Consider the following 57,671-nt stretch of genomic DNA (forward strand, 5'->3'; position numbering starts at 1 on the left):
TAATTAAGGTGTTGCGGCAGCCTGCCTGCATGGACTATTTCTAATGCTCCAGGCAATACAAAGCTGAATTCGCTGCCCTGACCATTGTGGTGGTATTGTAAAATAATATCATGGTTGGCCAGGAACTCGCGGCAGATTTGCAACCCTAAACCCGACTGCAGGGTAGAGCCGTCTTTCAGGTTGCTGCGGTTTTTAAGCCAGGCATCCAGGTCGGGCTCCTGCAGGCCACTGCCCGAATCAAAAACCGTAATGCGGTATTGCGGCCGCGATGAATGAAGCACGGTACACCGGATGCCCACGGCAGTGTTGTTTTCAGAGGCTTTGATGGCATTGCTCAACAAGTTGCGCAAAACGGTTTCCAACTGGAAGGGATCTGCCTCCACCATTACTGATTCATCAATTAAAATAGCCATCTCCTGCTTGCGGCTGCTGATATTGGTGGCCAGCAACCCTGCCACATTGCGTACCAGCGACAGCAGGTGAATGGGCTGGGGAACAGTTTCAATGCGCTGCTGCTGGTGTTTCGACCAGGTAAGCAGGTTTTCGAGGGTACCTGCAATATGTTGGATATTGCTCTTGATATTGGCAAGCTTCTGCTGGGCTTTTTCTGGCGTTAAAATATTAAGGGATAAAAGGTCAAGCGCCGCGTTCAGGCTTACAAATGGCATGCGCAGATCGTGCGAAATGATAGCCAGCAACCGGGCTTTAAGGGCATCACTTTCCTCTACCCGCATCAGGGCCTGCTCAAGATCCTGTGTACGCTCCGATACTTGCAGTTCCAGGCTTTCTTTCTGGTGCTGCAGCAGGTTTACCAGCTTTGCCTGCAGTGCCACTTTTTCTTTTAAAACAAGGCTGGAGCGGTAACCCATACCTGCCGAAAGCAGGAGCATCTCCAGGCAGGTAAAAGCCAGCAGTATCTGTGGTATTTGCTTGAACGAAGGATCGATCACCTTCATCACCAGGAGGGAGTTGATCATTACGCTGAGGCTTACACTGGTCCAGCCGGCAATAAAGTAAAGGGTAGCTGTATCGCCCTTACGGTACACCAGAAGGGCAAACCACAGCATAAAGACAGGGCCCGCCAACCCCATGCCCAGCAGCAGGGCGTAAGAGAACTGAACATATCCCAACAAGTCTGCAACAATGGTGAGCAACGGAATACAAAAAGCAAGTTGGAAAACACGCAGGTACCATTGAGGTGCTTTGCTCCGGTCGAGGTAGTGCCAGGCAAAAAGCATCGCAAAAATGTAGGCAAGGGCGCCAAATATCACGCCAAAGCGGGTAACAAGTACCTGTCCGGCATTTCCCAAAAAATGACCATAACCGCGGAGGTAGAGAAAAGCATAACATACCAAAGCAATCAGGTAAAGCACATACCAGAAACGCTGTTTGCTTTTGGAGTAGAGTAGGCGAATGGACTGGTACAATGCCAACATCAGCACCATGCCCAACATTATAAGTTCAGGTGCGATTTGGCGCAGGATATAGTTATACCCATGAGGTGGTTTAACCAATACCAAAGGCATGATCAGTCTTTTGCTGGTACGGCCCCGCAACAATATCTGTTGCGTATTGCCATCGGTGATCAGCGGAAATATGAACTTAGTATTGGTGGGTACGCCCGGCAGGGTGGGCAGCAAACTTCCTGCTTGCAGGTGACGGGTGACGCCTTCAAACTGGTACCACAAATCAATGGAATCCACATTGGCATTGTCTACCACCAAAAAGGCAAGAGTTCCCGGTGGTCCCTCCAAACTGAACCGTGCATACACTGGGTTATTGCGGGTATTGAAAAACTCCTGGTAACGGCTTCCTTTTTTGAAAGGGTAATATCCCGGGTTGCCTAGTACCTGGGCAAGGTCAAGGTTAATATTTTCATCCGGCTCATACCAATAGGCCATGCCATTTATGGGGGTTGCGCTGGGCAGGCTATCCAGGTTGATGCGTTGTGCCTGTGTACAAAGGGGCAACAACAGGAGGAGCAAAAAATACTTCATAGGATGCGGTGGTGGCAATCAGGAAAACTGGAGGTGGCGGGACATCAGTTCGGCTTTGGAGCGGACACCCAATTTTAAAAAGATGTTTTGCAGGTGAAAGTTGACCGTAGCTGTTGAAACATGCAACTCCGCTGCGATGGTTTTATAATCGTAGCCTTTTACTACCCCCTGGTAAATTTCTTTTTCCCTTTTGGTGAGTTCGGCGTCGGGCACCATCCTAGCCGGTGCCGCATTAGCAAGGGTGGTCAGCTGCTGGTAAACCTTTTGACTGATGGCCGGAAATTTATTTTGCACCGAGTGGATCACCTGCCCCACAAGGTTGAGGATGGGATCGGTTTTGAGCAGGTAGCCATCGGCTCCTGCTTTCAGGGCTGCCTGTATGGTATTACGGTCTTCCAGCAGGGTGAGCATGATCAAGGAAGTACCGGGAGCGCACAGCATCCGGATGATGGAAATGCCCTCAACGCCATTCATACCGGCAAGGTTTACATCCAGCAATACACACTGGCATCGGGCAATATTGCGGGCGTGGTGGTCAACGGCATCCTCGATGCTGGTACTGTGAAAAAGCACTTCTACCTGCCACATTTCCTTCAGCAGCAATATCAGGCTTTCTGCAAAGTCTTCATTGTCTTCAATGATTCCGATCCCGATGGTGGGAAGCGGGGTATTCGTTTTCATGGGGCTTTAGTTAGGAAGTGGAAAACCTGCCTTGTTTGCTACAACAGGCAACGCTATGCGAAAATAACCCGCTTCGGTAAGTAAATCGGTAACTGCAGTTATCATCTTGAAATATTTGGGCAGCAAGAGCAATACTAATAATAGTAATAGGTATTTTCTTTGGGTTTGGCATTTAATTGCACACATAACCAAAACGAACGACAGCAAGGCGTACTGCTGAATATAGCATACTGCTGAAAGCACACCCATTGAAACAGACCCATGAAGCCAATCAAGATTGTAATAGCCGACGATCACAAATTTTTACGTTCCGCCTGGAAGATCATCCTGGAAAATGACCAGCTATTTGAAGTGACCGGGCTTGCCGGCACCGGCGAAGAAGCCGTTACTTTGGTGCTGCAAACCATGCCCGATATTATTTTGATGGATATGCTGATGCCGGTAATGGATGGTTTCAAAGCCACACGCATCATCCACAGCCTTGCGCCCAATGTGCGCATACTGGGTGTATCGGCCGAAGTAAACCCTGTGCAGGTGCGACAATTCCTGGATAGTGGTGCGCATGGTTATGTTTCCAAATATGCACGTGCCACCGAGCTTAAAGAAGCCCTGCTGGCAACAATTGAAGGCAAACGCTGGATCTGCCCGCATGTTACCGAACGGTTTATGAACGAACTGCCTTACGAGGATAATCACCCCCGGGTAAGGCCCCTGCTCACCCGCAAGGAAGCCGCCATTGCCCAGATGATGCAACAGGGTGCCGACAGGCGTACCATCACCCGCCTGCTCGACCTCTCCGACCACAGCCTCGAAGTACACCGCACCAACATTATCCGCAAGCTGGGTATCCGCAAAGATTCGATGCTGGCAACCGTGCTTCCCCAGCTCAATTAGTGCATAAAATATATCCTGCGTTATTTTGATCCCAGGTTGCAACCAATAAAAAGGCCGATCCTATTGTTTAGGATCGCCCTTTTTATTGGTTGCAACAGGAGCTGTTTACGGCCTTTTTGGCATCAGCCCTTTCAATTGGCTACCTTCGCGCCATGAATCAACAGTTGAAAGACGCCTTGCTGGCCAACCTGAAGATCAAAGAGCTGAACGAAATGCAGCAGGCTACCCTTGAGGCAGCCCGGGATCATGCCAACATGGTATTGTTGTCGGCAACCGGTTCGGGTAAAACCCTGGCTTTCCTGATACCCGTTTTGGAAAGCCTTGATAAAACTATAAAAGGTACACAGGCCCTGATCATCGTTCCCTCCAGGGAACTGGCCTTGCAGATAGAAGATGTGTTCCGTAAAATGGCCACCGGCTTCAAGGTTACCACCTGCTACGGCGGTCATAAGCGGGAGATCGAAGAAAACAACCTGCTGGAAGCTCCGGCCCTGATCATTGGCACACCGGGGCGCCTCACCGATCATATCCGCAGGGAAAATATCACTACCCAAACCATCCGTACGCTGGTGCTCGACGAGTTTGATAAATCGTTGGAACTGGGCTTCCTCGATGAGCTTTCTTTTATTGTAGGCGCCCTGCCCGCGGTTGAGCGGAGGATGCTTACCTCGGCCACTGAAGCGATAGAAATTCCCGAGTTCCTGGGCCTCACCGATGTTCACCGGCTGGACTTTCTGCCCACCAACGAGGAACAGGGCCCCCGCCTTGAGTTGTATTATGTAAACAGCGAGGAAAAGGACAAGGCTGATACGCTTTTCCAGTTTATCTGTACCACAGCAGGTCGTTCTACCATTGTGTTCTGCAACCACCGCGAGTCGGTGGAAAGGCTGAACCAGATGCTGCAGGAACGTGGGCTGACCACCACCTTTTACCATGGCTCAATGGAGCAAAGAGAAAGGGAAGTGGCCCTGGCTAAGTTTCGTAATGGCAGCATCAATACCCTTATTACAACCGACCTCGCAGCACGTGGGCTGGACATCCCGCATATCCGCTACATTGTACACTACCACCTGCCGGCCACCGAAGAGACCTTTACGCACCGCAACGGCCGTACAGCCCGTATGGAGGCAAGCGGCGCCGCAGTTCTGTTGCTGGGCCCCGGTGAGCGCCTGCCGGCCTACTTACAGGGAACCGCAACCGAAATGACCGTTGACCCAGAAGCAACTTTGCCTGAAAAACCCAAATGGACCACGCTCTTTATTGCCGCCGGTAAAAAAGACAAGGTAAACAAGGTAGATATCGTTGGCTTCTTTGCCCAGAAAGGCGATCTTAAAAAAGAAGATATCGGCGTTATTGAGGTGAAGGATTTCTTTTCCTTTGTTGCGCTTCGCCGCTCCCAGGTAAGCCATGTATTGCACCTGATCAAGGACCTGAAGATTAAAGGGAAGAAGGTGAAGATTGCAGTAGCGAAGTAAAGGTTCGGTTTTGGTTTTTTGTTGCTGGTTTTGCGCTTGGAACAACCTTTTGAAGTTAGGTTCAACATGCAAGAGGTCTTGTGGAGGTTTGCGTTCTCCAGGTGGCAGCACCACTTGGAATAACAGGATAGAAAACAGGGATCAAGTTGGTTTAGGCCAAAAAGTTGTTTCCCGATTTCAAAAAATAATCCGCTCAACTGGACAACGCTCCAACAACCCAAAACCAAAGCTTTATTCGATCGCTTGAGGCGTGCTTACCGCCATCCTTTCTTTCATTGGTACACTTGCATATCAGCACATGGGTAATACTTTATGCCATTGCCCCGCATTGTTTTTTGCTTAAATAGCTGGCGGGTGGGAGTGAAAAAGAAAAAATGGAAATCCCGTTTTCGCGGCGGTAATGCAAGCAACTGTGGTGGTTGGCCAAAAACTCACGGCATATCTGCAGCCCCAAACCATTGGAAATGCTATAAGACTTCAGGGGTTCTTTTGTTTGCAGCAGGGCATCAAGCGATTCGGCTTCAATACCTTTTCCTTCATCGGTGATGCTGATACAACAGGCCTTCGGGCTTGCAGCCTGGTAGCAAATAACAATGCGGCCCTGTGCCGGGCTTGCCTTTACCGCGTTGCTGAGCAGGTTGCGTAAAATGATCTCCAGTTGAAAATAGTCGGCTTCAACATAGGTGTCTTCTGGTACCTGCAGGCTTACGTATAGCTGCTTGTTCTGGATCATTTCCTGCAGCAGTCCCAGGCTGCCCGTCGTAACGGTATGCAGGGCCACCGGCTCGGTTTGGGTATTGATCTTTTGCTGCTGGCTTTTCGACCAGGTGAGCAGGTTTTCGAGGGTGATGGAAATCTGGCGGATGCTGCTGCTAATGTGCTGTACTTTTTGCTGCACCTTATTGGGTGGCAGTATCCCCATTTGCAGCAACTCGAGGGTGCCGTTGAGCGTTACAAAAGGCAGTCGCAGATCGTGCGAGATGATGCCCAGCAGCTTGGTTTTTACTTCGCTGGTTTGCTCCAGTTCGGTGATGGCCATACGCAGCGCTTCGGTTTGCAGGGCCACTTCCTGCTCCAGCCTTTTTTTCTGGCTCCTGGTAAGCCGGAGCATTTTCTGGCTGAGTTCCTCCTTTTGTTTATTGAGCAGTTTTACCCTGCCCGATAAATGGATATTCAAAAAAAGCAGTTCCAGGAAAAAGCCAAAACCAAGGGAGTAGTTCAACGAAACCCAGGTGAAATCTATCACATCGGCAAGGGCAAGGGTATAAGCCAGGTAGTTGATATTGGTAATGACGCTGCCCACGAAAAAAAAGCGCAACTGCTTTTCGCCCCTACGCCACCCATAGTATGCATATACCGACTGGAATGGCGGGACCACAATGGCTATCATGGTCACCGAATACGCAATGATTTGTTCCGGCAGCACCTTGGATGCCAGCAGCAAAAAGAACAGCAGGAACAACAGTACCCGCAGGGTATCGGTAAGCCGGGTACCTACCAGGCTGGCAGGCAGGTAATAACTGTTGAAGCCCAGGAAGGTAATCATGGATACGATACAGAGTTCATAGCCATGGGTATTGATCCATACTTTGAAATTTATCGGCAACAGGTTGGCATAACCGTACATGAAGAGGTAAATAAAAAGCAGCAGGGAGCAGATATAGCCCATATAAAGCAGCGAAGCCATGCGGCGATAGGCCAGCACCTGCAGCATATTGTACACCATCAGGGTAAGGAAAATGCCCACCACTGTAAGCTCGGTAAGGTAGCGGAGCAGGTTGTGGATCTCCAGGCCTCGTGCATCGGTAAGGAACATGGGAACCACCAGCAGGTTCTGGTGTTTGTACCGCACCAGCACCTCCTGCGTGCCGCCATCAGTAGGAATGTGGAAAGCATAATTGAAGGATGGATCCACACCCAATGCATCGTTTACGGCGGCTCCTGCTCTTTTTTGTACAATGCGTCCTTTATACTGGTACCACAGCTCGATGGTATCGATATAGGTATTTTCAACCAGTACGCTTACGGTTTTATCGGGTGCTTCATGCAGGCTGAAACGGGCAAAATAGGCCTTGTCGGTAAAGCCGAAATTCTCTACTTCGCGTTTAATGCCGGCAGCACAGCGATGGGTTGCCATGGACCATACCTCTTCCATGGAAGCGGTGCCGGTACTGTCAACATACCAGCAAGCTTTGTCGTTCAGGCTGATCAGTTCTTTGGATTGCACTGAAGTGCAAGGCGACTGGCCAAAGATGGAGGCAGACAGCAGCAAAAGCCAACATAGCCACCATGCCCTCATGGTTTTACCTGTTTGGCCACCAGCTCCAGGTGGCGGGCCAGTAGTTCGGCCCGGGAGCGTACCTCCATTTTTATAAAAATGTTCTTTAGATGAAAGTTCACGGTAGCACCGCTGATCTGGAGGTGAGCAGCCATTCTTTTATTATCCCAACCCTTCAGCAGCAGTTGATACAGATCCTGTTCCCTGTCTGTTAGCTGGGGCAATCTGGACTGCGCCGGTTTGTCTGCAGGTTGGTTGTACAGCAATCCTTCCAGTAATTGGTTGAATACGGGCCTGCTGATGGCTGGCGCCCCTACCCGCAGGCTGCTGAGAATATAATCCTGCAACACGTTCAGCGAATCGGCCTTGAGCAGGTAGCCCGCGGCACCTTCCCGGAAAGCATCCCGGATGGCTTCGCTTCCTTCGTGCAGGGTCAGCATCAGCACCTGGCAATGCTGGGGCAGATAGCGCTTAATCAGGGGAATGCCGCTGATGCCGTTCATACCATCGAGGTTGATGTCGAGTAGCAGGGCATGGCATTGCGCCATTTCCTTGTGGTGGTTATAAATGGCCAGTTCAATGGACGGACTGGTAAAAGCGATCCTGACCCCTTCATTCTGCGAAAGGATCAGCGCCAGGTTGTCGGCAAACTGCGGATCGTCTTCTATAATGCCCAGGACCATTTCGGGATGGTGCGGGAAGTTGTTTTGGTTGCGTGCCTGCATTTTGATATTCGGTACTAAGGGCGTCATCATCATTAGGGTGGGGATTGCTCGTAAATGGTAGCTGGCAGCGGGAGGGTTTCCATTCTATTAAATTGCTGCCTTGCCAGTGGGTTAAAAATATTTCACAGGGTTTACTTCCCGTGTAGAATAAGTTGCAATCATGCGAACATCGAACGGTTGGGTTGGCACCTGTTTACCAGCATAAAGGGTAGCCTCTAGGTGCCGGGTTTGTTTTTATTTTTCTTTTTGCTAACGCTAATCCATGCAGTTGCGCACCTGTTCTGGCCTTACTTTGCAGCCATGTTCCCCGACACCCAACTACCGGAAATCAATGCTGCCCTCGCTGCTTCAACAGCAGCCTTTGGCAGCTACCAGTTCTCCAGCCTGCAACAGCGGGCCAGCCTGCTGCGGGCCATTGCCCGTGAACTGGATGCCATCGGTCCCCAGATTATTGAAACCGCACAGGGCGAAACCAACCTCCAACGTGGCAGGCTGCTGGTAGAGTTCAGGCGCACCCTGTTTCAGCTGACTTCCTACGCCGATGCCTGCGAACAGGGCAACTGGCTGGATATACGCATCGACCAGCCCGACTCGGAGCGCCAGCCGCCAAAACCCGATGTGCGCAAAATGCTGGTACCGGTAGGACCTGTGGTGGTGTTTGGCGCTTCCAATTTTCCTTTTGCTTATTCTACTGCCGGTGGCGATACAGCCTGCGCCCTGGCTGCCGGCTGTACCGTGGTGGTAAAAGCGCACCCGGGGCACCCTGCCACCAGCCAACTGGCCGCCGATGCTATCCATCGTGCCCTTGCTGGCGAAGGACTGCCTGCAGGGGTGTTTCAACATGTTTACGGTGCCTCTTTCGAGGTGGGCAAACAACTGGTACTCCATCCGCAGGTAAAGTCGGTGGGTTTTACCGGCTCTTTTCAGGGTGGCCGTGCCCTGTTTGACCTGGCTGCCAGCCGCAAGGAGCCCATCCCGGTATTTGCGGAAATGGGCTCGGTTAACCCTGTATTTATGTTACCCGGAAAATTGGGTGCCGAAACTGAATGGGCGGTAAACCAACTGGCGGCATCCATCACCACCAGCGTCGGGCAGTTTTGTACCAATCCCGGTTTGGTGGTCGGCATTCAGGGACCGGCACTGGAAAATTTTATACAGGCACTGGGGCAGAAGCTCGCCGAGACCGAACCCGAGCCCATGCTTCACAGCGGCATCGCCCAAAGCTTCAGGCAAAAAAGGGCTGCTGTAATTGCCGGTGGCAAGATTACCCTGGCCGGTACCAACGAAACCGGGGGAGAAGGATTCAGCATTCCAACCTTGGCAACTACCAGTGGCGAAAACTTCCTGGCGCACCCGCACCTGCACGAAGAAATTTTTGGTCCTTACTCGCTGGTAGTGCAATGTAATGATGCCGCACAAATGGCTGCTGTGGCACAGGCGCTCGAAGGGCAACTTACCACCACCCTGATTGCTACTCCCGCCGAAGCTGCGGAGCATATAGAACTGGTACATATCCTGCAGGCCCGCTGTGGCCGGCTGGTGTTCAATGGCGTGCCCACGGGTGTGGAAGTATGCCTGGCTATGAACCATGGCGGTCCTTACCCTGCCACCACCGACAGCCGTTTTACGGCCGTTGGCGCCGATGGTATCCGCCGTTTTGCCCGGCCTTTTTGTTACCAGAACTGGCCCGACCACCTGCTGCCCACCGAACTGCAAAATGCTAATCCACTCGGGTTGTGGCGTACCGTAAATGGTGAGTTGACAAAGTCCGGAATAGGTGAATAGTAAATGGTGAGTAATGCGTTGTGATGGGTGAGTAGGAGTGGCTGTAATAATTCAGCTGCGCTAGTTCTGGCGCTCATTGCTTTCTATCGGAACGATTGCACGCCCTGCCATTGTTATTTTGCAAACGAGCGTAATCTCCTAATAAAATAATCACCAATCACTACTCACTATTCGCCATTCACCAATTCCCCTCATTCCCAAACCCTTCCCTACATTTGCGCATGCCATTTTCCGCATACACGCTGCCTTACGACCAAACCAACAGCTTTTCGCGTATCGTGCTCGATTATCTGCAGGGTGCAGCAGCCCTGAAACCTTTTTATGCCGCTCCGCCAACGCCGGAAGGATTGGCGCAGGTGCTGGCTGTACGGAGGCAGAAGCCGGTCAACCGCGAGGTACTGGCAACGGTACTGCAACAGCAGTATGCGGGCATGGAAACCCATGCATCTGTGGTACACAATATCGAAGCGCTGCAGGATGCCAACACCTTCACCGTTTGCACGGCACACCAGCCGAACCTTTTTACCGGCCCCCTTTATTTCCTGTACAAGATCCTGCATGCCATCAGGCTTGCAGCACAGCTGGAAGCAGCACATCCCGGAAGCCGCTTTGTGCCGGTTTACTATATGGGTAGCGAGGACGCCGACCTGGATGAACTGAATCATTTCTCGATACAGGGGAAACGTTATACCTGGCAAACGGATCAGAAAGGTGCCGTAGGCCGCATGGTTATCGATAATGCCATTCAGCAGTTGATCCATGAAGTGGAAGGCCAGCTGGCACCGTTTGAACAGGGAAAGGCAATTGCCGCAAGCCTGCGCCGCCATTTTGCCAAAGGCAACACCATACAGCAGGCCACTTTTGCGCTGGTAAATAAACTCTTTGGGTCCTTTGGATTGATCGTGCTGATCCCTGATAGCGCATCATTAAAGGCATTGATGTTGCCCGTTTTTGAACAGGAGCTTTTTGCACCCGTTTCCGGAACCCTGGTGGGCGATACTTCCGAAAGGCTGGCTGCACATTATAACGTACAGGCACACCCGAGGGAAATCAACCTGTTTTACCTGGAAGGCGATATCCGGGAAAGGATCATCCGGGAAGGCGATGATTTCCTTGTTAACAATACGGCTCTTCGGTTTTCTGCAGCTGAAATGAAGGTGCTGATACAGCAACACCCTGAGCGCCTAAGCCCCAATGTTATTCTCCGGGGATTGTTCCAGGAAACCATTCTGCCCAATATTGCCTTTATCGGCGGCGGTGGCGAGCTGGCCTACTGGCTGCAACTGAAAGATCTGTTTGAGCATTATGATGTTTCCTTCCCGGTGCTGGTATTGCGCAATTCCTTTTTGCTTTTAGAGGAAAAATGGCAGGAGCGTATCGACCGGCTGGGCTTTTCCGTTGGCGATTGTTTTCAGAAAACCGATAACCTGGTGAACCTGCTTGCCCGCAGGCAGGCCGAGCATCCGCTTACTTTGAATGGCAAGATGGAGCAGGCTGAAGCCCTGTTTGAAGCCATCCGCAGCCAGGCTTCTGCCATCGATCCTACTTTATCGGCACATGTGGCGGCACTGAAAGCTGCATCGCTGAAAAAGCTGAAGGTGCTGGAACAAAAAATGCTGCGTGCTGAAAAGCGCAAGCACGCCGACAGCCGACGTCAGATTGAAGCCATACGGCAGCAATTGTTTCCCGGTGACGGACTGCAGGAAAGGGTAGACAGCTTCCTGTATTACTATGCTGTTTATGGCCCGCAGCTGATAGCAGATTTATACCAGCATTCAGGTGCACTGGAGCAGCAGTTTACCATACTGCCGCTTAGCGGGGAAGCCTAGCCGAAACCCTGAACAGGTTTGTGGTGCCATTATCATTATCGGCGGCAAGTACCAGCACGACTTTCCTTTTACGGATGTGCATGGCCGTTACCGACTCAATCTTCATGGGGGCACCTGAATTTAATACCGGGTCTAGGGGCATCAGGGTATCAGCGGTAAGCGTTGTGCCTGCTGCCATCTGTTTTGTTGCATCCCGTATGAAGGCCAGGTAAGAAGGCCCGATATTCCCATCCCTTGTTGCTGTTGCCGCTACTTCTGTTGAAATGGTCAGGAGCAGCCAATCTTTTTTTGCCAGGTAAAACATCCCCGAAATGCCAACCACCTCCTTTGTTGCAGGCAGTTGAATGGTATAGGTGATCTCAGGCTTTGCTGGCAATACCTGCCGGTCCAGGTCATAGCTAAGCAGGTAATGACCCGGGGCTCCGCTATGTGCCCGGTTAGCCAGCAGGAGCTTATGGTTGATGACTTCCGCCCCTTCGATATTGGTGGCAGGCAGCCCTGTGGTAAAAGGCGCCAGGGTAAGCACGGTAGGGTGGGCACCACTACGGCCAATATCCAGGCGTACTACTTTATTACGGGTAGGGGAGGAAAAAGAAGGGAACAGCCACAGTGTGGTGCTGTTCCCCTGGGATATGATGGCTGCCGACTCCAGGTCGGGCTTTACGGCATATGGAATCCGTTGGCCGGAATAGTTGAATACTGCAACCTGTCTTTTTTCCTTCAGCTTTTTATTCAGCACCAGCAGGGTGGGAGCATCGTCGCCCATCACGTATAAAGATCCGCGATGCCATGCTATAGCCGAGGCTGAGGAGTATTGGGCAAAGCTTTTTTGTTGCAGCAGCTTCAGGGTTTGCGCATCAGCCTTGCTGGCCGTCAAAAGCATTGCGATAACCATGGCTTTGCAGGATAGCCACTTTTTCATGTACTTCATTTTTCAGTTGTTCCATGTAGGCTGCAATCCTGTTGCCAAGAGCTTCGTCGCCCACGCTGAGTATTTTGGCCGCAAGGATACCCGCATTTTTTGCCGCATTCAGCGCAACGGTAGCCACTGGTACGCCATTGGGCATTTGCAGGATGGAAAGAATAGAATCCCAGCCATCAATGGAATTGGAGCTTTTTACCGGTACGCCAATTACGGGCAGCGGCGTGATGGCTGCCACCATGCCGGGCAGGTGTGCGGCGCCGCCGGCACCTGCAATAACTACTTTCAAACCCCTTGTTCTTGCCTGTTCGGCATACTGCATCATGCGTTGCGGGGTGCGATGCGCCGATACTACCGTCAGTTCGTAAGCAATACCAAAGAATTCAAGAATTTCTGCCGCGGGTTTCATTACCGGCAGGTCGGAGTCGGAGCCCATGATGATGCCAACGAGGGGAGCTGTATTGTTCATCCAAAAGTTTTATGGTTGGTTGTTGGTTTGTGGTGCAAAATAAAGCAGCCGGAGCTAAGCAGACAAAGAAAAGCAGCGGTCGTGGCTCCTTTTCAGGTAGTGCTAATATTTGCAATCCTTGCCGCAAACAAAAAAGGCCCTTGCGGGCCTTGAAGTAGTTGTAATTACATCCATTTACCGGATCAACTCGCCCCGGAGCCGCATCAACTCGATCTCTGAAACCTTGGTGTTGAACCGGGCCTGGATCAGGCGGAAGGCAGCGTCTGAAAGGCTTTGCTGGGCTTCGCGTAATTCAATAAAGGTGGTGATGCCCAACCGGTAACGTTCCCTGGCGATAAAAAGGTTTTCGCGTACCAGTACCATATTCTCTTCTTCCAGTGCCAGCGACCTTTTGTACAGGTCGTAGTTGCGGAAGGCATTGATGATATTGGTCTGGAGCAGGCTTGCGCTGCGCTCATAGGTGATGCGCTGCGTTTCGGCCACAATTTCTGCTGCCCTGATCTGCCGGCGGGTGGTATAACCATTAAAGATGGGAATAGCAGCTGTTAGCCCGTAGTTAAGCCCGTTGTTGCGGTTGAACAGGGGCTGGAAAGGGTTGATCACCGTTTTGTTGTCTGCCCGGTTGAAGTTGTAACCCGAGTTGAAGTTCAACACCGGGAAACGCTCGGCACGGCGGAGGCGCAGGTCCAGGTTGGCCAGCTCTATATTCTTTTGGGCAATCTGCAATTCGGGGCTGGTAGCCGCTACGCCGGTACGTACGGCATCCAAATTGAGGCTGGGGTTAAATTCAATGGTTGTATCCGCCACCACGAAATCGGATTGCACCGGTTGTACCACCAGTTGGTTGAGTTGCTCTTTTGCATTGTTGATACTGGTTTGCTGGGCCAGGTGGGCCGCTTTTTGGCCGTTCAGGTCAATCTGGGCCTGCAGAAGGTCGGGTTTGGCACCGGTACCAATATCAAACTTATACTGGGCAAGCCGCAGCCGTTCTTCGCTCAGGCGCATCTGCTCTTCGATGGCTTGCAACTGTTGTTGCTGGCGCACCACATCATAATAAAGCCGCATCACATCGGCAACGGTATTCACTACCTGTGCTTTTACCTGCAGGGCACCCAGTTCGGCAAATTCGTACACCCGGTTGCGGGCAATGAACATTCGCATACCGTCAAAAAGGGTCCATTCCAGGTTTACTGCCGCGTTGGTGGTATGAGAACGGATATCATCGCGCTCCCTTTTCGAGCCGTCCGCCAACACCTGCTTCTGGTTGTTTTTGTTCCAGAGGGTAGTGGCGGCACCGCTTAGGCGGGGCATAAAGGAATAAAGTACATAGGCTTTGTCGAGTACGGCGGCCAGTGAGTCATTGCGCGACAGCTGTATATCGTAGTTGTTTTGTAGCGAAAGGGCAATGGCTTCGTTAAGGGTGAGCTGCTTAACCTGGGCGTTTGCTTGCAAGCTGCCCAGGCCAACCAGCCCGGCCAATAAATATTTCAATTTCATTCAGGTCTTCTTGTTTGTTCCTAGCAGTTAGTTGGTACGGTCTTATAGCGATTTTGTTAATTCACGCAAAGGTCGCGGAAGAGCAAAAGGCGAAAAGGAAAATATCCAAATATCTCTCCTTCTTTCCCACGCACCATTTTACGCTACCGCATATCATCTATTCCCTCGCCTAGGCTGTTTCCAGCACCGGCTTTTTCCTTGCCTGCTCTTCATCCATCACTTCCAGTGCATTGCGCTCTTTTTTGGAAGACAGGTATGAGTAAATGGCGGGGATCACAAAAAGGGTAAGCACCAGCGAGAACACGATACCACCCACAATCACGATACCCAGCGGGATACGGCTGGTGGCGGCCGCTCCCAGCGACAGGGCAATGGGCAGGGCACCCAGGGCCATTGCCAGCGAGGTCATCAGGATGGGGCGCAAACGCTGTACGGCCGAGTAAACGGCAGCTTCCGTCTTGTTCATACCCTGCATGCGGTTGTGGTTGGCAAACTCCACGATCAGGATACCGTTTTTGGTTACCAGACCAATCAGCATGATCATGCCGATCTGCGAGAAGATATTAAGGGTTTGGCCAAAGAGCCACAGCGAGAGCAGGGCACCCGCAATGGCCAGCGGTACGGTGAGCATGATGATAAATGGATCGATAAAGCTTTCGAACTGTGCTGCCAGGATCAGGAAAATCAGGCCAAGGGCCAGCAGGAGGGCAAATGAAGTACCACCCGAGCTTTCGGCATAGTCGCGGCTGGTGCCGGAAAGGGAGGTTGAAAAGCTTTCATCCAGCAGGCCATCGGCAATTTCCTGCATGGCCCTGATGCCATCACCCACGGTTTTGCCGGGAGCCAGGCCCGCCGAAACGGTAGCCGACTTATACCGGTTGAAGTGGTAAATGGTTGAAGGGGTTGTTTCCTCTGCAAAGCTCACCACGTTGTCCAGCGATATCATTTGTCCCGAACCGCTGCGCACATAAAGGCTTTTCAGATCGGTGGGGTCATCGCGGTCGCTGCGGGCCACCTGGCCCATTACCTGGTACTGCTTGCCTTCCTTGGTAAAATAACCCAGGCGGCGGTTGCTCAGTGCCAGTTGCAGGGTTTGCGACACGTCTTCAACACTCACACCCAGTTGGGCGGCCTTCAGGCGGTCCACATTTACCCGCAGTTCGGGCTTATTGAATTTCAGGTCGGCGTCAACACCCACAAACACGGGGTTCTTCTGGGCTTCTTCCAAAAAGCGGGGCAGCACCTGTGCCAGCTTGTTGAAGTCGTTGTTCTGGATCACGTATTGCACCGGCTGGCCGCCACGGCGGTTTACCGAAATGGTTTGCTCTTCGATCAGGAAGGCACGTCCCTCGCCATAACGCGACAGGTTGCGGTTCACCATCTCTGCGATCTCTTTCTGCGAACGTATGCGGTCGGTAGGGTCGATCAGCATTACCCGCACAAAGCCCGAGTTGGCAGAACCGGCACCCTGGAACCCGGGAGAGGTTACCGACAGCAGGTTGGCCCTTTCGGGTACCGAATCCATCATGAGGTTGGTAAGCTGGTCCACATAGCGGTCCATGGCATCGAAGGAAGTACCTTCAGGGGCTGTAAGCTGCAGGCGGAACTGGCTGCGGTCTTCCATGGGCGCCAGCTCGGAAGGCATGTCCTTTCCAATAAAGAAGATGATGCCGCCGCAGAGGGCAACTACCACCCAGGCCATCCATCTTACCCGCATAAAACCCTCTAGGGCCTTGCGGTAGCCATTTTCCATACCACGGAAGAAAGGCTCTGTTTTTTCGTAAAACCAGCCGTGTTTGTGCGCACCCTTGCGGCTCATTTTTACGTTGAGTACCGGGGTAAGGGTAAGCGATACAAGGGCAGAAATAAGTACCGCACCGGCTACCACGATACCGAACTCGCGGAACAGGCGGCCTACAAAACCCTGCAGGAAGATGATGGGCAGGAATACCACCGCCAGCGTAATGGAAGTGGAGATAACCGCGAAATAGATTTCCTTGGAACCCTCGCGGGCCGCGGTCCATTTGTCCATACCGGCTTCCATCTTTTTATAGATGTTTTCCGTTACTACAATGCCGTCATCCACCACCAGGCCCGTGGCCAGTACGATACCCAGCAGGGTAAGTACGTTGATGGTAAACCCGCAGATATACATGATAAAGAAGGCGCCAATAAGCGATACGGGGATATCGATCAGCGGGCGGATGGCAATGAGCCAGTCGCGGAAGAAGAGGAAGATGATCAGTACCACCAGTACGATGGCAATGATGAGGGTTTCTTCTACTTCGAGGATGGATTTCTTGATGAACTTGGTCTGGTCGAGGGCAATGTCCAGCTTTACATCAGCGGGCATTTCCTTTTTGATCTGTTCAAATCGGGTATAAAACTCGTTGGAGATGGCCACGTAGTTGGAGCCCGGCTGCGGAACCAGTGCCAGCGCGATCATGGGCGTGCCATTGCCCTTTAATACCGTTTCTTCGTTTTCAGGGCCCAGTACTGCTTCACCAATATCCTTGATCCGCACATCGGAGCCGCCTACATTTTTTACAATGATATTGTTGAACTCATCCTCGGTATTGAGCCGGCCGAAGGTGCGCACAGTAAGTTCGGTGGCATTACCCGAAATTTTACCCGAAGGCAACTCGATGTTTTCGCGTAGTAAGGCAGCCTGCACATCATTAGGTGTAAGGTTATAGGCCGTCAGTTTTTCGGGCTCAAACCAAACGCGCATGGCATAGCGCTTCTCCCCCCAGATCTGGATACCACTCACACCAGGAATGGTCTGGAGGCGTTCCACCAGTACGTTGTTGGCCCACTCGGTGATCTGGAGCTGGTTGCGGGTATTGCTCTGCACCGTCATGGATATAATGGCATCGGAAGAGGCATCCGCCTTGGATACCACGGGTGGTGCATCGAGGTCATCGGGAAGCGAGCGGGTAGCCTGCGAAACTTTATCCCGAACGTCGTTGGCAGCCGCTTCCAGGTCCACGCTGAGGTCAAACTCTACGTTGATATTGGAAGAGCCGCTGCTGGACAGCGAGGTGATGTTTTTTACACCGGCGATACCGTTGATGGATTTCTCCAGGGGCTCAGTGATCTGCGATTCGATGATGTCGGGGTTGGCGCCGGGATAGGAGGTGCGCACATTGATCACGGGCGGATCGATGGCGGGATAGTCGCGTATGCCCAGGTACTTAAACCCGATAACGCCAAACACCACGATGATGATGTTTAGCACGATGGCCATTACAGGCCGCCTTAAGCTTATTTCGGAAATGTTCATTGCTACTTGTGTTGATTAAGGATGTCGCTTCCCCTGAGTTGTTCTGAACCACCAAAGCATTGCAAAAAGAAGAACGCATAAAGATTACTATTGACCGGGTGCATCTTTATTGCTTCAAGACTTCGTGGTTCAGCAAACTATTGCTGCACTTTACCTATCGTCACCTTGGCATCGGGTTTCAGTCCAAGCAGGCCAGTGGTAATTACGGTATCGCCTTGTTTCAAACCTTCCAGTACCTGCACCTTGCTGCTGTCGCGTACGCCGGTTGTTACTTCCACAAATTGAGCCACGCCGCCCCTGTATACGTACACTTTTTTACCTCTTGCCTGCGGCACCACACTCTGTGTTGGAATCATCAGGGCATTGGCATCGGGTTCAAAGGCCAGTTTAACTTTGGCAAATCCGCCGGGCAGGAGGCCCGTGGCATCGCCTTTAACCTGCGCCCTTACGGTGAGGCTGCGGGTTTCTTCCGCAATACCCGACTCGGTAGCCATTACAGCCGCATTGTAGGTGCGGTCGTTGCCTTCAACGGTAAAGGTTATGTTCTGCCCCTTTTTGATTTGGGTGGTATATTTTTCCGGTACGTTAAAGTCGATGCGCAGGCCGGCCGTTTTTTGAATGGAAGTGATCACGCTGGTGGGCGTAACATAAGCGCCGGTGGAAATTTCCTTTAAACCCAGTTTGCCACTAAAGGGGGCACGCACTTCGGTTTTTTGAATGGCGGTGCGAATAATATCCAGGTCGGCGCGGAGGTTGCTGACATTGAGCGAGGTGAGATCGTAGTCCTGTTTGGAAATACCACCAATTTGGACCAGCTGGTTGTAACGGTCTTCGGTTGTCTGGGCGATTTTGAGTTGTACTTCCAGCTTTTTGCGTTGGGCCTGCAAATCGCCATCGTACAGCTTGGCCAGCAGGGCCCCTTTATTTACGTATGCGCCTTCCCGTATGTACAGGCCGGTTACACGGCCCGAAACTTCAGGATGAATTTCAGTGGCTTCATCAGCTACCAGGTTGCCTGGTACTTCAAGGGCTTCGCTTACCGTGGTGGTATTTACCACAAAGGCGTCAACCTTTGCAGGGGGGCGGGGACCTTGTTTTTGTTGGGCGGTAACTTTTTCCTTCAGGTCGGAGGAGCAGGCTGCCAACAGAACGGCGCTGCTAAGGGCTATAAGTGACGTACGGCTTATTGATTGTAAATCCACGGCTTGAAACATAATGTGTTGAGCCGCAAAAATAGCCAATCTGTTTGCCCCGCTATGTAGGAATTTAGTGAAAAGAGTATGGGTTAACGTTTATTAACCTTATGGAAATTTGGGCTTTGTGATTTCGGATTCCGGCAGTTTGAACCAATGGTAAGCGCTTTGCAATTGACAACTACCGATATCCGAAATCCCAGATCCGCAATCATTTAGCCTGTACTTCAAGCGCCTGCTTGATGCCATTGGCTTTATGAATCAGTTCCTGCTTTTCATTGCTCAGGATGGTTACATGTCCCATCTTACGGCCGGGCTTTGTGTCTTTTTTACCGTATAGGTGTACAAACACATTGTCCATGGCCAGCACTTCTTCCAGTCCTGCATAATGCACGGGGCCGCTGTGTCCTGCTGCGCCAATAACGTTTACCAGTGCCGAAGGCAGGATGGCTTTTGTATTTCCCAGGGGATAGCCCAGGATCACCCGCCACAGCATATCAAACTGCGAGGAATAATGCGCTTCGATGGTATGGTGGCCGCTGTTGTGTACGCGGGGCGCAGTTTCGTTTACAAAAACATCGTCGTTGCGGTCTACAAAAAGCTCAACGGCAAACAGCCCGGGCGAGTTGAAATTGCGCACTACCGAAAGTGCGATGGCTTCAATTTTCCATAAAACATCGCGGCTGATATATGCGGGGCAAAGCTGGAAATCGAGCAGGTTGAGGTTGGGGTTGAACACCATTTCAACGGGTGGGTAGAGGGCGGTTTTACCATCCTGCCCCACGGCAACGATGAGGGCAATTTCCTTTTGCAGGTCTACCTTTTTCTCCAGCACGCTATGGTCGTCGAAGCCTTCACTAAACTGGCCAGGGTTTTCAATAATCTGTACGCCTTTACCATCATAACCACCGGTGGCCAGCTTTTGCACACCTGGAATCAGGTGGGGCCAGTCGCCCAACTGGTGCCTGCCTTCCAGTACGGCAAACGCGGCCGTTGGAATGGAGTGGTGCTGGTAATACTGCTTTTGGAGGATCTTGTTTTTGATAATGCGCAGTACGGAAGGCTTGGGGAAGACCTTTACGCCTTCGGCTTCGAGGGCTTCGAGCGCGTCAACGTTTACATTTTCAATTTCAATAGTAAGGGCATCCAGGTTTTTGCCAAATTGGTACACCGCATCGTAGTCGCGGATATCGCCTTTTACAAAATGGCGGCACAGGTGTGCCGAGGGGCATTCGGCGTCGTTTTCCAGTACATATGTTTCAACGGGATAATTAGCTGCGGCCTGCAGCAGCATCCTGCCCAGCTGGCCACCACCCAGAATTCCTACTTTTTGCATGCTGCGAAGGTAAGGGTTGGACCATTGACGATGGAGAATGGACCATGGATGGGGAGAGATTCTTGGGATTGTATGGAACTATAGGGGTTGCTATCCGTTCAAAGGGTACACTCGCCATTATCAATCGTCCATCATCAATGGTCAATTGCCCTTGGTTAACCCACCGCCATCAATTACATCTTCGTATATTCCCCTACCAAACTTTTGCATGCCTTTTCGCCTGGTACTAAATCTTTTTTTGCTTTGTTTTTCCGCCCTGGCGGTACAGGCTCAATTATGTGCCGGTCCCTTTTCCGATCCATCCCTGGTTATCGATTTTGGTACCACCCTCAACCCTTACCCTACCGCGGGCAAGCTGGGTGCCGGCTATGGCCGCACCACCGAAACCTGCACGCCTGAAGGCACGGCCGAACTGCGGGCACAGGCTTTTATGTGCAAACCCGAATGGCAGGTGACGCCCTTCGACCATACCGATGGCGACGAGAATGGCAATTTCCTGATGGTGAGCCCACTGCCCGGCACCACCGAAGTGTACCGCGATACCATCAGCGGTCTTTGCCCGCAAACGGTGTTCAATTTCCAATTGTGGGTACTCAACCTGATGGTGGCCGAAGCCTGCGATGGGCAGGCCGCCGATCCCAACCTGAAAATAGAATTGTTCGATGCTACGGGTGCGCACCTTGCGGTGCGCAATACCGGAACTATTCGCAAGCAGAGCCGCGCCGAATGGGTAGCCTTTGCCGCCCAGTTTCGCAGCCCTGGTTCGGGGACCATCATCCTGGTAGTAACCAGCGTGGATGCCAGGGTTTGCGGCAGCGATTTTGGTATTGATGATATTGGATTTGCGCCCTGCAAGGGCGGTATCAAAGCAGGGCTGGAGGGTAATAGCCTTGCGGTGCAGGTTTGCCAGGACCAGCAACAGGCCTACCTGATGCAGGCCAGTTACAACGGCTTTAGCAACCCGCAGGTGCAGTGGCAGGTCAGTGAAAACGGCAGCGCATGGGTGGATGTGGCTGGTGCCAATACATCCAGTTTCCGGCGTGAGCCTTCGGAGGCAGGGGAATATGCCTACCGCATGCGCCTGCTGGAAAATGGCAACAATGCCTGTGCCTTTGTTTCCAATCCGGTTCAGGTGCAGGTTTTTCGCAAGCCCTTTGCCCAGGGCACCAACTATGTTTATGGTTGCTATGGGTTTCCGGTAAATTTCCAGGCTTCGGGCGGCACCCAGTACGAGTGGGCAGGCCCGGCGGGGTTCCGGTCCAACCTGCAGGCACCTTCTATTCCCAGGCTCGACTTTGTCAATGCTGGCCGCTACCGGGTAAAGGTGACCAACGACCAGGGCTGTAGCGATTTCGACAGCACCGACCTGGTGGTATACCCTGCGCCGGTTGCAACCCTAAATATCAGCGATACCCTTATTTGTGCCGGCGATAGTCTGAGGCTTGTAGCCGGTGGCGCCGACCGCTACCTGTGGCTGCCGGCAGGCGGACTGAGCAATGATACCATTGCCAACCCTCAAGCCAGCCCCGATGCAGATACGCGTTATACCGTAAAAGTATTTACCGAACCAACCTGTTACGATACCGCCAGCGTGCAGGTGCGGGTGGTGCCCAAAGCTTTTGTAGATGCCGGTCCTGATAAGTTCAGCCTCCGCAACCGTATGGTAACCCTTGAAGGCAGGGTGAGCGGGGCAGGAGTGCGGTACCGGTGGAGCCCGGCAGGGCCGCTGGATAATGCCAATACCCAACGCCCCAAACTGAAAGCCCTGCAAACCACCTTGTTTGTGCTGGAAGCCGAAGGTGCTTTTGGCTGTGGCGTGCTGCGTGATACCGTAAAGGTGGAAGTGATCGACCGTTTATTTATACCCACAGCCTTTACGCCCAATGGCGACCGCCTCAACGATGTCTGGGAAATTGTGGCCATTGACCTTTACCCAAATGCCGAGGTGCAGGTATTTGACCGCTGGGGTAAAAGAGTATACCAGAGCCTGGCAAAAGCATACAAGCCCTGGAATGGAAAAGATGGTGTCTATCCCGTACCACCGGGAGTTTACATTTATATGCTTAACCTGGGCGATGGCAGCCCATTGCGCAAGGGCAGTTTAACAGTGCTGCAATAAGGGCCTGAGCTTTGTATTGTGCAAAAAAACAGGAATTCTTAATAGGGGCGGGTATCAAGTAATTAGATAACAGACCACGGACCACAGACAACGGACGACAGACAAGGGACCATGGATGACAGACAACTGGCGACATAAGCCTTGTGGCCTGTCGTCCATGGTCCCTTGTCCTTCCGCTCGTTCCAACTTATTTAGGGCCGAATGATATACATTTGAAGTACCATGCGTCCGGATTATCCCCAAAAATATTTCAACGATGAGCGCCACAATTTCGTGTTGCTGATGGAGTCGTTGGCCATGGACGCCGCCTGAACCTCCGCTTGCCGGAGGTACTTATTCCCTTGACAGATTTTGCTTGTGCACTGACAATAGTCAGTAATTCCTTATTCAATTAAGTTTTCTTGCCATGAACACCCAAGCCCTTTCCGCGGTGCCTGCCGCCCATACCGATTTCCTGCCCCTGCAGGGTACCGATTATGTTGAATTTTATGTAGGCAATGCCAAACAGGCGGCGCATTATTATATCACTGCTTTTGGCTTTTCAGCCCTGGCCTTTGCCGGCCCTGAAACCGGTATGAAGGACAAAGCCAGCTACGTGGTGCGTCAGAACAAGCTCACCTTTGTGCTCACTTCGGCACTCCGTCCCGAAGGGCCCATCGCCGACCATGTATTTCGACATGGTGATGGCGTAAAACACCTGGCCCTTCGGGTAGATGATGCCGCTAATGCCTGGCACCAGACTACCCTTCGGGGTGCACAAACCGCCCTGGAGCCCCAGCGCCAGGAGGATGAGAACGGGCAGGTAGTGATGAGCGGTATCCAAACCTATGGCGATACCGTGCACCTGTTTATTGAACGTAAAAATTATAACGGCGTTTTCCTTCCGGGGTACCGCACATGGGAGAATCCTTATTTCAGGCCAGCCCAATCGGGACTACTGTATGTAGACCATTGTGTAGGCAATGTGGGCTGGAACCAGATGAACCGCTGGGTGCAGTTTTACCAGGACGTGATGGGCTTTCGTAATATCCTCACCTTCGACGATTCGGATATCAGTACCGAGTACTCGGCCCTGATGAGCAAGGTAATGAGCAATGGCAATGGCTTTGTCAAGTTTCCCATCAACGAGCCGGCGGAGGGCAAGAAGAAGTCGCAGGTGGAAGAGTATCTTGAGTTTTATGGGGGCGAAGGGGTTCAACACGTGGCGCTGGCTACCAACGATATCGTAGCGACCGTACGCAACCTGCGCAGCCGCGGTGTTGAATTTTTGCAGGTGCCTACCACTTATTACGACGACCTGCTGGACCGGGTAGGGCAGATCGATGAAGACCTGGAGCCCCTGAAGGAACTGGGCATCCTCGTGGATCGGGATGATGAGGGCTACCTGTTGCAGCTGTTTTCCAAACCAGTTCAGGACCGGCCAACCGTGTTTTTCGAGATCATCCAGCGCAAGGGAGCCAAAAGCTTTGGTAAGGGAAATTTCAAAGCCTTATTTGAGGCCATTGAAAGAGAACAGGAGGCGAGAGGGAATTTGTAGGTTAAGCGTTTAGGATTTGGAGTTTGGTGTTTTTCATTTCTTGTTTTTGGTTGGGGTAATTGGGGTTATTAAGGCGGCTATGTTTGGGTGGGTTAAGGGCTTTGGGGGTTATCGTTTGTTTTAAGAAAATCATGCAAGCGCAATTTTGTGCGGAAGCGGCCGTTTTTTATTGCAGTCCTGGTGTAGGAACAATCATTTGTGTAACGGGTAAAACGAGGCCGGGACAAGCTTTCGACGTATAATCATTTAATCTTATCCAAATAATGTTTGTTTCCACCGATTGTGTACGGCTGTCCATTCATTTTTTCCGAACTTGCCCCTGGATTTCTTAAACATGAAAGCGCCCTTACTCTTCCTTTACTCCGTTCTGTTTTTTCAACTGGCCCAGGGCCAGGGCACCAGTGTGCCCGCAGCCATGGTGACCGGCAACAACCTGTTACCCACCTTTATCGACTTCCAGCGTTCCCTGCCCCGCCCGGGTGATGCGCTGCGGCGAAAAGAGGACACCCTCCAGAAACAGTTTGCCGCCAAAGGCCTCGACTGGCCTGCCAAATACCTGTACATCCGCAACTTCAAATACGACGGACAGCTGGAAGTATGGGTGAAAAACGACAAGAAAGAACAGTTTAAATTATTTAAAAACTACCGGGTCTGTGCCCTTGCCGGTTCGCTTGGTCCCAAGCGGATGGAAGGCGACTACCAGGTACCCGAAGGTTTTTATTATATCAACGAATTCAACCCGCGCAGTTCCTACCACCTGTCGCTTGGGCTCAACTATCCCAACCCATCCGACAAGGTGCTGAGTGATATGTACAAGCCCGGAGGCGATATTTTCATCCACGGCAGTTGCGTAACGGTAGGCTGTATTCCCGTCAACGACCAGCAGATTGAAGAATTGTACATCCTGGCCGCCCATGCCCGCAATGCGGGGCAGGAGTTTATACCCGTACACATTTTCCCGATCCGGTATAACAATAAGCGGAGTGCCGACTACCTGGCTACCCTTACTAAAACAGATGGCGACCTGAAGCTGCATGCAGAGAACCTGGAGCTGGTGTATGACCATTTTGAGATCACCCGCCAGCTGCCCATCATTATGGTGAACAACCATGGCGATTACCGCTATGAAGGGCTGACGAAGAAATTGCCGCCACCACCACCACCGCCCAAAAAAGCACCAAGGCCGCATCCACAGCGGGTAATCACTAACCTTGCGGATGTGGTGCACCAATGGCCCCAGTTTCAGGGAGGTAACGAACATTTCCTGAAATACCTGGAAAAGATGGGTAAGGCCATGGCCTCCCAATTGCCCAGCGGGAAAAAGAAAGCCTATGTGGTAGTAGAGTTCATTGTGGACCAGGATGGCGCCCCGGTAAATTTCAAGGTGATACAGGGTGTTGATGATGAGTTCAACGATGAACTGATAACGGTACTGGAACAAATGCCTGCGTGGAAACCCGCAATTTTAAACGACAAGCCCGTTGCCAAAAAGATCAGGCAGGGTTTTGCAGTGGAGTAATGGCTGGTGGTTGCGGAAAGCTATAAGCTTAAAGCTGCAAGCATCAAATGGGTGTACGCAAAAATTATTGCACAGAAAACCTGCTCATGACACTTGCGAAAGCAATACATTTCCACAAGCGCCCCTTCTGTTAGGAAGGGGCGTTTGTTTGTTATGTACAGAATGGAAATCCATTGATCCTTACGTGCAGCTTGTAGCTAAAAGCTTGCTGCTACTTCCTTACGTGCAGCTTGTAGCTAAAAGCTTGCTGCTACTTCCTTATTGCTCCCGCATCACCACCTGTACGGTTTCCCTTGTTTGCTGGCGCAAAACGATTTGTTTACCGGCTGTAAGCTTTGCCAAAATGTCTTCATTATAATGCCTGATGGTAAGCAGGGAAAGTCCTTTTTCAAGGTGTACATCAAACAACCCGCCAGCAGCCTGTGCAAACTGGTCCAGCTTTTCTTCAAGATTGTCGGTTAGGCAAAGTATGCTGATGGCGGTGATCTGCGTAAGGTTGGGTTTGAACTTCAGTCGTTGAAACAGGATGTCTATCTCGCTGTTCAGTCCTTCGCTTACAAAGGAGTAATCACGGGATGTGAGTTCCACAAGCACCTGTGCTTGCTTGTATACGATAATGGGGGGCAGGCCTGCGATATTTCGGTTATGTATTACCGTACCTTCTTCCTGTGGATGCAGGAAGGATTTTACATACAGCGGGATATCCTTGTTCTGCAAGGGCTTGATGGTCTTGGGATGGATCACCTGTGCTCCGTAATAGGCCATTTCAATCACCTCGCGGTAGGTCAGCTCCCTGATCCATTCGGCATCGGGATAGAGCTTGGGATCGGCATTCATCACCCCCTGCACATCTTTCCAGATGGTTTGGCTTCCGGCATCCAGCAGGTGGGTAAAAACAGCTGCGGTATAATCGCTGCCTTCGCGGCCGAGTGTCGTGCTTTCGTTTTCGTCCGTAGCGCCAATAAAGCCCTGGGTAATCAGCACCTGGGTTTGCCGGAACAGGGGCAGTACTGTGGTTTGTACTTTTTCATTGGTATATACCCAATCGATGCGGGCATCCCGGAAATTATTGTCGGTGCGGATAATGTCGCGCACATCCAGCCATTGGTTGGATATGCCTTCGGTTTGCAGGTAATGGCTGATGATGGCGGTAGACAGCAGTTCGCCGATACAAACCACCTGGTCGTAGTAATAATCGTAATTGCGAACCGGTTTATCATGGAGCAGCCATTCTACTTCTGTAAACAGGTCGGCCAGTTGAGGGAGGGGCACCGGTGTAAGTTGGGTGCAAATATCCAGGTGGCTTTGCTTGATGGCTTCAAAAAGGCGGAGGGCTTCTTCCTTTTCATTGCGGTAAAAGGTTTCCACTACCGTTTCCAATGCATTGGTGGTTTTACCCATGGCCGAAATCACCACCAGCAGCGGCTGACCGCTATAGCTGGCCAAAATCTCTTTTACATTCCTGATCCTTTCTGCTGTACTCACGGAAGCGCCGCCAAACTTGAACACCTTCATGTTGAGGTAAAATTTGGTGCAAAGATGAGGATGTGAAGGTTTTTTGTTTTTTGTTTTTTGTTTGGAGTTTGGAGTTTGGAGTTTGGAGTTTGGAACAAACTTTCCAAAGTACGAAAGATATTCAGGGCCTATTAGGAACTGTCATGCCGAACTTGTTTCGGCATCTCCTTCTAAATGAGAGTGTCTTTATTCAGAAGGGGGTGCCAAAACAATTTCGTTGGGACCATATCTCGCCGGTAACAAATCCATTTTCCAACAGGAGTTCGCTTCAAAAAACCAAAAACTAAAAACAAGAAACCAAAAACCATTTTACTCGCCAATTCCTCCCTTCATCTTTATAACAAACGGTGTTTGCTTGATATCTCCCGGTTGAAGAGACGAAAGATCAATAACCATATTGTTGCCTGCCTGACGGCCTTTCAAAAGCTTATTGCTACCCAACAATTGAAGGGTAGTTCCTGCAACGGGTTTGAAATTTTGGATGCTCACCTGCTGCCGGTATTCGGGAACGATCACAAAAAGGTCCTTGCCCTTGCGGGTATAAAACTGTTCGATATAGGCGCTGTCCCTGCGGGGTTGTACCATTTTACCGATGTCATAGCCAGCCATGAATGCGGGTCCTTTCTTTTCGGCACGGGGGCCGCTGCTCCACTGGTAGGTTTGCTTCCATGCTTCGGTGCCATAAATGGCCTCGCCATTTACCTGTAGCCAGTTTCCTATTTCCAGCAGTCTTTCCTGCATGATTACGGGAATGCGGCCATCGGCGGTGGGTCCGATGTCCAAAAGCAGGTTGCCGCCACGGGCCACCACATCGGCCAGCAGCAGGATGAGCTGTCGCCCTGTTTTGTAATCGTCCAGTTGTTCGTTGCGGTTGTAGCCATAGGAGTGACCAATGCCCTGGCTTTCCTCCCAAATTACATCGGGGTTCATGCCTGCACCATACTCGGAAGTAGTATAGGTGGCCCCGGTATTTTTCTCCCTGGTGTTTTTGCCCCAACGGTCGTTTACCACCACGCTGTCCTTCACCGGCGATTCGTTGAAAAGCCAGGCTAGCAGTTCCTCGCTGCGCCATGCTGTATCCGATATATCCCATTCGCCATCAGAGAAAATTACCGATGGTTTGTATTTGTTCACCAGGTCTTTGAACTGTGGATGCATGTGTTCGCGTACATAACGGTCCTTATCCGAAAGCCACAGCGGGTTGAACCATTCGTATAAGGAGTAGTAGTAACCCATTTTCAACCCGGCGTCTTTTACCGCATTGGTGAGGTCGCCCAGCAGGTCGCGTTTAGGGGTACCTGTTACCGCATTCCAGGGCCGCCCCCAAGCTTTGTCGGCTTCAGGGCTGTTCCAAAGGGCATATCCTTCGTGGTGCTTGGAGGTAAGCACAACATAGCGGGCACCCGAGCGACGGAAGATATCTGCCCAGTGTTGCGGGTTGTACAGTTCGGCGCGGAACTGTTTTTCAAAATCAGGATAGGTAAAGTTTTCGCCGTAGTTCCTGGTATGAAAAGCCCAGAAATCTTTTTGTTTTGGCGGCAGCCGGTTCCAATACCATTCGGAATAGGAGTAGCCGCTGTTGGGAATAACCGGGGCATAGGCAGGAACGGCATAAACACCCCAATGGATAAAGATGCCAAACTTGTCGCGGTGAAACCAGGAGGGTATCCCCCTTTTGTTGAGCGAAGCCCAGTTGGGGGCAAAGGGTTGTGCTGTAGCCGCAAGGTTAAGGGCCAGCAGCAGGCAAATGGCAATCGTTCGTTTCATACCCTTAAGCAACGGAAAAGGGGCCATATATAAAAAAATGCAGGCCTGTTTTTATCAACAGGCCTGCATTTGGTTGGAGCGATGCTTCAAGCTTTTAGCAACAAGCTGCAAGCCTGGGAATATCGTTTAAAAATTATGCGTATGCGCTTCGGGGTGTTGTTTTTCGTGAAGCAAAATAATTGACCAGGAAAGTCCCGATCAGGATCAGTAGTCCGAAGAACTCGCGGGTGTCTTCAATCCACGGTTTGGTAGCCTTCATGGTTTGGGCAATGTTTTCGGCATCATGCTGGTTAAGCCAGTCAATAACCCCATCGTGCGTAAACAGCAGGTAAAAAGCATAAACGCTGTACAGGATGGTGGCTATAAGGTAAGCCTTAGGGTAAAAGCGGCCTTTGGCTGCCTGGAAGCAGAGCAAAGTGCCAAAGAGGTAAATGGGCGCCCACAGCCAGGGATCGGGGTCGTTGTACTGGAGCACGGCAGATACCAGGAACAAAAAGGCAAACAGGTAGTTGAAGATTCGAAGGGCCATGATTCAAAGTAAAAATCTTTTGCAATACAATGCGTGGCAAAAGGAAGCTATTGGGAATGATTTATATCAGCTGGCACAACATGTCGGTGTTTGGCGCACCGAAGGAGGGGCGGGTTTGGCTTTGGCCGGCGATAAATCAATTACCCCTGACAGGTTTTGAAAACCTGTCAGGGGTTCCAGGCAGGGTTAAATCTTATAATCTTCCCGCTCCGGGGTAAACACATCCAGCAGCAGGCAATCTGTAATGGAGCGACCGCCATGCACCACACCACCGGGTATCACGGCCACCACACCGGGCTCAAGGATGCGGGTTTCATTGCCAACGGTCAGCTCAAATTTTCCTTCCAGCACATGTGCCACCTGTTCGTGCGGGTGCTGGTGCATGGCAAAATCAAGACCGGCCTTCATTTCCCAATAAGCGAAGGTCATGGTTCCGGTATGGATAAACCTGGCTTTGGCGCCAGGCTGGAATTCTTTGAACGGTAATTCGGGCACTTGGGTAAAAGACATAAGGATGTTTTGCAGGCAAAGGAAGGTAAATCAGGCATGAATTTTAAGGTTCTTATCAAAAAGCCTATGGAAAGAGATCCCAAACAAACTGAACAGCAAACACCCGAAACAGATGCTGCCGACCGAAAGGCTTTGGCAGGCAATGGCCAGATGGATGCGCAGAAGATCGAAGCAGCGCACCAACAAGCAGAACAGGATATGGAAGCCGATGCCGAGTTGACCGCAAGCAGTCCCAACGATGATTTGGACGAAGGCGAAACAGCCAGACTGGGAGAAGACATCCCGGACATCATTGGCTAGATCAGCGTTCAAACGGCACCGACCAGGAACCGGGTAGTAGCCAGGTACAAATGTTTGAATATAGGGCCAGGTGGTAATGGCCAGTGCGGATGCATATTCTTTTAACCAACAAAACACCCAACTATGAGCAAGGAGAGACAGGAAAACTTTAATAAAGAACGCAAGAGCGATGCGCGGAAAGAATTTGAAGAACAGGATAATGCCGGACGCTTTGCCGGCGAAGACTTGGATGCACAGGCAGCAAGGGCACAGGCCGAAGATAAAATCAGGCAGGTGGAAGGCAGCCTTTCGGAGCAACACACCGTGCGCGAGGTAATACCCGAAGATGCGCCGCCACCCATGGATGGTGCGCAACCCAATAACGAAGGCAGCGAGGCACAAAACGTAAGCACCCAGCGTGCCGATGCCGGGCAACTGTTGAACAATGACCGGAGCATGGATGATGCAATTGGCAAGGCCAACCAGGGTGGCAACCGATAGTGCCGGCCTCCGTCATTGTTGTTGAAGGCAAGACTGCTAAATTTACCTGCAGGCTTGCCAGCCTTTACGGAAAGCGTTGTGTTTCTGAAAGATGCACAACGCTTTTTTATTGCCGGACAAAAAGGGTGTGAAGTGGTGTTACAACCAGGAAAACACTAATGTTAAATTTCAAAAGGCAAAGGTTTGCTTGCTGCTGTAGCAGCTATCCTTTTACATTTTGACACCAATCAAACTTTAATTGTATGAAACGCTCCAATACATTTGTACCCTGCCGGCTAAGTTTTCCTTTATCTTTTTTCCTTACCAACAGGTAACTATTTATGGTAATCAGTCATATTGCATTGTATGTTTCCGACCTGAAAAGGAGTACTGCTTTTTATGCTGGTGTACTTCAGTTGCAACCTTTGGAAGAGCCATTCAAGTTGGGCATACACAGCTGGTTTTCGTTGGGCGATAGGTGTCAGTTGCACCTGATTGCAGGTGCCAGGCAGGTACCGGCATTGCACATCAACCATCACCTGGCTTTACGCACCGACAAGTTTGATAACTATCTGGAACGCCTAACCGAAAATAGCATAGAATACTTTACTCCCGACCATCAACCCAATACCGTATCTGTGCGACCTGATGGTATCCGGCAGGTGTTTTTCCAGGACCCGGATGGCTACTGGCTGGAGTTGAACGATGAACCTTTAACCTGAAACAGTATACGAACATGAAGGTGTTGCCTTGTTTGCTTTTGGTGCTCTTGGTTGTCAGTTCTTGTGCCCAACCGCTGGTGGAGCAAGGTGCCGCATCTTATTACGCCGATAAGTTCAATGGACGGAAAACCGCATCAGGAGCTATTTTCCGCAATCGCAAGAAAACGGCTGCACATAAAACTTTGCCATTTGGTACCCGCGTCAAGGTTACCAATTTGAAGAATGGCCGCTCGGTAAAAGTGCGGATCAATGATCGGGGTCCCTTTGTTAAAGGCAGGATCATTGATCTGTCTAAAAAGAGTGCGCGAAAGATCGGGATGTTACGGGACGGCGTAAGCGAAGTTCGCCTTTCTTACAAATTGAAGTGAGATTTCGTTGGATAAGTGACACTAACTCCTACCTGTACTCTTTATTGTGTGGAAGGTTGCATTTTTTATTTGGCACAATAGTTGGCAAGAGCTGCCCGGTTTCCGGAAGCCACTATCCTTAACACTTAACCAAATACAGCAGTCATGAAAATGATCCTGAAAAGCACCACTGCTCTTGCACTTGCGTCTATAGCTCTTTTTTCTTTCAAGCCCCATACTGCATCAAGCCTCAAAGGCAAAATTGCACCTGCTGAAAGTGTTGGTACCGTTTGGGCCATTGCAGGCACCGATTCGTTGAAAACAAGTGCTATCGAAGGCGAGTTCAGCTTTGCTGAAATCAAGCCTGGTACTTATAAGATCGTAGCGGAAGCAAAAGCTCCTTACAAAAACCTGGAGAAAGAAGGCGTTGAAGTAAAAGAAGGCGAAACCACTGACCTGGGTACCCTGATGCTCCAACAATAATTTAGGATATAAAAGCCTGCCTTGCATTTGTGACGATGCAGGGCAGGCTTTTTATTAATATTTCAAAGTAATAAGATAAATCGGGTACAACGGAAAACAATGTACGAACCACAAGTACCACGGTTGATTATTGTACTTTGAAATGAGGCTGTTTTCGATAATGATATTGGTATCATCCGTAACAAAAGTTTAGTAGGCCTCCACCTGGCCGCCACCGCTGGTAACGATTTCTTTTGTTCCGGGGTTTCCTTTGTAACGGATGCGTGCACCCCTGGTAGCTTCTGCAAAAAGCATATCTGAAACATGAACAGTAGCCTGTGCGCCGCCGGAGGCTGAAATGTCTACTTCGATTGCCGTTGTTTCTGCGGCTTGCAATTCGGACCCACCCGAAAGTGTTCCAAATAAATTATTCGTTTGTCCTTTTATCCACAACCTGGAAGCTCCCGAAAGGTCAAACTGGGTTTGTATGGATGTACCTTCCACCCTTGCTTTTGATCCACCTGATAACACCATTCTGAGGTTAGCGGCATTATTTTCAAAACCTTTTATTTCCCCTTCAGCAGCCCCGGACAGCACAACGGAAGACAGCTGCGGCAGGGTTATATCTATTTCCACCACATCGCGCTGGATGCGGTTGCGCTCAAAGTCAAACTCCAGTGTATTGCCGGGTTTCATCTGGAGGCGCAAATCATCAATATCCCGATTACAACCCTGGGCGCTAATGCTAAAAGTTTGGCCTTTAGTAATGTTCAGGTGAATGGCACTGCCTGCAACAATACGGCTGAAGCCTGTTTCAGTATAGGTTCGTGTCGTGTTTCCATCGCAGGGTTTTTCTTTTTCGCAGGCACCCAGCAGGAGGGTGGCGCCCAGCAGGGCGGAAAGCAGCAATTTATTTTGGTACATGGTTAAGGGTTTTATAAGCAGTTCATGGTTTTGCAGGCCCAAACGGGCTGCAGGTGCGGACAAAACTACTTGCGGCACCAGTCCTGGTCAAGCATAAAGAGGACGAGCGGCAAGGCTTGTTAAGCTTTTTGATAAAATGATTGCCGGAACTTTGATATGACCGTTTGGCCTAAATTTGCGCCCTATGACACAAGAGCATATTAAAGATATGAGGGACCGCCTCCTGGTCCTGAGGAGGTTTCTTTGACGTCGAGAACCGCCGCTTCAAAATAGAAAATGACCGCCAGCTGTCGCTGGCACCCGGTTTTTGGGATGATAATGCCCGTGCAACCGGCATCCTGAAAGAAATCAAGCTGAACGAGTTCTGGATTGACCTGTACACCGAAACGGAAAATGCAGTAGAGGATTTCGCTGTGCTGTTCGAATTCTGGAAAGAAGGAGAGGGCGCTGAAGAGGACGTGAAAGTGGCTTATGAAAAAGCACTTGCAGCCCTTGAAGAAACGGAGTTCAAAAGTACCCTCAACCAGCCCGAAGATGAGCTGCCTGCCGTATTGCAGATCAACTCGGGAGCGGGTGGTACCGAAAGCCAGGACTGGAGCGAGATGCTGGCCCGCATGTACCGCATGTATGGCGAAAAGCAGGGCTGGAGCGTTTCCATCCTTGATTGGGTGGATGGCGATGGTGCCGGTATCAAAACCGCCACCCTCCAGTTTGAAGGGCCTTTTGCTTACGGTTTCCTGAAAGCCGAAAGCGGGGTACACCGCCTGGTGCGCATCTCGCCCTTCGATTCCAACGCCCGCCGCCACACTTCTTTTGCTTCGGTATTTGTATACCCGCTGGTAGACGATACCATCAATATCGAAATAAAGGACAGCGAGGTGAAAATGGAAACCGCCCGAAGTGGTGGCGCCGGTGGGCAGAACGTAAACAAGGTGGAAACCAAGGTAATGCTTACCCACTTGCCTACAGGCTTTGTGGTGGTGTGCCAAACAGAGCGTACCCAGCTGGGCAACCGCGAAAAGGCCATGCAGATGCTGAAGAGCCGCCTGTACGAAGAAGAACTGCGCAAACGCGAAGAGCTGAAAAATGCTGCCAACGCCAGCAAGAAAAAAATTGAATGGGGTTCGCAGATCCGCAGCTATGTGTTTCACCCGTATAAAATGATCAAAGATCACCGTACTGATTACGAGGTTGGCAATATCCAGCCTGTAATGGATGGTGAACTGGATGGTTTCATCAAAGCTTATTTGATGCAGCAGAAAGAAGAAGAAGCCGCGTGATGAGTAATGAGTAATGAGTAATGAGTAATGAGTAAGTAAAGAACATCTACTCATCACTCATTACTCATCACTATTCATAATAGTAAAACACAAAATCCTTCCATATGAGCTTAGGAACTTTTTCCTATCCCATGCCGGTAAATGAGCCGATACACAGCTATGCTCCCGGCAGTGCGGAGCGTAAAGCTTTGCAGCAGACACTTAAAGAACTAAAAAGCCAGCAGGCAGATATACCCATGTATATTGGTGGGGAGGAAGTGCGCACCGGTAATACCGTAGCCATCAACCCGCCGCATGAGCGCAACCATGTACTGGGGCATTTTCACATGGGTGATGAAAGTCATGTGCAGCAGGCCATCGATGCAGCACTTGCTGCTAAGGAGGGCTGGGCCAATATGAGTTGGGAAAGCCGTGCCAATATCTTTTTGCGTGCTGCCGACCTGATCAGCGCCAAGTACCGGTACCACATGAACGGTACCACCATGCTGGGTCAAAGTAAGAATGCCTTTCAGGCAGAGATCGACAGCGCCTGTGAACTGATTGACTTCCTGCGCTTCAACGTACACTACCTGAGTGAGATATATAAGCAACAGCCGATTTCCGCACCCGGTATGCACAACCGTTTGGAATGGCGGCCACTTGAAGGTTTTGTGTTGGCCGTTACGCCATTCAACTTTACCGCTATTGGCGGCAACCTGCCTGCCTCTGCTGCGCTTTGTGGCAACGTGGTGGTATGGAAACCTGCCAACACCCAGGTGTATTCGGCGCAGATGTTTATGAAGATTTTGAAAGAAGCCGGATTGCCGGATGGTGTAATCAACCTTATTTATGTTGATGGTCCTACCCTTGGCAAGGTAAGTTTTGCACACCGCGATTTTGCTGGTGTACATTTTACCGGTTCCACAGGTGTGTTTAACCAGATGTGGAAGACCATTGGTGAGAACATTCCCAACTACCGCTCTTACCCACGCATTGTTGGGGAAACCGGTGGTAAGGATTTCGTAATTGCACACCGCTCGGCTAAAGCTGAAGTAGTAGCTACCGCTCTGCTGCGTGGCGCTTTCGAATACCAGGGGCAGAAATGCTCAGCCGCTTCCCGCGCCTATATTCCTTCCAACCTGGCAGCGGATGTAAAGCGTTTGCTGGTAGCAGGGGTAAACTCATTTAAAATGGGCAGCACCGAGGAGTTTGGCAACTTCATCAATGCTGTGATTGACGAGCGGAGCTTTGATAAGATCGCAACCTATATCAATAATGCAAAACAGGATGCCAACGCCTCGATCCTTGTAGGTGGTGTTTGCGATAAAACTGAAGGCTACTTTATTCAGCCAACCGTTATTGAAGCGAAGTATCCCAAGTATGTTACCATGTGCGAAGAAATCTTTGGACCCGTGCTCACCATTTATATTTATGATGAACACCAGTTTGAAGCCACGCTGGAATTGGTTGATACTACGTCTCCTTATGCATTGACCGGCGCTGTAATAGCCCAGGATCGTTATGCTGTGGAACTGGCTACGCAAAAGCTGCGCAATGCTGCAGGTAATTTCTACATCAACGATAAACCTACGGGTGCCGTTGTTGGGCAGCAACCTTTTGGTGGTGCCCGTGCATCGGGTACAAACGATAAGGCCGGTTCTGCGCTTAACCTTTACCGTTGGTTGAGTGCACGCACCATCAAGGAAACTTTTGTTCCACCAACCGATTACCGTTATCCTTTCCTTTTGGGGGAAAGTGAAGGAATATAAATCAAAGCTGCTTCGGCAGCTTTTTTTTATGCACGCAGCTTTTTGACAAACACGTTTTTCCATGCAATTTGTTCCTGATGCGCTGCAATTTTTCTACACTGTAGTGCTTATTCTTCATGTACTGCTATGTTCTTTACTCAATTGAAATTGCCTGTAAATTTTTTAGCACTCTTTACTTACAGGTAGCAGTATAAAACCTTCTGGACCTCCGTTCCTTACCTACGCTTTTTTCAGGTAAACACACAAGGGTACACGTGAGACGGCATGTTTACATATGGAGAAAAAATAAAATGGTATCGCATTTGTATAGATGAGAGCAAAGAATTCACAAATGAAAAAGACCAGTTTATTCCTTGTAGGAATAGTATGTGCCTTCGCCTCCTTTGCTCAGTCGAAACCCCATTTTGGTTTGAAGGGTGGCCTGAATATCGGCACCATGAAATTTTCCAACGTAAGTAAAAACAATATGGATCCACGCTTTGGTTTTCACCTGGGTGGAACCGCACACATTCATATTACCGATGCTGTTGCTATTCAGCCTGAATTATTATACTCTACCGAAGGCGCCAAGCAGAAAGTAGGCAGGGGTGAAGAAGTGACCTGGAAAACCGATTACATCAATGTGCCCATCATGCTGCAATACATGTTTGACAATGGCTTCCGACTGGAAGCTGGTCCGCAGTTTGGCCTGATGGTGAGCGGGAAGAGTAAAGACCAGGATGGTATTGAAGCCAACGAAAGCGACTTCTTCAAATCAGCTAATGTATCGCTCGGCTTTGGTCTCAGCTATCTTTCCTACTCGGGTGTAGGTGTAAGCGGCCGTTATAATGCAGGGCTGAGTAATGTGTTGGAAGATGGCTATGGCACCGGAAAGAACAACACCTTCCAAGTTTCGCTTTTTTACATGCTCGACAAAAATCATAAACGTAAATCCCGCTAATCATTGCGCATAACCTGGGCCGTTGAAGAAGGCTGGGTAAAACCTTCCTCTGCCATCATTTTAATATCGGCCCCTTATTTGTTACCAAAGTTTTAGAAAAACACCAATTATGAAAAGAATCTGTTTGTTCGCGTTGGCATTGGCCACAGGCGTTGCTGTAAATGCACAGGATGCTCCCAAGTTGAGAACCGAAATGGCTACCAAACCTTTTTTGGGTATTAAAGCTGGTGTTAACTCGGCCCGTCTCGAAATCGATGATGATGGTACTAATGCCGCAGGTTACAACACCAACAACAAAACCTCGCTGCACGCCGGTGTGTTTTACCAAATTCCTGTTTCCTCCGCTTTCCGTATTCAGCCCGAACTGATCTACAACATCCAGGGTACCAAGGTGAATGCAATCTCCTCTACCGATCCAAACCTTTCCGGTTTGAACGAGATTGACCTGCATTACATCTCTGTTCCCGTGATGTTGCAGTTTGTAAGCCCCGGTGGTTTTACCATTGAAGCAGGTCCCCAGTTCAGCTTCCTGTCAAGTGCCAATGGCGACCGTGCCAACAATGGTGGTGAAGTAAACCTGAAAGACGGTGACTATGTAAAGAAAGTTGACTTCTCAGTAGGTGGCGGTGTAGGTTATACCACCCGTATTGGGCTCGGTGTGCATGCCAAATATGTACATGGCTTCACCAATGTTTGGGCCAACGAAAACAGCCCCATGGCTGGTTCAAATATGCAGTGGCGCAACCGTAACCTCCAGTTTGGATTGCATTATATGTTTGGCGCTGCCAAATAAGTTCACATGTCATTATAATGAAGGCCGGTATGTACCGGCCTTTTTTTTATGCCCGTCATGGAGCCAATGGAAATGGTTTTGGGGAACATGGCTGCATGATCAACAACCAGAGCATAGAGCATGATAAGTATTAGCTCAAACTTGTAACCTGTTTACTTTATTACAGGTGTTCACCCAAGCAACTTATAGTGCCGGGTTTACCTATTTTTACGCAAAATTTCAGGTATTGAAAATCATTCTGGACCACCAGCAAATCGAACTGGTTATCAAGCGGCTGGCCCACCAGGTGCTGGAAAACCACAGCGATAGCAACGATACGGTACTCATCGGCATCCAGCCGCGTGGTATTTTCCTTTCCGACCGGCTGCACCAGGAGCTATGCCGGTACTCGGCAACACCGCCACCTTATGGTAAGCTCGACATTACCTTTTACCGCGACGATATCCGCAAACAGATTCATGTGCCCAACCATACCGATATTCCTTTTTCCATTGAAGGCAAGAAGGTGGTACTGGTGGATGATGTGTTGTATACCGGTCGTACTATACGGGCTGCCCTCGATGCGTTGATGGATTTTGGCCGGCCTGCAAAGGCAGAATTGCTGGTGCTTATTGATCGCCGGTACAGCCGGCAGCTGCCCATCCAGCCCGATTATACCGGCAAAACTATCGACTCCATCGTTTCCCAACAGGTGAAAGTAAACTGGAACGAGGGGCAACATGAAGTGGTTCTGGTAGACCAGTAGGAGCTTTTAGGTCCGCCTGTTTGTTCCGGAAAAACAACAGGTTGGAACAAGGCACAACCCGAATCTTTTATCCTTTAACTTTGGCCTTTAATGACGCTTTCTACTCGACACCTGCTGGGTATCAAAGACCTTACACCACAGGATATTTCTCTTTTGCTACAAACCGCGCAGCAGTTCAAGGAAGTGCTGCAAAGGCCCATTAAAAAAGTGCCCTCCCTGCGGGATATTACCATCGTCAACCTTTTTTTCGAAAACTCTACCCGTACCCGGATTTCTTTTGAACTGGCGGAGAAAAGGCTTTCGGCCGATACCATAAATTTTACGGCTTCGGGTTCTTCGGTGTCCAAAGGAGAGACCCTGCTGGATACGGTTAACAATATCCTGAGCATGAAGGTGGACATGGTGGTGATGCGGCACAGCGCTTCCGGGGCGCCGCATTTCCTGGCCAAACATATTCCTGCCGCCATCATCAATGCAGGCGATGGTATCAATGAGCACCCCACACAGGCCTTGCTGGATGCCCTGTCGATGACTGAAAAACATGGCTCCCTGGAAGGTTTGAAGGTGGCCATTATCGGCGATATCATGCATAGCCGGGTGGCACAAAGTAACCTCTACCTGTTAGGAAAAATGGGCGCGGAAGTGACGGTTTGTGGTCCACCCACCCTTATTCCAAAGCACCTGGCTGAAGCCTTCAACGTGCGGGTGGAATATAACCTGCGCAAGGCACTTGAATGGTGCGACGTGGCCAATGTGCTGCGGATTCAGCTCGAGCGCCAGAACCAGGTGCTCTTTTCCACCCTGCGGGAGTATAACCTCAGCTATGGCATCAACAGGCGCCTGCTTGACAGTCTTGGCAAGGATATTACCATTATGCACCCGGGACCAATAAACAGGGGCGTGGAGTTGGACAGCGATGTTGCCGACTCCGGCCAATCCATTATTTTACAACAGGTGGAAAATGGCGTGGCCGTAAGGATGGCAGCCCTTTATCTGTTATCCAACAGGCAACAGGCCTGATAAACTAACCCGTATGGAACGCATCTGCCTTTTTCCCGGCACTTTTGACCCCATCACTTTTGGCCACCTCGACATCATGGAGCGTGCGCTGCCCTTGTTTGATAAACTGGTGATCGGTATTGGCGTAAATGCCAATAAAGCGCCCATGTTTGCGCCGGAGCAGCGTGCCGCCTGGATCAACGAGATCTTTGCACACGAGCCCAAGGTGGAAACCGTCATTTACGAGGGACTTACTGTTGACTGCTGCAAGCGGATTGGCGCCAGCTATATCCTGAGGGGTATCCGTTATGTAAATGATTTTGAATACGAAAAGGCCATTGCCGATATGAACCGGAGCCTGGACCCTGGCATAGAAACCATTTTCCTGACCTGTTTGCCAAAATATACCTCCGTTGCATCTACCCTGGTGCGCGACGTAATCAGGCATGGCGGCGACGTGAGCCAGTTTGTTCCCGATGCGGTGCTTCGGGCCATACAGGCACCTCCGGTAAGGCAATACGTAATTTGAAAATGGAATACCATGAAAAAGGCTGCACTTATAAAAGGTGCAGCCTTTTTTGTTTACAAAAGGGGAGCAGCCTCGCTTATAACATCGGCAATAGACGGGTGGGTATTGGTGAGGTAGCCTGCCAGTTTTTTAGGATCAACCCAGATGCAGGCTTCAATATCTTCTTCCAGCTGGGGTTGCATGGGGCCGGTGTGTTGGGTGCGCATCAGGTACCAATGCGATTCTTTGAGGCAGTGTTGCCCTGCCATAAAATAAGTATGGTAGGTAGGAGACAGGGGCTGGATGATACTTAGCTGGCCCACGCCTGTTTCTTCCCCTACTTCCCGCACAGCGCAGGTGGGTAGGTCTTCGCCGGGGTCCAGCTTGCCCTTGGGCAGGTCCCATTTGCCTTTTCTGTAAATCAGCAATACTTCACCACTAGCGTTTTGCACCAGCCCGCCAGCAGCCTGTATAAAGGCAAAATGTGCCTTTGCCGCTTCCAGCAACAGTGCCGTATCGGGAGCTACCAGGTAAACACTTGGGCTTTGCCCGATGGCTTTTTTGGCCGTTTGCATATCGGCTTGCTGTGTGAACGGAATAACAGGGGCAGCGTGTTGTCCCGTTGTGTTTGCGGGGGGAGCGCTGGTCAGTACCAGTTTTTTGGGTCCAAAGTAAAGGGTATACTCCATCCTCAAATGTAGGATGGTTCTGCAGGCCGGCGCATTCATGGGGATAAAAGGGTGGCTGCGCGGGATAGAATTGCGCTGCAAATGCTTGTGTGCTTTTGCCCGCACCCTAACTTCGCCGCATGACAGATGCCGTTGTTACCGCCGAAAAGCTGCTGCAGATAGATGCAGTAAAGCTGAGCCCAACCCAGCCTTTTACCTGGGCCAGTGGCTGGAAAAGCCCCATTTATTGCGACAATCGCAAGGTGTTGTCCTTCCCCTTTGTTCGTGATTATATAAAAAGCGAGCTCTGCAATGTTGCATTTGAGCAGTTCCCCGAAGCCGACCTGATAGCGGGCGTAGCTACGGCCGGCATTGCCTGGGGAGCGATGGTTTCAGACCAGTTGAAGCTGCCCTTTATTTATGTTCGCCCCAAACCTAAAGAGCATGGATTGGGCAATCAAATTGAAGGTGGCTACCAAACCGGTCAAAAAGTAGTAGTAATTGAAGACCTGGTGTCCACTGGCAAAAGCAGCCTCCAGGTGGTTGAAGTGCTCCGTGCGGCAGGTCTGGAAGTGGTAGGTATGATCTCTATTTTCAATTATCGTTTTGATGCCGGCAAAGATGCTTTTGAGCAGGCCGGCGTGAAACTGATCTCGCTGACCGACTATCCAACCTTGTTGGAATTGGCTCAAAAGAAAGGGGTAGTGCAGGAGGATCAGCTGGAAATTTTGTTAAACTGGCGTAAGGATCCTGCATCCTGGACAGGTCTTTCATAATTTCAGCTAATAAATAAGCTCCATGAAAAAACTCTTTTTCTCCCTGCTTGCCCTAGCCTGGTTTGCAGTAGGCCAGGCACAAACGAAGGCGGTACTGACAACCAAAATATCTACTCCTTCTGTTCAATGCGAAATGTGCAAGAAGAAAATCGAAACTTATCTCAAAAGGTATGATGGGGTGAGTCTGGTTAATGTAAACGTCAAAAAGAAAGAAACAACTGTAAAGTACCTGACCGACCGGATCAACGAAGAAGAAATTAAAACGGCCATCGCCAATGCAGGGTATGATGCCGGTGATGTAACAGCAAATCCTGACTCTTACAAGCGATTACCTGTTTGTTGTAAAAAGCCTGAAGACGGGGGAGGTATGAAAGAATAATAAAAAAACCAGCCAAAATGGCTGGTTTTTTTATGTGGTTTATTTACAGGTTCAGGTCAAGCTTATGTTTCCCCTGGTACTTAATGTCTTTACTTACAAAGATTCCCCCTTTCCCAACTCTAACCGACCCATCAGCCCGCACCAGTATTTCTTTATTTAGAATATCACTCGCCTTTAGTTTCAGTGCTTTTGCAATTGGTACACTCCCCTCAAGCGGTATAGCAAATTCTGCATTTTTTTTGACCTCCACACCTGTCGGCTGTGTAAACTGTCCTATATAGGTCGAATCAAAATAGACATTTACCGCACCTTCTTTAACATTAACGCCAAAGCCATTAGGGTTAAAATACACAACGCTGATTCCAATCCTGGCTTCCTGAAGTCCCAGGCTCTTTACCTTAAAATCTGAAATGCGCCGAAACTCTGGCTCTTTGACCTTGGTACATCCAATCAATAAGAACAAAGAAAAAGAAAGTAACGTTATGTTGAATGCTTTTACCATTGGCATAAAGGTGTCAAAAACTGTGCATAATTGAACGCAAAAGGAAAAAAAATTTAAAAATTATTACTAAAAAAATTAGCAATAAACATTATCTCAATGAATTAAATAATTGGCAATTTTTTTAGTGTTTCAAAACCTGATTATTTAATTAAAAAACAATTACTTATAAGCTTTAAATAATAAAATAAATGAAGATATATAGGAATATTAAGGTCACAATATTTAGAGAGAAAAAAGGACATGTAAAATAATAGATTATGCGGTATAATTGATTGATTCATAAGGATTTGCAAGTTTTTGTCATTATTAGTGTATATAAAAAATAAAAAAGCAAAAATTTTTTGTTAATGTCAAAAAATTATAAACAGATAATTAATAAAAAATATTATCAAATATGTTTTATGATATTTGTACACTTATTTATTTTAAGAAACCATATAAAATTTAATAAGATGACCTAACTAGCATTATTATTTTTACATCATACTCTAGAGTTGATCCATTTACCTACTTATATTTAATTGGATATATTTTTCTAAATCAATAAAGGATATAGATTGCTGCTTTTAGTTTTAACTTCTCTCAGTTCAGTTTGTGTTTTGTATTAATTTTTATCAGTTATTAGTTATTTTAATTTTATTATAGTTTGGGTGGGGTTTAAATTACCTGTTAAGCGTGTAGGAAACAACTTGTCGCAAGAGTGACCCTCTTTCCCAAAGGGCTCAATAAACCAAACAGGAATGGTTATGGGTGTTGTAAGAAGATTGGTGCTTTAAGCCAAATACCCTATTTAGTAAGCAGGCTGTTCATTTTAAGTAAGAGCCCTGTTAAAATGGCAGGAATAAAAGGCAGGTATTACCTTGTTAATTAGTCAGGTACTAATACGATATAATAAGATTATAGAAGGGAGTGGGAAGCATTCAACGGTTCACCTGGCGGATGCTGGATGCTTCAACGATGTAGCTTCATTAAGTAGAACTCAGGTAGAATTTATCAAAAGCGGGACTTAACCTGTTACTGGGCAGCTGCGGGAGCATGAAACAAAGTGTGCATTTAAAAGCCTGACTTTACCCAATAAAAAAAGACGGTAAGTACCGTCTTTGCAATATCCTGTGATCTTGATTGATTTAAAACTTTACTACAGGTCTTATCCTGACTTCCTGCAGGCTATCCAATGACTGCTGAATGTGTTCTTGCAGGTTTGCTATCTGCCGCACGGAATAATCGGGTAAAACAGGGTTGCCATGTTGGTTTCTTTCCCTGTTCAGTTGGTTCAAAGCCATTTGCAAAGAATTCATCAGGCTATCCAGGCGCATCTGCTGCCGGGCATTTCCAAGATACTGGTTAATCTCATCCCAGTTGGTTTGGTGGTACCTGCTGGCCAGGTTATCGGCCATTTGCTTCCAATTGATGGCGGCAAGTTGCTCCTGGTACTGCTGGTGTGCCTCTGCTTTCTCCTGTTCATTCAAGGCATCAGCCATCTGGGCTTCCATCTTCTCCCACTCCAAAGTAGCCAGCGCTTTTTGTGTAGTCATTACCGCCTCATTAACCTGTTCTTTTTCCTGGGCTGCCAACTGGTCCATAGGGGCTTCGGTATTTACAACCTGTACAATGGGCGGAGGAGGTGGCGCCATGGGTTGTAGTTCCGGATCAAGGAATATAGGTTCCGGAGGTGGGCTGTTCAGTGCAATAGTTTTTTGGTTGTTTTGTTTTTTAAATGGCTTTAGGGGAGCATCAGGGGCGAGCATTTCTTCGTCCTGGTGGGCCAGTCCAAAAGGATTGGCAAAGCCATCGAGCATTGAACTGCCCTTTTCTGCCCTTGATTGCTGCTTTATGACCAGCAAAGAGTGCAGGGCAAGCAGGCAAAGTGCCGAGGCCAAAAGCCCGGCAAAATGGGTGAATTTCAGGCGAGGGAGCTTGGCGGGCTGTCCTACGATTGCTTCAATCCGGTTGAGCAGCTGGCTTTTGCCTGTAGCTGCCAGTGCCAGTTGGGGCAGGGGAGCCGAAAGTTTTTCCAGGTGCAGCAAAGCGCTGGCATAAGCCAGCCGGTCGTAGCCAAACTGCAACACCATTTTATCGCAGCAGCCTTCGCGGCCGTCTTCGGCTACCCGCACAAAAAGCCGAACAAAAGGGTTGAAATAAAGCAGGGTGTGTACAATGCTGATCCCAATATTGACCAGGAAATCGAAGCGGCGGATATGGGCCAGCTCGTGCAGCAGGATGGCCTCCGCCTGTTGGGTGCTCAACTGGTTGAAGCTGGCAACGGGCAGCAAAATCAGGGGTTTGAAGTAACCAATGGTAAGAGGCGACTGTACCAACGCCGACAGGTAAACCTTTGCGGGTTTGCGCAAGCCCAGGTGGGCGCCAACCCTTTGAACAAAGAGCCGGTACTGTACCGGCGCCTTGGCCAGCTGGCTGCGGCGGAGGTGGTGAAGCAGGCGCCAGTTGTGCAGCAGCCTCGATACAGGGATGAACAAAACAACAATATAGGCCAGGGAAGCGGCGGTGAGGGTAGCCGAAAACCAGGCCGTATCACTCAGCCTGCCCAAATTGAAGGGGGCGCTAACCTTAAGTGTGCCGGTGTAAAATAAATAAAGGCTCCCGGCAAAACCAGCAAATGCCAGCGCAAGGGAACCCACAGCAGCCCGGTACTGAATACCCGGGCCCAAAGGCCGGAACCGCCGAGCCAATGCAAACAAACACCACAAAATCCCCACCTGCCAAAAACTGTTAAGGGTAGCCCATCCAAGGGCCTGCAGTAATGCCGATTGGCTGAAACCGGTCATGCTAATTCTTTTTGAGGTTATCCAAAAGCTTTTGAATCTGTTCCAGTTCTTCAGGGGTGGCTTTTGCCTCGGTATTGCCGAGGGCCTGAAGGATCAGCTGGGTGGAAGAGCCTCCAAACAGGGTATCGATCATTTTGCCCAAAATATGCTTCTGGGTCCTTTCTTTATTCACCGAGGCCTGGTACACATGGGTGCGCATGCTTTCATCGCGCTTAACCAATCCTTTTTCATGCATGATCTGCATCAGCTTGAGGGTAGTGGTATAGCCTACGTCCTTGGTTGCGCTCAGCGATTCGTGAACATCCCGCACGGTGGCCAGTCCTTTCTCCCACAATATCTGCAGGATCTCCAATTCACTTTCCGTTGGTTTGATGTATTTGTTCATGACCCGTGGTTTTGCCTTACGAATATACGATTTGCTTCGTACGATGCTTAGGGTAAGTCCTTATTTATATTTTTTTAACATGCAACAGCCTGCATGCGCTATTTGAATGGTTGTGACGAAGGAGTTGGTTCTTTTGTTACAGTAAAACGCTTTTTTCTTAAATCTTCCGCTGTTGCACCCAAACCATCGTGTCGCCAACCAGGAGGCGCCAGGAAGTAGCGGATGCCTGTTTTCAAGGAACCTGACCTGCGGGCCAGGGAAAAAAGCTCACCCCAGGTTTTGAAAGCCACCCTTATGGGATTGAAGGAACCAATATTGGTGGTGAGACCATAGGTTGGTTTTTCTTCCTCGGGCTGAAAAGTTTTGAAAAGCCGGTCCCAAATAATGAGCACACCGCCGTGGTTGCGGTCGAGGTATTTGGCATCGCTGCCATGGTGTACGCGGTGGTGCGAGGGTGTATTGAAAAAGAATTCCAATGGGCGGGGCAGCCGGTCAATCCATTCGGTATGAATCCAGAACTGGTAGATCAGGCTGATTTGCTGCATGAACAATACATAAATGGGCGGAAAGCCTGCCAGTGGCATCCAGGCCCAGAAAAGAAAGGCGCCGGTAAGGTTGCCGGTCCAGGTTTGCCGTAAAGCTGCTGCCAGGTTGTAGTGCTGGCTGGAATGGTGCACTACATGCGAAGCCCAAAACCAGCCCACCCGGTGGGAGCTGCGGTGAAACCAGTAGTAGGAAAAATCATCGGCAAAAAACAACAACACCCAAAACCACCAGGTGCCGGAGGCTAGGGTGAAAATGCGGTACTGGTATAAAAAGGAAAAAATTCCGAAGATGATGGCCTTGGTGATCAGCCCGGTGAGCACATTGCCAATGCCCAGGGCAAGGCTGCTCAGGGTGTCCCGGGTGTGGTACTGATGTTTTTGCTCTCGGTAGGCCAAATAAGCCTCTATGCTCAGCAGCAAAACAAAAAAAGGGATGGCATAATATAATATGGCAGGCGGCATATTCAAATGTAAAAAATACCAGGGGTTGAGTGGCTGTCCATAATAGGCGTGCTTTGTTTTGGGGCCTCTTGACAAAATATTTCAGTTGTCGTGCAATAAAAAATACTAAGCTGGGCAGGGCGGCTGTAGCATAGTATTTGTAAATGGCAATAGTCCCTGCAACAAACCGGATTTTTTTGTTAACCATAAAACACCCTTCGTGTATGAAACACTTCCTGACCATTGGCGCTTTGAGCCTGGGCCTTTTATTGACCGCATGCGAAAAAGCAGACAATGATGAAGACAATGTCAGCGCACAGGACCGCAACTTTGTTGCCGAGATGACCCTCTCCAACCGTACCGAGATTGCCCTGAGCAACATGGCCCTTAACATGGCTACCAACGATTCAGTCCGCCAGTTTGCACAACAGATGATAACTGAGCATACCGCTGCCGATGCGCAACTGGCCGACATTGCCGACGACCTCGACATCGACTTGCCTGCCGATTCGCTGAACGCAATGGGTACTACCATGCGCACCACCCTGATGGGATTGAGTGGCCGTGCTTTCGATTCGGCTTATATCACCGGACAGGTACCTGCACACCAGGCTTCGCTGGCAATAGCCCAAACCGAAATCAACGCCGGAACCAGCGGACAGCTGCGCACTTTTGCCACCGATATGGCGCCCAAGATCCAGATGCACCTGGCCATGGCTGATTCCATTTCGACTCGCTTCCGTTAAGATTTTTCAGGTGTATTGCACCGTAAAGATGGGCCGCACCCTAGGGTGTGGCCTTTTTTTATGCCCTCTGTTACTAAAGCAAATAAAGGCTGCCTGTTGTGGCAGGGCGTTTTTATAGGGATCAATCTTTCCATTTGCTCCCTGGTTTTATACATTATATATGTAATACCTTGAACGGGTAAACCCCGCTTATGGAATGGTATCAATACCCGGTACAGGATATCTGGAAAGCAATGGAATCAAGGCCCGAGGGTTTGGATGAAACAGCAGTACAGGAGCGCCTTGAACAGTATGGACCCAACAGGTTGCAAGAGGCCAAACGCAAATCGGTACTGGCCATGGTACTGGGACAGTTTAAAGATTTCATGATCATCGTGCTGCTGGCAGCAGCCTTTATTTCGGGTATCCTGGGCGATATTGCCGATACCATCGCCATCGTCCTGATTGTTTTGCTCAATGCTATTCTTGGATTTGTGCAGGAGTACCGTGCTGAAAAAGCCATGCAGGCACTCCGGCACCTGGCCGTGGCTCACTGCCGGGTGTTGCGCGGTGGCAGGGTAGCCGATATTTCAGCCGATAACCTGGTTCCCGGTGATGTGGTGTTGCTGGAAGCCGGCGATGTGGTGCCCGCCGACCTCAGGCTGGTAGTTGCCAATGCCCTGAAAATTGAAGAAGCTTCCCTAACCGGCGAGTCGGTGCCCAGCGATAAAGCAACTGAACCTTTGCCCGAAGACAATCTTCCTTTGGGCGACCGCAGCAATATGGCTTTCAAAAGCACCCATGTAACTTTTGGAAAGGGCAGGGGGGTGGTCATTGCCACGGGCATGCAAACTGAACTGGGCCGCATCGCCTCCCTGCTGGAAGTACCCGAAGTGCAAACACCCCTGCAAAAACGCCTGGCTGAGCTGGGCCGCAAGCTGGCCTTTTTGGTTCTGGTGATCTGCGTGGTGGTTTTCCTGTTTGGTTTGTGGCGGGGCGAGCAACCCATTACCATGTTGCTGACGGCAATTTCCCTTGCAGTTGCAGCCATACCCGAAGCCCTGCCTTCGCTGGTTTCAATTTCACTGGCCATTGGCGCCCGCCGCATGGCCCGCAAAAAAGCCCTGGTACGCAACCTGCCTGCAGTGGAAACCCTGGGTTCGGTCACTTATATCTGTACCGATAAAACAGGCACCCTCACGGAAAACAAGATGACCGTGGAAATGATCTTTGCCGATGAAAGGGTGCTGGATAAAAATCAATGGGCCGGGCAAACACTAAGTGCAAGGGAACAGGACCTTTTAATTGGAATGGCGCTCAATAATAATGTCAGCATCGGCAAGGATAACGAAGTAAACGGCGACCCAACCGAAGTGGCCTTATACCGGATGGCGCATTCTGTGGGCTTTGACAAGGAAAACCTGGAGCAACAATTTCTGCCCGTGGCAGAAATTCCTTTTGATTCGGACCGGAAATGTATGACCACCATTCATAAAGACGGTAATGGGTACCGGGTGCTGACAAAAGGGGCTGCCGATGTATTGTTGCAACAGGCAAAGACCGGGTCGGGTTTGGAAGGGTTCAGCCAGGAGTATGAAAAATTATTAGGAAATGGCTTGCGGGTGCTGGGCTTTGCCCAGAAATTCCTGGATGAGCTTCCTGTTAAAATCGACCCGGCAAGCATAGAAAAAGACCTGGCATTTATAGGGCTTGCCGGCATTATCGATCCACCGAGGGAAGAAGTAAAAGCCGCCATTGCCGAATGCACAGGTGCAGGCATCCGGCCGGTGATGATAACCGGTGACCACCCGCTTACTGCCCACAACATTGGGGAGCGGTTGGGTATGGTTGGCCCCGGTGCGGCTGTGCTCACCGGCACCGACCTGTCGGGTATGAGTTCCGAAGAGTTGAAACAAAAAGTGCCCCAGGTACAGATCTATGCCCGGGTGTCGCCGGAACAAAAGCTGCATATTGTTTCGGCACTCCAGGCCAACAACCAGTTTGTGGCCATGACCGGCGATGGGGTAAATGATGCACCTTCCCTCAAACGCTCCGATATCGGCGTGGCCATGGGCATCACCGGTACGGAGGTATCCAAAGAAGCCGCCGACCTCATCCTGCTGGATGATAATTATGCCACCATTGTAAAAGCGGTGCGCAGCGGCAGGAGGATTTACGACAATATCCGCAAGTTCATCAAGTATGCCATGACCGGCAACACCGGTGAGATTTGGCTGATTTTTCTCGCGCCTTTTTTTAATCTGCCCATCCCGCTCTTACCCATACATATTTTATGGATCAACCTGGTGACCGATGGCCTTCCCGGGTTGGCGCTGGCTGCCGAGCCAGCCGAGCACAATATCATGCAACGGCCGCCCCGCCATCCGAAAGAGTCGGTATTTGCCGGCGGTATGGGATACCATATTATATGGGTAGGGCTGTTGCTGGGTTCGGTGAGTATCGCCACACAGGCTTTGTTCATCCACCAGGACAATTGGCAAACCATGGTTTTTACAGTGCTTTGTTTTAGCCAGATGGGGCATGTTTTTGCCATCCGTTCCGATTATGCCTCGCTTTTTAAACAAGGTTTATTTTCCAATGCGCCCCTATTTTGGGCGGTGATGTTTACCCTTGGTTTGCAACTGGCAGTTATATATGTGCCCTTCCTGCAGCCGGTGTTTCATACCAGGCCGCTTAGCCTGAAAGAACTGGGAATTGCATTTGCATTATCGTCCATCGTCTTCTTTGCTGTGGAAATAGAAAAGGCGCTTAGGCGTGCCCGTAATAAGTAGTAGCACCATCTTCTAAAATAGATCAGCCGGAAGGATCAGTATTAAAACAAACTTCGCACATGTCGCAAATTGTAACCCTTACTTTAAGTCCCGTCATAGATAAGAGCACCGCTGTACCTGCCCTGGCGCCCGAAAAAAAGCTGCGTTGCAGCGAACCGAAATTTGAACCGGGTGGAGGGGGCATCAATATAGCCCGGGCCATCCGCCAGCTGGGTGGCGATGCACTGGCCATTTACCCGGCAGGTGGTCATTCTGGAAAATACCTGGAATCTTTGCTTGACGCTGCCGGCATTACTTCAGTTGTGGTACCTACCGCAGCACCAACCCGCGAAAACCTGATCGTGGTGGAAGAGGCTACCAACAACCAGTACCGTTTTGGCATGCCCGGCGCTCCGCTCAGCCCGGCCGAACTGGAAGCCTGTATAGCGGCTGTTGAATCCGTTCCGGAAATGGAATACCTGGTAGCCAGCGGCAGCCTGCCTCCGGGTGTGCCTGATGATATTTTCGCCCGGCTTGCTGCAATTGCCAAAAAGAAAGGTGCCCGTTTCATTGCCGATACTTCGGGCGAGCCCCTGCGGGCAGCTGCCCGGGAAGGAGTGTTTCTGCTAAAGCCCAACCTTGCGGAATTAAGTTCCCTGGTTGGCCGCGAGGAAATTCACCTGGAACGGGTCGACGATGTGGCGCGGGAACTTATTGCCCAGGGCGGTTGCGAACTGGTAGCTGTTTCACTGGGCCCCTCGGGCGCCGTGCTGGTGAACCCCGAATATGTATATATGGTGACGCCACCCCCGGTACGCAAACGCAGTACGGTTGGCGCCGGCGATAGCATGGTGGCCGGGCTGGTGCTGGCCCTTGCCGAAGGCAAATCCCTGTCCGAAGTTTTGTGCTTTGGCGTGGCTGCCGGCACCGCTGCCACCATGAACCCCGGCACCGAACTTTGCCACCGCGCCGATGTGGACCGGCTCTTGCCAAAACTGCATGTGCAGCGTTTACGGGAACTTTAAAGGGGTAAAAGGAAAGCCCCCACTTACGCGGGGGCTCTTGTTCTTCTCACAAAGCAGAATATTTATTTATACATAACGGCGGTGCCGCTCGTTGCAACTGGGGTCTTTGTAGCAATAGACCGCTCCTGTTTTGTATTCGCTGCTTCGGCGCCGGAATTATTTTCACCCGCGTAAATACCGGCAAGGGTAGGGGCAATAACAAGGGACACGATGGACATCAATTTGATCAGGATGTTCATGGAAGGACCTGATGTGTCTTTGAAGGGATCCCCAACGGTATCACCTGTCACCGAAGCCTTATGCGGATCGGAACCTTTGAAATATTTCTGGCCGTTAATATCTACGCCTTTTTCAAAGCTTTTTTTGGCGTTGTCCCAGGCACCACCGGCATTGTTCTGGAACATGCCCATCAGCACACCGCTCACAGTGGCACCTGCCAGGAAGCCGCCCAGTGCTTCGGGGCCAAGCAAAAAGCCAATAATGATGGGAGAGATGATGGCAATGGCGCCGGGCAGCATCATCTTTTTGATGGAAGCTTCGGTGGAGATGGCCACGCATTTGTCGTACTCCGGGCGGCCCTTGCCTTCCATGATACCGGGAATTTCGCGGAACTGCCGCCGCACTTCCTCTACCATCGCCATAGCCGCTTCACCTACGGCACGGATGGCCAGGGAAGAGAAAATAAAGGGAATCATACCCCCTACAAACAGGGAGGCCAGCACATCGGCTTTATAAATATTGATGCCGTCCATCTCCAGCCCATTGGCATTGATCACCCCAACATAGGCGGCAAAAAGCGCCAGTGCGGTAAGGGCTGCCGAGGCAATGGCAAAGCCTTTACCTGTAGCAGCGGTGGTATTACCAACGGCATCAAGGGTATCGGTTTTTTCCCGCACATCTTTAGGCAGTTCGCTCATTTCGGCAATGCCGCCGGCGTTGTCGGCAATGGGACCAAAAGCATCAATCGCCAGTTGCATGGCGGTCGTGGCCATCATACCCGCAGCAGCAATGGCTACACCATATAAACCTGCCAACTCGTAAGAGCCCCAGATACCGGCAGCCAGTACCAGGATGGGGAGGAAGGTTGATTCCATACCCACAGCCAAACCACCGATTACGTTGGTGGCATGTCCGGTACCCGACTGGCGTACAATGGACATCACAGGGCGTTTCCCCATTGCGGTATAAAACTCTGTAATGATACTCATGAGCGTACCCACAACAAGGCCAACTACGATGGCGCCAAAAACATCACCACGGGTAAACTCAAAACTGCGGAGGTACATATTGCCTTCGGGCAAAATGAAAATACAGAGCAGGTAAGAAGCAATGGCGGTGAGCACAATGGAACCCCAGTTGCCCAGGTTGAGCGCACGCTGCACCACCGAAGTGCTGATGCCCGCGCTATCGGAAATGCGCACAAAGAAGGTCCCGATGATGGAAAAAAGGATACCTACCCCTGCAATCAGCATGGGCAGCAGGATAGGGGCATAACCATTAAAAGTGTCGTTAAGTGCCGCACCATTGCTGTCTGTAACCTCGTGGCCCAGCACAATGGTAGCCAGCACGGTAGCTACATAAGAACCGAAAAGGTCGGCACCCATGCCTGCCACGTCACCCACGTTGTCGCCTACGTTGTCGGCAATGGTGGCGGGGTTGCGTGGGTCATCTTCCGGGATGCCGGCTTCTACCTTACCCACCAGGTCGGCGCCCACATCGGCAGCCTTGGTATATATGCCACCACCCACACGGGCAAAAAGCGCGATGCTTTCGGCACCCAGCGAAAACCCGGTGAGCACTTCAATGGCGCGGGTAACTTCTTTTGCCGTAGCCAGCGCGTCGGGTGCAAAAAATTTGATGAGTACGATAAAAAGTCCGCCCAGTCCAAGCACTGCCAGGCCGGCAACACCCATACCCATCACGGCACCGCCGGTAAAGGAAACCTGGAGGGCTTTGGAAAGGGATGTGCGGGCTGCCTGCGCCGTGCGTACATTGGCCTTGGTGGCTGCACGCATACCAATATAACCGGCAAGTGCGCTAAAGAAAGCGCCGAGGATAAAGGCCACGGCAATGCTCCAGTGCGACTCTTCGCTGCGGCTACCCATAAAGCCAAGCAGCGCAGCCACGATGATTCCGAAATAGGTAAGGATGCGCCACTCGGCACGTAAAAAGGCCATGGCACCTTCGGCAATGTACTGCGCTATTTCGCGCATACGGTCGGTGCCCGCATCTTGTTTGCTTACCCAACTGAATTTCCAAAGGGTGTACAGCAGGCCCACAAGGCCCATTAAGGGAACGAGATACACGAGGTTAGAATTCATGTGCGATAGGTTTGTTTTAAATCAAGCCAAACACGCCACAATAAAACAGTAAGGAGCATCAGCAAGCAATCGGGTAAGGGCTGGTGGTTTCGGTACTGGTTGGCAGGTGGTGGTTTGGTTAAAAATGGATGTAACCAAAGATAGGGGAAGCCAACTATTAATATAATGACTTGTTAAAATCCTTGAAAGCCTTTACCCTGCTGCATTTGAGCCGATTTGTGGATAAAAAGCAGTCCTTTGCCACCCACTGAAAACAAATGTTGGTTTGGATTTTACCATGTGGTAAATGCCTGGTTGGTTCCCTTGTTCTGACAACATTTATCGTAAAAAGCAGGGCTCTTACCTGCTGTTTGTGGCCTTTGTACTACCCTGGTTTACTATATCGGGAATCTTTGTGTTTGCCTGCATGGCGCCACCTTATTTATTGTTCTTTTGCAGCGCAAAATATCCACCCGTGAACAATCCGATCGATCAACTCAAAGCTGCCGTTGCTCCGCTACACGACCAACTGGTGAACCACCCGCTTTATGGCAGCATCCAAACCCTGGAGCAGTTGCAGGTGTTTCAGCAGCACCATGTTTTTGCCGTATGGGATTTTATGTCGCTGCTCAAAAGTTTGCAACGCAATCTTACCTGCGTGGGCACACCCTGGCTGCCGGTGGGTAATGCCAATACCCGCTTTTTGATCAACGAAATTGTGGTGGGTGAAGAAAGCGATGTGGACCAGCACGGCAACCGCATGTCGCATTTCGAACTGTACCTCCTGGCTATGCAAGCAACGGGTACCGGAACGGATGACATCCAAAATTTTATTGCCGCCATTGGTAAGGGCAGCCCTGTACACGACGCACTTGTTACCGCTGCTGTTCCGCAGTCGGTTGCTGATTTTGTAAATCATACTTTCAACCTGATTGCTACTGCACCCCTGCATTGCCAGGCCGCGGTATTTACCTTTGGCCGCGAGGACCTCATTCCCGGCATGTTCCTCAGCTTTGTAAAAGAGCTGGCCCAAAGCTTTCCCCGGCAAATTGAAACCTTTCTATATTATTTGGAAAGACATATAGAAGTAGATGGTGAGCACCATGCACAGCTGGCCTTCCAGATGACCCAGGAACTGTGTGGCAACGATGCGCAGAAGTGGGAAGAAGCTACCCAGGCCGTTCAGGAAGCCATGCAAATGCGCCTGGTTTTATGGAATGGCATCCTGGAAAAACTCCAGCCGGCAATTGTAGTTGAACCAGCATAAATAAAGGGAATCCATTTTGTTTTATACAAATGCAAAACGGATCCACATATAATTATACAATCGCCCTATGCCGCTCTGCAAAGAGCGGCTTTTTTATTGTCCAGCTTTTATTTACGAAAATTTAAAACAGGTTTTTTATAGTGCTAATGGCACAAGGGCACGCTATTGGTTAAAAGAATACTGCTATGGAAAACAATACGCACCCCAACTATTCCGGCGAGCAGTTAAACAACGGTACCTCTAAGCAACAGGTAATACCGGTGGTAGAAGAGTTTGCTACCATTCACCAGGAAATAGTTGAAACAGGTAAGGTTTCGATCCGTAAAACAGTAAGTGAAGAGCAGGCTCTTGTGAACCTGCCCATCACCAACGAGTATTATGACATTGAACGCGTAACCGTCAACGAAACGCGGGATACGCCACCACCTTCGGTGCGTTATGAAGGCGATACCATGATCATCCCGGTAACAAAGGAAATTACGGTAATCCAGAAACGGTATGAAGTAGTGGAAGAACTGCGCATTACCCGCAAGCTTACCGAAACACCCGTGATGCAGGAGATCACCCTGCGCAAAGAGCAGGTACATGTAGAACGGCACAGGGGCGATGAAGCTCCGGAGCGTTTCTAAATGCTATTCTCTTATACCTATGCAACCACTGCAGTAGCATGGCAACATGCTGCCTTTTCCCAACTTCTTTTATTCACTTAACCATACGAAAAGGAGGCTATTATGGCACAAACAGTAATTGGATTCTTTGATTCCTACAGCGAAGCGCAAAACGCAGTAGAGCAATTGGCAATGGCTGGTATCAGCCGCGACCGCATCGATATTTCATCAGGTCGCAGTGGCTCCGGCAATGTATCGTACAGCGGCAGCAGCGATAGCAGCGATCGCCATGATGATCACGAAAGCGGTGTAACCCGTTTCTTTAAAAACCTGTTTGGTGACGACGACAACGACAATGTGAGCCGCTACAGCAGTGTTGGCCACAACAGCGATGCCATTGTAACCGTACACGCCCAAAGCGACACAGAAGCCAGCCGCGCAGCTGACCTGTTGGACAGCTACGGAGCCGTAGACGTGGATGAGCGCGCAGCAAGCTATGGGCTTACTTCCGGTACCCGCAGCACCGACAGCGACCGTTTCACCGACACCGATGAGCGTAGCACTTCTATTCCCATCATCCGCGAAGACCTGGAAGTAGGTAAGCGCGAAGTAGAACGTGGTGGTGTAAGGGTACGCAGCCGCATTGTAGAGCGCCCTGTAGAAGAACATGTACGCCTGCGCGAAGAGCATGTACGTGTAGAGCGCAACCCTGTTGACCGTCCCCTGCGTGAAGGTGAACTGGGCGCATTCCGCGAAGGTGAGATTGAACTGACCGAAAGGGCAGAAGTTCCCGTGGTAAACAAAGAAGCCCGCGTGGTAGAGGAAATTCGCCTCAATAAAGAAGTTACTGAGCGCGAGGAAACCATCCGTGATACCGTACGCAGCACCGATGTTGACATTGATGAAACCGGCCGCCGAAGCGATGTGGGCCTCGCCGGCTCCACTGGTACCACCGGCAGCGATCTCGGTACTACCGATTACCGCGATACGGACAATGACCTTCGCGACAACCTGCGCAATAATGATAACCGCTCTTTGTAAAACTATTCCGGTTTTACAGTGCAGCAGATCATATTACCATCAAGGGCCTTTATAGGCCCTTTTTGTTTTACAAACAGTTTTGCTTGCTTACAACAATTTATCGGGGCGGGGAATGAGGTTGAGAAAAGCGCCCTGTTGCTTTTTGTATTTACGCTTATCCAGTTTATAGAGGTAAGCGCCCTTCTTGGACCCTGATTTATCTTTCGCTGTTTGCTTGATCAGCAAACCCGTACTAATAAGTTTGCGGGTAAAATTGCGGTTGTCGAAAACGGTATCGTAAACCGCTTCGTACAGGGCCTGCAGTTGCGGGATGGTAAACCTTTCGGGCAGCAATTCAAACAGCAGGGGATGCAGGGCTGCCTTATACCTTAACTGGTGCAGGGCTTGCCGCACCATATCATCATGATCAAAAACAAGGCGGGGCTTTTTATCCAGCAAAAACCATTTGGCTTCGTAGTCTTCAGTTACCTGGTGCTCGTACTTATTGATATCGATCAGGGCAAAATAGGACATGGATATAACCCTTTCGGCAGGGTCCCGGTCAGGTTCGCAAAATACTTTCGATTGTTCCAGGTAAACGCCTTCAAGGCCGGTGAGCGTTTTCAATACCCTGTTGGCTGCATCGGGCAGCGATTCGCCTTTTTTTAAAAAGCCGCCCATCAGGCTCCATCGGCCCTGCTCGGGATCAAAATTTCTTTTTATGAGTAAAATGTTAAGGTCTTTGCCATCAAAGCCAAAGACAATGCAATCCACGGCAAGGAGTACGGGTTGTTGGAGCAGGTATGCGGTCATATGTGCAATCGTTTTCGCAGTGGCGAACCATTTGGTAAATTTTGCCACTGTCAATGTATAACCGTGAAGAAAGCATTTTTTGGTTTAATAAAGAAAAACAGCAAAAAGCATGGGTGGTGAAACTTGCATTGAACCGGAAAACCTTTACCATGGCGGTTTAAGCATGTATCCTGTCGGTTGCCCTTGGCGCACAATTGCTTTTTAGGTTCTGTTGTAAAAAAAGGACGTATTAAAACTTATAGGAATAATTGCGGAAAGTAGAACAAAATGTATCAATTGTGGATAAGTAAAACTGCTTATGAAATGTAGTTCATACGTTTAAAAAAAATGCTATTTTGGTTTTCGTTAACGGATCTCCCGTTAGCATTCATTTAAACGATCTACTGCCATGATTAATTGCTTTACCCGAAGCAAGGAGGGGCGCAACGCCCCCAATGGCCTGGGCCATTTTTACAGAACCCCCAGGCTGTTTTTAGTCCTTCTTTTGATGTTATCTGCTTTGGTGCCCTGGGCGCAAAACCGCACGGTTACAGGTAGGGTGACGGCCGCTGATGGCACTACACCGCTTTCCGG

51 protein-coding genes (1 of these 51 running past the window's edge) are annotated in these 57,671 nt (G+C 50.2%); 29 read left to right on the top strand and 22 right to left on the bottom strand.

Annotation, left to right across the window (positions count from 1 at the left end):
* Positions 1-1,997, bottom strand: a 1,997-nt coding sequence (locus BUE76_RS24760) for a sensor histidine kinase (protein WP_073046200.1), incomplete at its 3' end; no start/stop codon positions are given.
* An 18-nt stretch (positions 1,998-2,015) separates the two neighbouring features.
* Positions 2,016-2,678 (bottom strand): response regulator transcription factor, encoded by a 663-nt coding sequence (locus tag BUE76_RS11035; RefSeq protein ID WP_073046203.1) that lies wholly within the window; start codon positions 2,676-2,678, stop codon positions 2,016-2,018.
* Between the two features lie 261 nt (positions 2,679-2,939).
* Here BUE76_RS11035 and BUE76_RS11040 point away from each other — a divergent pair, with 261 nt between their 5' ends.
* Complete coding sequence (locus BUE76_RS11040; RefSeq protein WP_073046205.1) at positions 2,940-3,572, top strand: response regulator transcription factor; 633 nt, start codon at positions 2,940-2,942, stop codon at positions 3,570-3,572.
* Between the two features lie 152 nt (positions 3,573-3,724).
* Complete coding sequence (locus tag BUE76_RS11045) at positions 3,725-5,047, top strand: DEAD/DEAH box helicase (protein WP_073046208.1); 1,323 nt, start codon at positions 3,725-3,727, stop codon at positions 5,045-5,047.
* A 310-nt stretch (positions 5,048-5,357) separates the two neighbouring features.
* On the opposite strand, the gene BUE76_RS11050 is transcribed toward BUE76_RS11045, so the two are convergent.
* Positions 5,358-7,346: a sensor histidine kinase gene (locus BUE76_RS11050; RefSeq protein ID WP_073046209.1), complete on the bottom strand. Its 1,989-nt coding sequence runs from the start codon at positions 7,344-7,346 to the stop codon at positions 5,358-5,360.
* Positions 7,343-8,077 carry a LuxR C-terminal-related transcriptional regulator gene (locus BUE76_RS11055; RefSeq protein ID WP_158069955.1) on the bottom strand — a complete coding sequence of 245 codons (735 nt, stop codon included), beginning with the start codon at positions 8,075-8,077 and terminating at the stop codon, positions 7,343-7,345. Before BUE76_RS11055 ends, BUE76_RS11050 begins: the two co-directional genes overlap by 4 nt.
* Before the next feature lie 273 nt (positions 8,078-8,350).
* On the opposite strand from BUE76_RS11055, the gene BUE76_RS11060 reads away from it, so the two are divergent.
* Entirely contained in the window at positions 8,351-9,835 is a 1,485-nt protein-coding gene (locus BUE76_RS11060; protein ID WP_073046421.1) for an aldehyde dehydrogenase (NADP(+)), read from the top strand.
* Between the two features lie 221 nt (positions 9,836-10,056).
* Positions 10,057-11,664: a bacillithiol biosynthesis cysteine-adding enzyme BshC gene (bshC, locus tag BUE76_RS11065; RefSeq protein WP_073046215.1), complete on the top strand. Its 1,608-nt coding sequence runs from the start codon at positions 10,057-10,059 to the stop codon at positions 11,662-11,664.
* Here bshC and BUE76_RS11070 read toward each other — a convergent pair.
* The 6 genes from BUE76_RS11070 to BUE76_RS11095 all read right to left on the bottom strand — a co-directional run bounded on the left by BUE76_RS11070 (position 11,648) and on the right by BUE76_RS11095 (position 20,364).
* On the bottom strand, positions 11,648-12,586 hold the full coding sequence (locus tag BUE76_RS11070; protein ID WP_178371845.1) for a DUF6929 family protein: 939 nt from the start codon (positions 12,584-12,586) through the stop codon (positions 11,648-11,650). The two genes, bshC and BUE76_RS11070, sit on opposite strands and share 17 nt — an antisense overlap.
* Positions 12,522-13,055 carry a 5-(carboxyamino)imidazole ribonucleotide mutase gene (gene purE, locus BUE76_RS11075; protein WP_073046220.1) on the bottom strand — a complete coding sequence of 178 codons (534 nt, stop codon included), beginning with the start codon at positions 13,053-13,055 and terminating at the stop codon, positions 12,522-12,524. The genes BUE76_RS11070 and purE overlap by 65 nt, the downstream gene beginning before the upstream one ends.
* Positions 13,056-13,229: 174 nt before the next feature.
* Entirely contained in the window at positions 13,230-14,552 is a 1,323-nt protein-coding gene (locus BUE76_RS11080; RefSeq protein ID WP_073046222.1) for a TolC family protein, read from the bottom strand.
* 169 nt (positions 14,553-14,721) lie between these two features.
* Positions 14,722-17,835, bottom strand: a complete 3,114-nt coding sequence (locus BUE76_RS11085; protein ID WP_073046225.1) for an efflux RND transporter permease subunit — start codon at positions 17,833-17,835, stop codon at positions 14,722-14,724.
* A 137-nt stretch (positions 17,836-17,972) separates the two neighbouring features.
* Positions 17,973-19,049 carry an efflux RND transporter periplasmic adaptor subunit gene (locus BUE76_RS11090; protein ID WP_143157408.1) on the bottom strand — a complete coding sequence of 359 codons (1,077 nt, stop codon included), beginning with the start codon at positions 19,047-19,049 and terminating at the stop codon, positions 17,973-17,975.
* 190 nt (positions 19,050-19,239) lie between these two features.
* Positions 19,240-20,364: a 5-(carboxyamino)imidazole ribonucleotide synthase gene (locus BUE76_RS11095; protein ID WP_073046227.1), complete on the bottom strand. Its 1,125-nt coding sequence runs from the start codon at positions 20,362-20,364 to the stop codon at positions 19,240-19,242.
* A 208-nt stretch (positions 20,365-20,572) separates the two neighbouring features.
* On the opposite strand from BUE76_RS11095, the gene BUE76_RS11100 reads away from it, so the two are divergent.
* From BUE76_RS11100 to BUE76_RS23990, 3 genes are all read left to right on the top strand, one after another.
* Positions 20,573-22,483 carry a gliding motility-associated C-terminal domain-containing protein gene (locus BUE76_RS11100; RefSeq protein ID WP_073046230.1) on the top strand — a complete coding sequence of 637 codons (1,911 nt, stop codon included), beginning with the start codon at positions 20,573-20,575 and terminating at the stop codon, positions 22,481-22,483.
* A 406-nt stretch (positions 22,484-22,889) separates the two neighbouring features.
* The gene (gene hppD / locus BUE76_RS11105) at positions 22,890-24,020 is read left to right on the top strand and encodes a 4-hydroxyphenylpyruvate dioxygenase (RefSeq protein ID WP_073046233.1); all 1,131 of its coding nucleotides are present in this window, start codon (positions 22,890-22,892) and stop codon (positions 24,018-24,020) included.
* 334 nt (positions 24,021-24,354) lie between these two features.
* A complete protein-coding gene (locus tag BUE76_RS23990; RefSeq protein WP_073046234.1) occupies positions 24,355-25,539 on the top strand; it encodes a L,D-transpeptidase family protein in 1,185 nt (394 codons plus the stop codon).
* 258 nt (positions 25,540-25,797) lie between these two features.
* Here the strand turns inward: BUE76_RS23990 and BUE76_RS11115 are convergent, their stop codons facing one another.
* From BUE76_RS11115 to BUE76_RS11125, 3 genes are all read right to left on the bottom strand, one after another.
* On the bottom strand, positions 25,798-27,054 hold the full coding sequence (locus tag BUE76_RS11115) for an aspartate kinase (protein ID WP_073046237.1): 1,257 nt from the start codon (positions 27,052-27,054) through the stop codon (positions 25,798-25,800).
* Between the two features lie 309 nt (positions 27,055-27,363).
* A complete protein-coding gene (locus BUE76_RS11120) occupies positions 27,364-28,821 on the bottom strand; it encodes an alpha-L-fucosidase (protein ID WP_073046426.1) in 1,458 nt (485 codons plus the stop codon).
* Between the two features lie 133 nt (positions 28,822-28,954).
* A complete protein-coding gene (locus tag BUE76_RS11125) occupies positions 28,955-29,350 on the bottom strand; it encodes a transmembrane 220 family protein (RefSeq protein ID WP_073046242.1) in 396 nt (131 codons plus the stop codon).
* Here BUE76_RS11125 and BUE76_RS24485 point away from each other — a divergent pair.
* Positions 29,349-29,510 carry a hypothetical protein gene (locus BUE76_RS24485; RefSeq protein ID WP_158069956.1) on the top strand — a complete coding sequence of 54 codons (162 nt, stop codon included), beginning with the start codon at positions 29,349-29,351 and terminating at the stop codon, positions 29,508-29,510. The two genes, BUE76_RS11125 and BUE76_RS24485, sit on opposite strands and share 2 nt — an antisense overlap.
* Before the next feature lie 26 nt (positions 29,511-29,536).
* On the opposite strand, the gene BUE76_RS11130 is transcribed toward BUE76_RS24485, so the two are convergent.
* Entirely contained in the window at positions 29,537-29,860 is a 324-nt protein-coding gene (locus BUE76_RS11130; RefSeq protein WP_073046245.1) for a cupin domain-containing protein, read from the bottom strand.
* Positions 29,861-29,926: 66 nt separating this feature from the next.
* On the opposite strand from BUE76_RS11130, the gene BUE76_RS11135 reads away from it, so the two are divergent.
* From BUE76_RS11135 to BUE76_RS11155, 5 genes are all read left to right on the top strand, one after another.
* Entirely contained in the window at positions 29,927-30,160 is a 234-nt protein-coding gene (locus BUE76_RS11135) for a hypothetical protein (RefSeq protein ID WP_143157409.1), read from the top strand.
* A gap of 123 nt (positions 30,161-30,283) precedes the next feature.
* Positions 30,284-30,640, top strand: a complete 357-nt coding sequence (locus BUE76_RS11140) for a hypothetical protein (protein ID WP_073046251.1) — start codon at positions 30,284-30,286, stop codon at positions 30,638-30,640.
* A gap of 320 nt (positions 30,641-30,960) precedes the next feature.
* Complete coding sequence (locus tag BUE76_RS11145; protein ID WP_073046253.1) at positions 30,961-31,341, top strand: VOC family protein; 381 nt, start codon at positions 30,961-30,963, stop codon at positions 31,339-31,341.
* 14 nt (positions 31,342-31,355) lie between these two features.
* Complete coding sequence (locus BUE76_RS11150) at positions 31,356-31,709, top strand: septal ring lytic transglycosylase RlpA family protein (protein ID WP_073046255.1); 354 nt, start codon at positions 31,356-31,358, stop codon at positions 31,707-31,709.
* 144 nt (positions 31,710-31,853) lie between these two features.
* Entirely contained in the window at positions 31,854-32,171 is a 318-nt protein-coding gene (locus BUE76_RS11155; protein ID WP_073046257.1) for a carboxypeptidase-like regulatory domain-containing protein, read from the top strand.
* Positions 32,172-32,360: 189 nt separating this feature from the next.
* Here BUE76_RS11155 and BUE76_RS11160 read toward each other — a convergent pair whose 3' ends face one another.
* Positions 32,361-33,074: a head GIN domain-containing protein gene (locus BUE76_RS11160; RefSeq protein WP_073046259.1), complete on the bottom strand. Its 714-nt coding sequence runs from the start codon at positions 33,072-33,074 to the stop codon at positions 32,361-32,363.
* A 184-nt stretch (positions 33,075-33,258) separates the two neighbouring features.
* Here BUE76_RS11160 and prfB point away from each other — a divergent pair.
* From prfB to coaD, 7 genes are all read left to right on the top strand, one after another.
* A protein-coding gene (gene prfB / locus BUE76_RS11165) for a peptide chain release factor 2 (protein WP_394333540.1) occupies positions 33,259-34,354 on the top strand; the annotation gives its coding sequence in 2 pieces (ribosomal slippage) (positions 33,259-33,306 and positions 33,308-34,354; 1,095 coding nt in all).
* A 104-nt stretch (positions 34,355-34,458) separates the two neighbouring features.
* Positions 34,459-36,102, top strand: a complete 1,644-nt coding sequence (gene pruA / locus BUE76_RS11170) for an L-glutamate gamma-semialdehyde dehydrogenase (protein ID WP_073046261.1) — start codon at positions 34,459-34,461, stop codon at positions 36,100-36,102.
* Between the two features lie 331 nt (positions 36,103-36,433).
* Positions 36,434-37,042: a porin family protein gene (locus BUE76_RS11175; RefSeq protein ID WP_073046263.1), complete on the top strand. Its 609-nt coding sequence runs from the start codon at positions 36,434-36,436 to the stop codon at positions 37,040-37,042.
* 109 nt (positions 37,043-37,151) lie between these two features.
* Positions 37,152-37,835 carry a porin family protein gene (locus BUE76_RS11180; protein ID WP_073046266.1) on the top strand — a complete coding sequence of 228 codons (684 nt, stop codon included), beginning with the start codon at positions 37,152-37,154 and terminating at the stop codon, positions 37,833-37,835.
* A 226-nt stretch (positions 37,836-38,061) separates the two neighbouring features.
* On the top strand, positions 38,062-38,580 hold the full coding sequence (gene pyrR, locus BUE76_RS11185) for a bifunctional pyr operon transcriptional regulator/uracil phosphoribosyltransferase PyrR (RefSeq protein WP_073046428.1): 519 nt from the start codon (positions 38,062-38,064) through the stop codon (positions 38,578-38,580).
* A gap of 90 nt (positions 38,581-38,670) precedes the next feature.
* Positions 38,671-39,600, top strand: coding sequence for an aspartate carbamoyltransferase catalytic subunit (locus tag BUE76_RS11190; RefSeq protein ID WP_073046268.1), 930 nt, complete (start codon positions 38,671-38,673; stop codon positions 39,598-39,600).
* Positions 39,601-39,613: 13 nt separating this feature from the next.
* Positions 39,614-40,108 carry a pantetheine-phosphate adenylyltransferase gene (coaD, locus tag BUE76_RS11195; RefSeq protein ID WP_073046271.1) on the top strand — a complete coding sequence of 165 codons (495 nt, stop codon included), beginning with the start codon at positions 39,614-39,616 and terminating at the stop codon, positions 40,106-40,108.
* Between the two features lie 53 nt (positions 40,109-40,161).
* Here the strand turns inward: coaD and BUE76_RS11200 are convergent, their stop codons facing one another.
* A complete protein-coding gene (locus tag BUE76_RS11200) occupies positions 40,162-40,776 on the bottom strand; it encodes an NUDIX hydrolase (RefSeq protein ID WP_158069957.1) in 615 nt (204 codons plus the stop codon).
* Positions 40,777-40,895: 119 nt separating this feature from the next.
* Between BUE76_RS11200 and pyrE the strand changes: the two genes are divergently transcribed.
* Entirely contained in the window at positions 40,896-41,531 is a 636-nt protein-coding gene (pyrE, locus tag BUE76_RS11205) for an orotate phosphoribosyltransferase (RefSeq protein ID WP_073046275.1), read from the top strand.
* Positions 41,532-41,553: 22 nt separating this feature from the next.
* Entirely contained in the window at positions 41,554-41,910 is a 357-nt protein-coding gene (locus tag BUE76_RS11210) for a heavy-metal-associated domain-containing protein (RefSeq protein WP_073046277.1), read from the top strand.
* A gap of 43 nt (positions 41,911-41,953) precedes the next feature.
* On the opposite strand, the gene BUE76_RS11215 is transcribed toward BUE76_RS11210, so the two are convergent.
* From BUE76_RS11215 to BUE76_RS11230, 4 genes are all read right to left on the bottom strand, one after another.
* Positions 41,954-42,412, bottom strand: a complete 459-nt coding sequence (locus BUE76_RS11215; RefSeq protein ID WP_158069958.1) for an NDR1/HIN1-like protein — start codon at positions 42,410-42,412, stop codon at positions 41,954-41,956.
* Positions 42,413-43,539: 1,127 nt separating this feature from the next.
* Entirely contained in the window at positions 43,540-45,198 is a 1,659-nt protein-coding gene (locus BUE76_RS11220; protein WP_073046281.1) for a M56 family metallopeptidase, read from the bottom strand.
* A gap of 1 nt (position 45,199) precedes the next feature.
* Entirely contained in the window at positions 45,200-45,583 is a 384-nt protein-coding gene (locus BUE76_RS11225) for a BlaI/MecI/CopY family transcriptional regulator (protein WP_073046283.1), read from the bottom strand.
* 98 nt (positions 45,584-45,681) lie between these two features.
* Positions 45,682-46,590: a sterol desaturase family protein gene (locus BUE76_RS11230; protein ID WP_073046285.1), complete on the bottom strand. Its 909-nt coding sequence runs from the start codon at positions 46,588-46,590 to the stop codon at positions 45,682-45,684.
* A gap of 203 nt (positions 46,591-46,793) precedes the next feature.
* On the opposite strand from BUE76_RS11230, the gene BUE76_RS11235 reads away from it, so the two are divergent.
* The 3 genes from BUE76_RS11235 (at position 46,794) to BUE76_RS11245 (ending at position 51,090) form a co-directional block, all read left to right on the top strand.
* Positions 46,794-47,315 (top strand): DUF4142 domain-containing protein, encoded by a 522-nt coding sequence (locus tag BUE76_RS11235; RefSeq protein ID WP_073046287.1) that lies wholly within the window; start codon positions 46,794-46,796, stop codon positions 47,313-47,315.
* 191 nt (positions 47,316-47,506) lie between these two features.
* Entirely contained in the window at positions 47,507-50,086 is a 2,580-nt protein-coding gene (locus BUE76_RS11240) for a cation-translocating P-type ATPase (protein ID WP_073046290.1), read from the top strand.
* Between the two features lie 59 nt (positions 50,087-50,145).
* Complete coding sequence (locus BUE76_RS11245; RefSeq protein ID WP_073046292.1) at positions 50,146-51,090, top strand: 1-phosphofructokinase family hexose kinase; 945 nt, start codon at positions 50,146-50,148, stop codon at positions 51,088-51,090.
* A gap of 62 nt (positions 51,091-51,152) precedes the next feature.
* Here BUE76_RS11245 and BUE76_RS11250 read toward each other — a convergent pair whose 3' ends face one another.
* Positions 51,153-53,411, bottom strand: coding sequence for a sodium-translocating pyrophosphatase (locus BUE76_RS11250; protein WP_073046294.1), 2,259 nt, complete (start codon positions 53,409-53,411; stop codon positions 51,153-51,155).
* 454 nt (positions 53,412-53,865) lie between these two features.
* Between BUE76_RS11250 and BUE76_RS11255 the strand changes: the two genes are divergently transcribed.
* The 3 genes from BUE76_RS11255 (at position 53,866) to BUE76_RS11265 (ending at position 56,306) form a co-directional block, all read left to right on the top strand.
* Positions 53,866-54,657 (top strand): DUF3050 domain-containing protein, encoded by a 792-nt coding sequence (locus tag BUE76_RS11255; protein ID WP_245798406.1) that lies wholly within the window; start codon positions 53,866-53,868, stop codon positions 54,655-54,657.
* A gap of 185 nt (positions 54,658-54,842) precedes the next feature.
* Positions 54,843-55,286 (top strand): YsnF/AvaK domain-containing protein, encoded by a 444-nt coding sequence (locus BUE76_RS11260; RefSeq protein ID WP_083596647.1) that lies wholly within the window; start codon positions 54,843-54,845, stop codon positions 55,284-55,286.
* 102 nt (positions 55,287-55,388) lie between these two features.
* Entirely contained in the window at positions 55,389-56,306 is a 918-nt protein-coding gene (locus BUE76_RS11265) for a YsnF/AvaK domain-containing protein (RefSeq protein WP_073046296.1), read from the top strand.
* Between the two features lie 87 nt (positions 56,307-56,393).
* Here the strand turns inward: BUE76_RS11265 and BUE76_RS11270 are convergent, their stop codons facing one another.
* Positions 56,394-57,098 carry an NUDIX hydrolase gene (locus BUE76_RS11270; RefSeq protein WP_073046436.1) on the bottom strand — a complete coding sequence of 235 codons (705 nt, stop codon included), beginning with the start codon at positions 57,096-57,098 and terminating at the stop codon, positions 56,394-56,396.
* A 487-nt stretch (positions 57,099-57,585) separates the two neighbouring features.
* Between BUE76_RS11270 and BUE76_RS11275 the strand changes: the two genes are divergently transcribed.
* Positions 57,586-57,671 carry the 5' end (the start) of a SusC/RagA family TonB-linked outer membrane protein gene (locus BUE76_RS11275; RefSeq protein ID WP_073046438.1) on the top strand. 3,052 nt of this gene lie beyond the right edge of the window, so 86 of the gene's 3,138 nt are visible here — the first part of the coding sequence; the start codon lies at positions 57,586-57,588; its stop codon lies beyond the right edge, outside the window.

Source organism: Cnuella takakiae, assembly GCF_001953305.1.
In the GTDB taxonomy this organism is placed as follows: domain Bacteria; phylum Bacteroidota; class Bacteroidia; order Chitinophagales; family Chitinophagaceae; genus Flavisolibacter; species Flavisolibacter takakiae.

Coding starts and splice junctions, on each gene's coding strand:
- BUE76_RS11060 (WP_073046421.1), top strand. CDS start 8,351: ATGTTCCCCGACACCCAACTACCGGAAATCAATGCTGCCCTCGCTGCT.
- BUE76_RS11225 (WP_073046283.1), bottom strand. CDS start 45,583: ATGAACAAATACATCAAACCAACGGAAAGTGAATTGGAGATCCTGCAG.
- BUE76_RS11135 (WP_143157409.1), top strand. CDS start 29,927: ATGGAAAGAGATCCCAAACAAACTGAACAGCAAACACCCGAAACAGAT.
- coaD (WP_073046271.1), top strand. CDS start 39,614: ATGGAACGCATCTGCCTTTTTCCCGGCACTTTTGACCCCATCACTTTT.
- BUE76_RS11115 (WP_073046237.1), bottom strand. CDS start 27,054: ATGAAGGTGTTCAAGTTTGGCGGCGCTTCCGTGAGTACAGCAGAAAGG.
- BUE76_RS11130 (WP_073046245.1), bottom strand. CDS start 29,860: ATGTCTTTTACCCAAGTGCCCGAATTACCGTTCAAAGAATTCCAGCCT.
- BUE76_RS11100 (WP_073046230.1), top strand. CDS start 20,573: ATGCCTTTTCGCCTGGTACTAAATCTTTTTTTGCTTTGTTTTTCCGCC.
- BUE76_RS11200 (WP_158069957.1), bottom strand. CDS start 40,776: ATGGAGTATACCCTTTACTTTGGACCCAAAAAACTGGTACTGACCAGC.
- BUE76_RS24485 (WP_158069956.1), top strand. CDS start 29,349: ATGATTCAAAGTAAAAATCTTTTGCAATACAATGCGTGGCAAAAGGAA.
- BUE76_RS11155 (WP_073046257.1), top strand. CDS start 31,854: ATGAAAATGATCCTGAAAAGCACCACTGCTCTTGCACTTGCGTCTATA.
- BUE76_RS11245 (WP_073046292.1), top strand. CDS start 50,146: ATGTCGCAAATTGTAACCCTTACTTTAAGTCCCGTCATAGATAAGAGC.
- BUE76_RS11150 (WP_073046255.1), top strand. CDS start 31,356: ATGAAGGTGTTGCCTTGTTTGCTTTTGGTGCTCTTGGTTGTCAGTTCT.
- pyrE (WP_073046275.1), top strand. CDS start 40,896: ATGACAGATGCCGTTGTTACCGCCGAAAAGCTGCTGCAGATAGATGCA.
- BUE76_RS23990 (WP_073046234.1), top strand. CDS start 24,355: ATGAAAGCGCCCTTACTCTTCCTTTACTCCGTTCTGTTTTTTCAACTG.
- BUE76_RS11160 (WP_073046259.1), bottom strand. CDS start 33,074: ATGTACCAAAATAAATTGCTGCTTTCCGCCCTGCTGGGCGCCACCCTC.
- BUE76_RS11190 (WP_073046268.1), top strand. CDS start 38,671: ATGACGCTTTCTACTCGACACCTGCTGGGTATCAAAGACCTTACACCA.
- BUE76_RS11250 (WP_073046294.1), bottom strand. CDS start 53,411: ATGAATTCTAACCTCGTGTATCTCGTTCCCTTAATGGGCCTTGTGGGC.
- BUE76_RS11240 (WP_073046290.1), top strand. CDS start 47,507: ATGGAATGGTATCAATACCCGGTACAGGATATCTGGAAAGCAATGGAA.
- BUE76_RS11140 (WP_073046251.1), top strand. CDS start 30,284: ATGAGCAAGGAGAGACAGGAAAACTTTAATAAAGAACGCAAGAGCGAT.
- BUE76_RS11210 (WP_073046277.1), top strand. CDS start 41,554: ATGAAAAAACTCTTTTTCTCCCTGCTTGCCCTAGCCTGGTTTGCAGTA.
- BUE76_RS11095 (WP_073046227.1), bottom strand. CDS start 20,364: ATGCAAAAAGTAGGAATTCTGGGTGGTGGCCAGCTGGGCAGGATGCTG.
- BUE76_RS11260 (WP_083596647.1), top strand. CDS start 54,843: ATGGAAAACAATACGCACCCCAACTATTCCGGCGAGCAGTTAAACAAC.
- pruA (WP_073046261.1), top strand. CDS start 34,459: ATGAGCTTAGGAACTTTTTCCTATCCCATGCCGGTAAATGAGCCGATA.
- BUE76_RS11055 (WP_158069955.1), bottom strand. CDS start 8,077: ATGACGCCCTTAGTACCGAATATCAAAATGCAGGCACGCAACCAAAAC.
- BUE76_RS11175 (WP_073046263.1), top strand. CDS start 36,434: ATGAAAAAGACCAGTTTATTCCTTGTAGGAATAGTATGTGCCTTCGCC.
- BUE76_RS11090 (WP_143157408.1), bottom strand. CDS start 19,049: ATGTTTCAAGCCGTGGATTTACAATCAATAAGCCGTACGTCACTTATA.
- BUE76_RS11220 (WP_073046281.1), bottom strand. CDS start 45,198: ATGACCGGTTTCAGCCAATCGGCATTACTGCAGGCCCTTGGATGGGCT.
- BUE76_RS11215 (WP_158069958.1), bottom strand. CDS start 42,412: ATGGTAAAAGCATTCAACATAACGTTACTTTCTTTTTCTTTGTTCTTA.
- BUE76_RS11070 (WP_178371845.1), bottom strand. CDS start 12,586: ATGAAAAAGTGGCTATCCTGCAAAGCCATGGTTATCGCAATGCTTTTG.
- BUE76_RS11080 (WP_073046222.1), bottom strand. CDS start 14,552: ATGAAATTGAAATATTTATTGGCCGGGCTGGTTGGCCTGGGCAGCTTG.
- hppD (WP_073046233.1), top strand. CDS start 22,890: ATGAACACCCAAGCCCTTTCCGCGGTGCCTGCCGCCCATACCGATTTC.
- BUE76_RS11120 (WP_073046426.1), bottom strand. CDS start 28,821: ATGAAACGAACGATTGCCATTTGCCTGCTGCTGGCCCTTAACCTTGCG.
- BUE76_RS11050 (WP_073046209.1), bottom strand. CDS start 7,346: ATGAGGGCATGGTGGCTATGTTGGCTTTTGCTGCTGTCTGCCTCCATC.
- BUE76_RS11235 (WP_073046287.1), top strand. CDS start 46,794: ATGAAACACTTCCTGACCATTGGCGCTTTGAGCCTGGGCCTTTTATTG.
- BUE76_RS11180 (WP_073046266.1), top strand. CDS start 37,152: ATGAAAAGAATCTGTTTGTTCGCGTTGGCATTGGCCACAGGCGTTGCT.
- BUE76_RS11265 (WP_073046296.1), top strand. CDS start 55,389: ATGGCACAAACAGTAATTGGATTCTTTGATTCCTACAGCGAAGCGCAA.
- BUE76_RS11145 (WP_073046253.1), top strand. CDS start 30,961: ATGGTAATCAGTCATATTGCATTGTATGTTTCCGACCTGAAAAGGAGT.
- purE (WP_073046220.1), bottom strand. CDS start 13,055: ATGAACAATACAGCTCCCCTCGTTGGCATCATCATGGGCTCCGACTCC.
- BUE76_RS11085 (WP_073046225.1), bottom strand. CDS start 17,835: ATGAACATTTCCGAAATAAGCTTAAGGCGGCCTGTAATGGCCATCGTG.
- BUE76_RS11045 (WP_073046208.1), top strand. CDS start 3,725: ATGAATCAACAGTTGAAAGACGCCTTGCTGGCCAACCTGAAGATCAAA.
- BUE76_RS11230 (WP_073046285.1), bottom strand. CDS start 46,590: ATGCCGCCTGCCATATTATATTATGCCATCCCTTTTTTTGTTTTGCTG.
- BUE76_RS11040 (WP_073046205.1), top strand. CDS start 2,940: ATGAAGCCAATCAAGATTGTAATAGCCGACGATCACAAATTTTTACGT.
- BUE76_RS11035 (WP_073046203.1), bottom strand. CDS start 2,678: ATGAAAACGAATACCCCGCTTCCCACCATCGGGATCGGAATCATTGAA.
- BUE76_RS11125 (WP_073046242.1), bottom strand. CDS start 29,350: ATGGCCCTTCGAATCTTCAACTACCTGTTTGCCTTTTTGTTCCTGGTA.
- bshC (WP_073046215.1), top strand. CDS start 10,057: ATGCCATTTTCCGCATACACGCTGCCTTACGACCAAACCAACAGCTTT.
- BUE76_RS11270 (WP_073046436.1), bottom strand. CDS start 57,098: ATGACCGCATACCTGCTCCAACAACCCGTACTCCTTGCCGTGGATTGC.